The sequence below is a fragment of the Gilliamella apicola genome, assembly GCF_003202655.1.
Classification (GTDB): domain Bacteria; phylum Pseudomonadota; class Gammaproteobacteria; order Enterobacterales; family Orbaceae; genus Gilliamella; species Gilliamella apicola_R.
On record NZ_QGLR01000007.1, the window covers coordinates 1 to 57,671 of the forward strand.

The 57,671-nt window shown below is 35.3% G+C and carries 58 protein-coding genes, 1 tRNA gene and 1 pseudogene (1 of these 60 running past the window's edge); 41 read left to right on the forward strand and 19 right to left on the reverse strand.

Features of this window, described 5'->3' with window-relative positions; genetic code table 11:
* The 5 genes and pseudogenes from DKK70_RS02845 to DKK70_RS02870 all read right to left on the reverse strand — a co-directional run.
* Nucleotides 1-223, reverse strand: a pseudogene (locus DKK70_RS02845) (IS4 family transposase); the annotation flags it as partial.
* Between the two features lie 69 nt (nt 224-292).
* On the reverse strand, nt 293-580 hold the full coding sequence (locus DKK70_RS02855) for a hypothetical protein (protein WP_065578160.1): 288 nt from the start codon (nt 578-580) through the stop codon (nt 293-295).
* A gap of 107 nt (nt 581-687) precedes the next feature.
* Nucleotides 688-3,036, reverse strand: a complete 2,349-nt coding sequence (locus tag DKK70_RS02860) for a primase-helicase zinc-binding domain-containing protein (protein ID WP_034884437.1) — start codon at nt 3,034-3,036, stop codon at nt 688-690.
* Between the two features lie 10 nt (nt 3,037-3,046).
* Nucleotides 3,047-3,421: a hypothetical protein gene (locus DKK70_RS02865; protein ID WP_034884440.1), complete on the reverse strand. Its 375-nt coding sequence runs from the start codon at nt 3,419-3,421 to the stop codon at nt 3,047-3,049.
* The gene (locus DKK70_RS02870) at nt 3,414-3,764 is read right to left on the reverse strand and encodes a hypothetical protein (RefSeq protein WP_081296696.1); all 351 of its coding nucleotides are present in this window, start codon (nt 3,762-3,764) and stop codon (nt 3,414-3,416) included. The genes DKK70_RS02865 and DKK70_RS02870 overlap by 8 nt, the downstream gene beginning before the upstream one ends.
* A gap of 193 nt (nt 3,765-3,957) precedes the next feature.
* Here DKK70_RS02870 and DKK70_RS02875 point away from each other — a divergent pair, with 193 nt between their 5' ends.
* On the forward strand, nt 3,958-4,116 hold the full coding sequence (locus DKK70_RS02875; protein WP_108720850.1) for a YlcI/YnfO family protein: 159 nt from the start codon (nt 3,958-3,960) through the stop codon (nt 4,114-4,116).
* A 578-nt stretch (nt 4,117-4,694) separates the two neighbouring features.
* Here the strand turns inward: DKK70_RS02875 and DKK70_RS02880 are convergent.
* The 6 genes from DKK70_RS02880 to secG form a co-directional block, all read right to left on the reverse strand.
* Nucleotides 4,695-4,895, reverse strand: a complete 201-nt coding sequence (locus DKK70_RS02880; RefSeq protein WP_034882777.1) for a helix-turn-helix transcriptional regulator — start codon at nt 4,893-4,895, stop codon at nt 4,695-4,697.
* Nucleotides 4,896-5,040: 145 nt separating this feature from the next.
* Nucleotides 5,041-5,721: a hypothetical protein gene (locus DKK70_RS02885; RefSeq protein WP_034882779.1), complete on the reverse strand. Its 681-nt coding sequence runs from the start codon at nt 5,719-5,721 to the stop codon at nt 5,041-5,043.
* Between the two features lie 510 nt (nt 5,722-6,231).
* Nucleotides 6,232-6,480 carry a terminase small subunit gene (locus tag DKK70_RS02890; RefSeq protein ID WP_065578158.1) on the reverse strand — a complete coding sequence of 83 codons (249 nt, stop codon included), beginning with the start codon at nt 6,478-6,480 and terminating at the stop codon, nt 6,232-6,234.
* Between the two features lie 720 nt (nt 6,481-7,200).
* Nucleotides 7,201-8,451 carry an integrase domain-containing protein gene (locus tag DKK70_RS02895; protein WP_034882780.1) on the reverse strand — a complete coding sequence of 417 codons (1,251 nt, stop codon included), beginning with the start codon at nt 8,449-8,451 and terminating at the stop codon, nt 7,201-7,203.
* Nucleotides 8,452-8,635: 184 nt separating this feature from the next.
* Nucleotides 8,636-8,721, reverse strand: a tRNA-Leu gene (locus DKK70_RS02900).
* A 7-nt stretch (nt 8,722-8,728) separates the two neighbouring features.
* On the reverse strand, nt 8,729-9,115 hold the full coding sequence (gene secG / locus DKK70_RS02905) for a preprotein translocase subunit SecG (RefSeq protein WP_110432657.1): 387 nt from the start codon (nt 9,113-9,115) through the stop codon (nt 8,729-8,731).
* Nucleotides 9,116-9,291: 176 nt separating this feature from the next.
* Between secG and thiI the strand changes: the two genes are divergently transcribed.
* The 4 genes from thiI to trmL all read left to right on the forward strand — a co-directional run bounded on the left by thiI (nt 9,292) and on the right by trmL (nt 13,490).
* Complete coding sequence (thiI, locus tag DKK70_RS02910; protein WP_110432658.1) at nt 9,292-10,740, forward strand: tRNA uracil 4-sulfurtransferase ThiI; 1,449 nt, start codon at nt 9,292-9,294, stop codon at nt 10,738-10,740.
* A 120-nt stretch (nt 10,741-10,860) separates the two neighbouring features.
* Nucleotides 10,861-11,580: a response regulator gene (locus DKK70_RS02915; RefSeq protein WP_110432659.1), complete on the forward strand. Its 720-nt coding sequence runs from the start codon at nt 10,861-10,863 to the stop codon at nt 11,578-11,580.
* Between the two features lie 32 nt (nt 11,581-11,612).
* On the forward strand, nt 11,613-12,986 hold the full coding sequence (cpxA, locus tag DKK70_RS02920) for an envelope stress sensor histidine kinase CpxA (RefSeq protein WP_110432833.1): 1,374 nt from the start codon (nt 11,613-11,615) through the stop codon (nt 12,984-12,986).
* Nucleotides 12,987-13,004: 18 nt separating this feature from the next.
* Nucleotides 13,005-13,490 (forward strand): tRNA (uridine(34)/cytosine(34)/5-carboxymethylaminomethyluridine(34)-2'-O)-methyltransferase TrmL, encoded by a 486-nt coding sequence (trmL, locus tag DKK70_RS02925; RefSeq protein WP_110432660.1) that lies wholly within the window; start codon nt 13,005-13,007, stop codon nt 13,488-13,490.
* A 27-nt stretch (nt 13,491-13,517) separates the two neighbouring features.
* Here the strand turns inward: trmL and DKK70_RS17135 are convergent, their stop codons facing one another.
* Together DKK70_RS17135 and efp are read right to left on the reverse strand one after the other, a co-directional pair.
* A complete protein-coding gene (locus DKK70_RS17135) occupies nt 13,518-13,643 on the reverse strand; it encodes a hypothetical protein (protein ID WP_258363893.1) in 126 nt (41 codons plus the stop codon).
* An 81-nt stretch (nt 13,644-13,724) separates the two neighbouring features.
* Nucleotides 13,725-14,291, reverse strand: coding sequence for an elongation factor P (gene efp / locus DKK70_RS02930; protein WP_034882790.1), 567 nt, complete (start codon nt 14,289-14,291; stop codon nt 13,725-13,727).
* 32 nt (nt 14,292-14,323) lie between these two features.
* On the opposite strand from efp, the gene epmB reads away from it, so the two are divergent.
* The 6 genes from epmB to nudC all read left to right on the forward strand — a co-directional run bounded on the left by epmB (nt 14,324) and on the right by nudC (nt 18,798).
* Nucleotides 14,324-15,349, forward strand: coding sequence for an EF-P beta-lysylation protein EpmB (gene epmB, locus DKK70_RS02935; RefSeq protein ID WP_110432661.1), 1,026 nt, complete (start codon nt 14,324-14,326; stop codon nt 15,347-15,349).
* Nucleotides 15,350-15,508: 159 nt separating this feature from the next.
* Nucleotides 15,509-15,649, forward strand: coding sequence for a 50S ribosomal protein L34 (gene rpmH, locus DKK70_RS02940; RefSeq protein ID WP_025314679.1), 141 nt, complete (start codon nt 15,509-15,511; stop codon nt 15,647-15,649).
* 8 nt (nt 15,650-15,657) lie between these two features.
* Entirely contained in the window at nt 15,658-16,014 is a 357-nt protein-coding gene (gene rnpA / locus DKK70_RS02945; protein WP_110432662.1) for a ribonuclease P protein component, read from the forward strand.
* Between the two features lie 47 nt (nt 16,015-16,061).
* A complete protein-coding gene (yidD, locus tag DKK70_RS02950; RefSeq protein ID WP_034882864.1) occupies nt 16,062-16,307 on the forward strand; it encodes a membrane protein insertion efficiency factor YidD in 246 nt (81 codons plus the stop codon).
* Complete coding sequence (gene yidC / locus DKK70_RS02955; RefSeq protein ID WP_110432663.1) at nt 16,307-17,935, forward strand: membrane protein insertase YidC; 1,629 nt, start codon at nt 16,307-16,309, stop codon at nt 17,933-17,935. Before yidD ends, yidC begins: the two co-directional genes overlap by 1 nt.
* Nucleotides 17,936-17,997: 62 nt before the next feature.
* The gene (nudC, locus tag DKK70_RS02960) at nt 17,998-18,798 is read left to right on the forward strand and encodes an NAD(+) diphosphatase (protein WP_110432664.1); all 801 of its coding nucleotides are present in this window, start codon (nt 17,998-18,000) and stop codon (nt 18,796-18,798) included.
* A 146-nt stretch (nt 18,799-18,944) separates the two neighbouring features.
* On the opposite strand, the gene hemB is transcribed toward nudC, so the two are convergent.
* Nucleotides 18,945-19,961, reverse strand: coding sequence for a porphobilinogen synthase (hemB, locus tag DKK70_RS02965; protein WP_110432665.1), 1,017 nt, complete (start codon nt 19,959-19,961; stop codon nt 18,945-18,947).
* Nucleotides 19,962-20,142: 181 nt separating this feature from the next.
* Between hemB and rpsU the strand changes: the two genes are divergently transcribed.
* The 14 genes from rpsU (at nt 20,143) to DKK70_RS03035 (ending at nt 36,048) form a co-directional block, all read left to right on the forward strand.
* Nucleotides 20,143-20,358 (forward strand): 30S ribosomal protein S21, encoded by a 216-nt coding sequence (gene rpsU / locus DKK70_RS02970; protein WP_034882800.1) that lies wholly within the window; start codon nt 20,143-20,145, stop codon nt 20,356-20,358.
* Nucleotides 20,359-20,473: 115 nt separating this feature from the next.
* The gene (dnaG, locus tag DKK70_RS02975; protein ID WP_110432666.1) at nt 20,474-22,255 is read left to right on the forward strand and encodes a DNA primase; all 1,782 of its coding nucleotides are present in this window, start codon (nt 20,474-20,476) and stop codon (nt 22,253-22,255) included.
* 81 nt (nt 22,256-22,336) lie between these two features.
* Nucleotides 22,337-24,175 carry an RNA polymerase sigma factor RpoD gene (gene rpoD / locus DKK70_RS02980; protein WP_110432667.1) on the forward strand — a complete coding sequence of 613 codons (1,839 nt, stop codon included), beginning with the start codon at nt 22,337-22,339 and terminating at the stop codon, nt 24,173-24,175.
* Nucleotides 24,176-24,237: 62 nt separating this feature from the next.
* Nucleotides 24,238-25,209, forward strand: coding sequence for a bile acid:sodium symporter family protein (locus DKK70_RS02985; RefSeq protein WP_110432668.1), 972 nt, complete (start codon nt 24,238-24,240; stop codon nt 25,207-25,209).
* Between the two features lie 68 nt (nt 25,210-25,277).
* A complete protein-coding gene (gene pitA, locus DKK70_RS02990) occupies nt 25,278-26,792 on the forward strand; it encodes an inorganic phosphate transporter PitA (RefSeq protein WP_110432669.1) in 1,515 nt (504 codons plus the stop codon).
* Nucleotides 26,793-26,856: 64 nt separating this feature from the next.
* A complete protein-coding gene (gene uspA, locus DKK70_RS02995) occupies nt 26,857-27,309 on the forward strand; it encodes a universal stress protein UspA (protein ID WP_034882809.1) in 453 nt (150 codons plus the stop codon).
* Between the two features lie 176 nt (nt 27,310-27,485).
* Nucleotides 27,486-28,238 carry an SDR family oxidoreductase gene (locus tag DKK70_RS03000; protein WP_110432670.1) on the forward strand — a complete coding sequence of 251 codons (753 nt, stop codon included), beginning with the start codon at nt 27,486-27,488 and terminating at the stop codon, nt 28,236-28,238.
* A 221-nt stretch (nt 28,239-28,459) separates the two neighbouring features.
* Entirely contained in the window at nt 28,460-28,711 is a 252-nt protein-coding gene (locus DKK70_RS03005; protein WP_146210840.1) for a hypothetical protein, read from the forward strand.
* Nucleotides 28,712-29,033: 322 nt separating this feature from the next.
* On the forward strand, nt 29,034-31,490 hold the full coding sequence (thrA, locus tag DKK70_RS03010) for a bifunctional aspartate kinase/homoserine dehydrogenase I (RefSeq protein WP_110432671.1): 2,457 nt from the start codon (nt 29,034-29,036) through the stop codon (nt 31,488-31,490).
* Nucleotides 31,491-32,429, forward strand: coding sequence for a homoserine kinase (thrB, locus tag DKK70_RS03015; protein ID WP_086358148.1), 939 nt, complete (start codon nt 31,491-31,493; stop codon nt 32,427-32,429).
* A gap of 77 nt (nt 32,430-32,506) precedes the next feature.
* Nucleotides 32,507-33,796: a threonine synthase gene (gene thrC, locus DKK70_RS03020; protein ID WP_110432672.1), complete on the forward strand. Its 1,290-nt coding sequence runs from the start codon at nt 32,507-32,509 to the stop codon at nt 33,794-33,796.
* Between the two features lie 149 nt (nt 33,797-33,945).
* Nucleotides 33,946-34,398, forward strand: a complete 453-nt coding sequence (gene nrdR / locus DKK70_RS03025) for a transcriptional regulator NrdR (RefSeq protein WP_034882816.1) — start codon at nt 33,946-33,948, stop codon at nt 34,396-34,398.
* Between the two features lie 20 nt (nt 34,399-34,418).
* Nucleotides 34,419-35,522 carry a bifunctional diaminohydroxyphosphoribosylaminopyrimidine deaminase/5-amino-6-(5-phosphoribosylamino)uracil reductase RibD gene (gene ribD / locus DKK70_RS03030; protein WP_110432673.1) on the forward strand — a complete coding sequence of 368 codons (1,104 nt, stop codon included), beginning with the start codon at nt 34,419-34,421 and terminating at the stop codon, nt 35,520-35,522.
* Nucleotides 35,523-35,598: 76 nt separating this feature from the next.
* Nucleotides 35,599-36,048, forward strand: coding sequence for a hypothetical protein (locus DKK70_RS03035; RefSeq protein ID WP_110432674.1), 450 nt, complete (start codon nt 35,599-35,601; stop codon nt 36,046-36,048).
* 116 nt (nt 36,049-36,164) lie between these two features.
* On the opposite strand, the gene DKK70_RS03040 is transcribed toward DKK70_RS03035, so the two are convergent.
* The 4 genes from DKK70_RS03040 to DKK70_RS03055 form a co-directional block, all read right to left on the reverse strand.
* The gene (locus tag DKK70_RS03040) at nt 36,165-36,602 is read right to left on the reverse strand and encodes a PTS sugar transporter subunit IIA (RefSeq protein WP_110432675.1); all 438 of its coding nucleotides are present in this window, start codon (nt 36,600-36,602) and stop codon (nt 36,165-36,167) included.
* 69 nt (nt 36,603-36,671) lie between these two features.
* A complete protein-coding gene (locus DKK70_RS03045) occupies nt 36,672-38,081 on the reverse strand; it encodes a PTS fructose transporter subunit IIC (protein ID WP_110432676.1) in 1,410 nt (469 codons plus the stop codon).
* Between the two features lie 14 nt (nt 38,082-38,095).
* The gene (locus DKK70_RS03050; protein ID WP_110432677.1) at nt 38,096-39,016 is read right to left on the reverse strand and encodes a 1-phosphofructokinase family hexose kinase; all 921 of its coding nucleotides are present in this window, start codon (nt 39,014-39,016) and stop codon (nt 38,096-38,098) included.
* A 9-nt stretch (nt 39,017-39,025) separates the two neighbouring features.
* Nucleotides 39,026-39,880 carry a tagatose bisphosphate family class II aldolase gene (locus DKK70_RS03055; protein WP_110432678.1) on the reverse strand — a complete coding sequence of 285 codons (855 nt, stop codon included), beginning with the start codon at nt 39,878-39,880 and terminating at the stop codon, nt 39,026-39,028.
* A 332-nt stretch (nt 39,881-40,212) separates the two neighbouring features.
* Between DKK70_RS03055 and DKK70_RS03060 the strand changes: the two genes are divergently transcribed.
* Nucleotides 40,213-41,025 carry a DeoR/GlpR family DNA-binding transcription regulator gene (locus tag DKK70_RS03060; protein ID WP_110432679.1) on the forward strand — a complete coding sequence of 271 codons (813 nt, stop codon included), beginning with the start codon at nt 40,213-40,215 and terminating at the stop codon, nt 41,023-41,025.
* 5 nt (nt 41,026-41,030) lie between these two features.
* Nucleotides 41,031-41,996 (forward strand): sugar kinase, encoded by a 966-nt coding sequence (locus tag DKK70_RS03065; protein ID WP_110432680.1) that lies wholly within the window; start codon nt 41,031-41,033, stop codon nt 41,994-41,996.
* A 229-nt stretch (nt 41,997-42,225) separates the two neighbouring features.
* Here the strand turns inward: DKK70_RS03065 and hemW are convergent, their stop codons facing one another.
* Nucleotides 42,226-43,359 (reverse strand): radical SAM family heme chaperone HemW, encoded by a 1,134-nt coding sequence (hemW, locus tag DKK70_RS03070; protein WP_110432681.1) that lies wholly within the window; start codon nt 43,357-43,359, stop codon nt 42,226-42,228.
* A gap of 187 nt (nt 43,360-43,546) precedes the next feature.
* On the opposite strand from hemW, the gene DKK70_RS03075 reads away from it, so the two are divergent.
* From DKK70_RS03075 to murG, 14 genes are all read left to right on the forward strand, one after another.
* Entirely contained in the window at nt 43,547-44,419 is an 873-nt protein-coding gene (locus DKK70_RS03075) for a D-hexose-6-phosphate mutarotase (RefSeq protein WP_110432682.1), read from the forward strand.
* A gap of 188 nt (nt 44,420-44,607) precedes the next feature.
* A complete protein-coding gene (gene rplY, locus DKK70_RS03080) occupies nt 44,608-44,886 on the forward strand; it encodes a 50S ribosomal protein L25 (protein ID WP_110432683.1) in 279 nt (92 codons plus the stop codon).
* Nucleotides 44,887-45,077: 191 nt separating this feature from the next.
* Nucleotides 45,078-46,538, forward strand: a complete 1,461-nt coding sequence (zwf, locus tag DKK70_RS03085; RefSeq protein WP_110432684.1) for a glucose-6-phosphate dehydrogenase — start codon at nt 45,078-45,080, stop codon at nt 46,536-46,538.
* 13 nt (nt 46,539-46,551) lie between these two features.
* On the forward strand, nt 46,552-47,250 hold the full coding sequence (gene pgl / locus DKK70_RS03090; RefSeq protein WP_086358158.1) for a 6-phosphogluconolactonase: 699 nt from the start codon (nt 46,552-46,554) through the stop codon (nt 47,248-47,250).
* A 341-nt stretch (nt 47,251-47,591) separates the two neighbouring features.
* The gene (gene mraZ, locus DKK70_RS03095; protein ID WP_110432685.1) at nt 47,592-48,038 is read left to right on the forward strand and encodes a division/cell wall cluster transcriptional repressor MraZ; all 447 of its coding nucleotides are present in this window, start codon (nt 47,592-47,594) and stop codon (nt 48,036-48,038) included.
* Between the two features lie 15 nt (nt 48,039-48,053).
* Nucleotides 48,054-48,989: a 16S rRNA (cytosine(1402)-N(4))-methyltransferase RsmH gene (gene rsmH / locus DKK70_RS03100; RefSeq protein ID WP_110432686.1), complete on the forward strand. Its 936-nt coding sequence runs from the start codon at nt 48,054-48,056 to the stop codon at nt 48,987-48,989.
* Nucleotides 48,982-49,362: a cell division protein FtsL gene (gene ftsL, locus DKK70_RS03105; protein WP_110432687.1), complete on the forward strand. Its 381-nt coding sequence runs from the start codon at nt 48,982-48,984 to the stop codon at nt 49,360-49,362. The genes rsmH and ftsL overlap by 8 nt, the downstream gene beginning before the upstream one ends.
* Nucleotides 49,362-51,140 (forward strand): peptidoglycan glycosyltransferase FtsI, encoded by a 1,779-nt coding sequence (ftsI, locus tag DKK70_RS03110; protein ID WP_110432688.1) that lies wholly within the window; start codon nt 49,362-49,364, stop codon nt 51,138-51,140. Before ftsL ends, ftsI begins: the two co-directional genes overlap by 1 nt.
* 13 nt (nt 51,141-51,153) lie before the next feature.
* Nucleotides 51,154-52,701, forward strand: coding sequence for a UDP-N-acetylmuramoyl-L-alanyl-D-glutamate--2,6-diaminopimelate ligase (gene murE / locus DKK70_RS03115; protein ID WP_110432689.1), 1,548 nt, complete (start codon nt 51,154-51,156; stop codon nt 52,699-52,701).
* The gene (gene murF / locus DKK70_RS03120; protein WP_110432690.1) at nt 52,698-54,062 is read left to right on the forward strand and encodes a UDP-N-acetylmuramoyl-tripeptide--D-alanyl-D-alanine ligase; all 1,365 of its coding nucleotides are present in this window, start codon (nt 52,698-52,700) and stop codon (nt 54,060-54,062) included. The genes murE and murF overlap by 4 nt, the downstream gene beginning before the upstream one ends.
* A gap of 4 nt (nt 54,063-54,066) precedes the next feature.
* Nucleotides 54,067-55,149, forward strand: coding sequence for a phospho-N-acetylmuramoyl-pentapeptide-transferase (gene mraY, locus DKK70_RS03125; RefSeq protein ID WP_110432691.1), 1,083 nt, complete (start codon nt 54,067-54,069; stop codon nt 55,147-55,149).
* A 25-nt stretch (nt 55,150-55,174) separates the two neighbouring features.
* On the forward strand, nt 55,175-56,509 hold the full coding sequence (gene murD, locus DKK70_RS03130) for a UDP-N-acetylmuramoyl-L-alanine--D-glutamate ligase (protein WP_110432692.1): 1,335 nt from the start codon (nt 55,175-55,177) through the stop codon (nt 56,507-56,509).
* Nucleotides 56,506-57,657, forward strand: coding sequence for a cell division protein FtsW (gene ftsW / locus DKK70_RS03135; protein WP_110432693.1), 1,152 nt, complete (start codon nt 56,506-56,508; stop codon nt 57,655-57,657). The genes murD and ftsW overlap by 4 nt, the downstream gene beginning before the upstream one ends.
* On the forward strand, nt 57,657-57,671 hold the beginning of the coding sequence (gene murG / locus DKK70_RS03140) for an undecaprenyldiphospho-muramoylpentapeptide beta-N-acetylglucosaminyltransferase (protein ID WP_110432694.1). It continues 1,038 nt past the right edge of the window; only the first 15 of its 1,053 coding nucleotides appear in the window; the start codon lies at nt 57,657-57,659; the stop codon falls past the right edge of the window. The genes ftsW and murG overlap by 1 nt, the downstream gene beginning before the upstream one ends.

Here is a 57,671-nt window from a genome sequence, read left to right on the forward strand (position 1 = left end):
GTCGCTCTTTGTGGAGGTGACGATTACCTAACAATCGGTCGATTCGTTTGATGTTATGTTTTGTTCTCGCTTTGGTTGGCAGGTTACGGCCAAGTTCGGTAAGAGTGAGAGTTTTACAGTCAAGTAATGCGTGGCAAGCCAACGTTAAGCTGTTGAGTCGTTTTAAGTGTAATTCGGGGCAGAATTGGTAAAGAGAGTCGTGTAAAATATCGAGTTCGCACATCTTGTTGTCTGATTATTGATTTTTCGCGAAACCATTTGATCATATGACAAGATGTGTATCCACCTTAACTTAATGATTTTTACCAAAATCATTAGGGGATTCATCAGTGCTTGGTATAGAAATATTTTTTTCGGAAAGATATCTTTTTAAGTACGTCATAACCTCATCGCTATCTATTTTTTTATCAAGTCCCAAAGAAGCAATAATCAATAGTATTTCTGAATCATCACCTTGCATAACTTGTTTTTCAGCCCAATCAATTATTAGGCCACTAGAATAAAAATATTCTGATGGTGAACCATAATATTGATTAAATCTATAAAGCGATAAAATTTCATCGAGAGATAAATTACTCAATTTTAAAACCTTTTATTTATAAGAAAATACCCATTTAATGTATCTTATCTTACATAAGCGAACAACAAAAAAACGCCCAAATTAGGCGGTTCATAGGTTAACAAATATTAACTACGAGCTAGTTCTTCGGCTTTGGGTAGCCAATCTTGACTAGTATTGATATTAAGCTCTACGTTGGTCCTCATCCCTTTATTTGCTCTTTTACGCATGTAGTCTTTACCGTTTTCTTTCATTGCATAATTAAGCGATGTGCCAAATTGCGTTAGTGATAGCGGATTGTTTAAACCTGTATTGCGGATGTATTCAATATAAGCATGATATAAATATTTTCGGGGGTTAAAGGGCATTATTCCCATATTGCCAATAAACATACCATTGGGATAATCAAGCGCATCAAGATAACTACAAAAATCTACCAAGTGGTCAGATTCGCGTTTAATCGCCGTCGCTTCATCTGATTGTTGTTGCTGGTGTAGTCTTTCTTTAGCTTCTGCTGGACTGGTAAACTCATTTAATAGCAACCTCACAATTGAGGGGAGTTCTTGCTCTATTTTGCTAACCAAGTTTAAATCTCGCTCTTTTTCAGGGATGACCTCGCCAAAGTGAAAGATAACTCTACGCCGTGATATACCGCCGTTACGCTCGTTAAATCTCATTGCCTCGTTATTGATAACCAAGACTACCGCAGGGATTTTACAAGAATAGGGTTGTTTGTGTTTTGGGTCTATTGCGACTTCATCACCGCCAGTAATTGCTTTTAATCCTGCGCCACTACCCATATATCGCGGTTGGTCTGGTAAAATGATAAGAGAGTAACCAACTACTAAGGCCCTATCTCTTGCCTTTTCCAGTGATTCCATTGTGCCTATAACAGTGTTATTCTTGCCCGATAACATAGTTGCGATTTCAGCAAAAACACTTTTACCGCTACCGCCTGCGCCTGTAACCTCTAAGAATAATTGCCAGTCATGACGATTAGCCAATATCATATATAGCGCGGCTAAGATATTTTTAGCCTTATCTTGATTGCCTGATGCTCTTTTTAGCCATTTAGCGAAGTTTGGCGCGTGAGTATCAAAAGATTCATTTTCTTTGGCGGGGTAATAATCAATATCATTACTCACCAATAACCAATCTTGCTTATTGTGAGGTCTGAAAGTTTGTGTCTTCAGCTCATAAACACCATTTTTAAAGCAAATTAAATCCTTTTGAGAACTTCCCATTACAGGTAAAGATAACCTGAGCGATTCAACCGCTGAGCTAATTCGCATAGGGTTAAATGGTTCGCCTGATTGGGTGAATAAATCGGCTAGTGTTCGCATTAATAGTTTATCGCTTATAGGTTGCCATGCGTTATCTTGATAGTGATAGATTTCATCGGTAGTAAGATTAATCGCAAGGTTATTATCATAATATTGATTAAGCAGTTCGGCGCGTTGACTTGATGCCATTTGCGATAGGTTCATGCTTGATAACTCGTTTTGCATGTTATGTTTTGTCATGGTGGATAACTCTGGTTTTATGAGGTTTTTATTAAAATGAGCCAAAGCGTTATCGCTTCCAAATTGTTGCCTATAATCATCCCAATCACATTTATAATCTGTATCAGGAACGGAGTAATAACCATTTACCGCTTGAGCTGCCTCTATTGCTTTAGCTAAGCCCGTATTAGGGCTTTGACCAATATCGTTATCACCTGCAATAATGATTTTAGCGGTAGGGTTTAACTCACGAAGGTCTTTAGCTACATGAATAAGATTACCTGCGTCAATAGCGGATATAACAATAGACTGTTGGCGGAATTCCGCTATAGATATCCCTGTGGCTAAACCCTCACAAATAATAATCTCGGTAGCTGTGAGTAATTCTTTGCTTACCTCGTCAGGTCTGCCCAATTTTGGGCTAACCCATATAAAAGCACCTTTCTTATTTGAGCCTCTCATTAAGCGCTTATTTCCGTTTGGCTCGATAAATTGACCGCCTGTATATTCACTGTTGATATTAATCAAAGGGACAAAGATACGCCCATCATCTAGCAAGGTTAAATCGAACGTTAACCCTTTTTCAGTGAGGTAATCCGATTGACCTAATATTGCTTTAGCTAGCAAATAATTAACCTTTTTACATACAGGATTTTCTGGTATGTTGTTTTGTAGGTCGGATTTCAAATCCGAGCTTGTGGAAGTGTTTCTTAAATTTAAGCATTCGGCTACTTTACTGCTCGCCTCTTTCGCATCATAATGATAATAGTTTTTGATAAGTTCTAAGCCGTCACCGCTACCGCATTGATTGCAGATATAAGTACCGCGCCCATTTTTATTATCAAATCTAAATCTATCTTTACCACCACAGACAGGGCAGGGGCAATGTTTGCCATTACCCACATCAATACCTAATGAACTAAAGATTGATTGCCATTTACCTACCGCTTGAGTGGTAATTTCATTTATTCTCATTACCGCCCCCTTAATGGATTGTCCCGTTAGATTCAGCTTTGATATCTTCGGCTAAATCAATAAACAATGTTGAAAGTAATTCTTGCCCGTATGGGGTTAATGAAATAGGTTTATCTGCGCTTTCTGTGTACATATCTTTCAACATTCCATAAGTGCGATTTAATCCATCCTTTTCTCCGAAATCCTCAATCAAGCATTGCTTAAGATTGATATCTAAACCTAAGACAATTAAATCTTTGTTAATATCAATCTTAGTGCCTTCATGAATAAATACCTGACTATCATTTTTGTTAATCTGCTCAATTAAAAACAGACTTGCTACTATCGCCATAGTTGAATCAACGATGATATGGTGGATTGCGGTTATTTTATTGTTATTATTCATTATCGTTAACTTCCTTATGATTAAGTTTATCGTCAAGTAAATTAATTTGATTGGAAGCAAAGCAAACAACGTTTTTTAATTGTGCTAACAGGTAACCAATGTCACGTGTATCGTCTTTAAATTGTTGTTCCTCATATTCTTCACATTCAGAAGCCCAAAATAACAAATTACCAATAGCACCGATTCCCCATAGAATTGATTGTCTAAGTTCCTCTAAGTGTGCTTTTGCGTGTAATAAGTTTTGTGGTTGGATATCAGCCTGATATAAATTCAAGACAGATAAAAGGTTAGGTAGGTCATATTGCCCATTTTTAGGGCATAGGGTATCATTACTATTAGCCATAGCATTACTCCGTTTAATGTTTGTGGTTAGATAGCTCATTGAGGTGCGAACTCTTTGGGCTATTGTTTTTATTAAAATGTTAAAATTTAATGTGTCCGTACAATATATTTTATTTTGTCCGTACATGTCAACACTATTTTTATTCTTTACTTTAGTGTATATTGTCCGTACTAATAACTTATGAATATCCAATATGGCAAATGAAACCAGTAAGTCAAAACGTAAAGATATCCGCTTTCCACACGAACTAATAGAAAAAATAGACGAGCAATCCAAAAAGGAGAATACCAACTTTTCTGCTTGGGTTATTGCTGCTTGTCGCGAAAAATTAAACAAACCAAACAAGAAATAATGCATTAGCTTAATACCACCAAAAAGTGGTATTTGTTTTTTTATTTTTCTTTTTATGGACATGCAAAACCATTTTTTAAAATTCAACCCCATGCAATGAGTTTTCCGACGCATACGCGCGCGCGTAGTGATAGTAGAAAAATCTTTCCTAACGTGTCGAAAAATTACATCGTAGCGATTCACAGGGAGATTATTTAAGGGTTGGGTATACATCTGTATTGCTAGGTTGTTATATAAGCTTGTAGTCATGATTTAGCCCTCTAACGTGTCCTTAAATTATTAATCGTTTTATTAGTGGCGATTAAGTCAAATTTGGATTGCGCCAATTCAATATCATTATTTTTAATACTTAAATCTGTCATTTTTCATCTCTCTTAACGTGTCAGAAAATTCCCCCTTTTAGCTAAATTTAGGCAAGGGGAAACCGTAACGAATTTTTTCGCTTTGCTTTAAAATCAATTAGTTAATTTGGTGTTTTAGCTAGACACTTATCGCGAGATTGGCTATCATTGGAAGCGTCATTATTCCAGTGTTAGCCCTTTATCATTTCGCGATATAAAGGGTTTTGCTTTATCACCATTAAGCCACCTCTCGACGTTCTACTCTACGAGATTCAAGCCAAGAGTAAATTTCATCAGCGCGATACCCAATGCGACGCAAGCCGATTCTGATTTTTTGGGGAAAGGTTTTATCTTTCTTTTCTAGCGTATAAAGACTAGTGTCAGATTTGAAGTGAAGTAAATTTTTAACTTCTCTTCTGGATAGGATTGCATTTGTCATTTGTTACCTCGTTATAAAAGTTATTAAAACAAGGTAACTGTAGCATTATGGTATAATTAAAATAGGTGGGTTAATTTTTTAATAGTAGTAACTTATTTAATTAAAGTATTCCTATCCATTTATATAGAAAATACAGTAAATAGGCTTACCCCTTTCTTCGTCCTACTTTTCTTAATTCGAAAGGACGCAATACTATATCAACCGCTTCTGCTAAGTTTTTAGATACTCCTTTACCAATTAAATAATCAATTACTTCTTTTTTTGTTGGAGCTGTTTGTTTATTTTCGGTATCATAAGTAGACCAAAATTGCTCAATTATCTCTTGTGTTAACTCCAATCCTTCGGAAGAGTGCTGTGTGTTATTTGGTAATTTTTTTATATTATTATCTTCTATACTGATTTCTTGAATAATAGGGGGAGGGTTTTTTTTAGCTCGATATGGAAGAACTAAGATAACATTTTCATTAGTGACCCATTGATTTAAGGAACTTCTTGTTATTATGGTGTGCCGATAAGACATTGTTTCTGTTCTATCATTTGGATCTATCTTTGTGGCGCTCATCTCATTTAGAAATTCATTATATACATATTTAGCACATATAATTGGCGTTAAAATTCCCCTTCTGATAGAGGTTTCTAACGATAGAGCATAGCCATGAGCTAATTTCCATCTAGAATGATTTATTTGTTTTACTGAATCTAATCCCTCTTTAAAATCGAAGGGATCTAATCCTGCCAATAATAAAGACGCTTGCTCTATAGTAAATTCTTGTACAGCTTTCCAATGCATAACATTAGGATAATCATCACAGTAAATATGTTCCATATACCACCTTTCACGATCTAAAAAAATTTGCGCCAGTTCGTTAGGTTTGCTAATGTTCTGGCATCAGCTTAGGCGAAAATAATACTTTAATATACAGTAATATACATTATAGCACTGTATTTATATACAGTTAAGTGTTTATGATAAAATTGGCAGACTAAAATAATATTTTGAGGATAGGTAAATGAGAGATTTAATAAAAGATAATAATAAATATTTGAGCCGTCGCGCTACATCAAAATATCAGGCTCGCACGGTAGCAAGATAGTTGTAAGCTCTTTGATGGGTTTTTTAAATTCAACCCCATGAAAGGGATTTGTAAGTTGTCTTTATTATGAAGATAACTGCCTTTTATGATTAAATTGGTATCCATTTATTAAATACCTTTTTACTGGATACTTGTTTGGATACCTATATTAAATAGATTTTTAGGTATTTAAATTCCATATGAAGTGGCTCAATTTGAGCATCTAAAACTTGAGCAGGTAACAAGTTTATGCTCTTTGCTTGTCAGGCGGTTAAATTCTTTGATGGTGGCGATACTAGTTCTATGCGCATTGGTTTTGATTTGGCTATAATGCTATTTCCCATAGATTGATGATCTAATGTCTGCTTTTCAGAATAGCCATGATTAGCAAGCATCAATTTAGCAATACTTGCGTTAAACTCACCCTTTAAGCCTTTATTAATTAACTCGACTTCTTGGCGTGCTTTGATAAGTTCTAACATGTCCTTTATCTTTGATTTTCGCCCTGCCATATTACCACCTAACTTACTAATAATAAGGCTATTATAATCCAATAAGGCGAATTATTAGATTGCTTTCTAACGTGTCCAAAAATTCACTAAACCTGCCAAGAGGAGGGGGGAGTAAATTCCTACGACCTTATACGCTCTAAACCGCCTACCCTCATTCATTTTAACGCTAACCCGATTTTTTTAGTTTTTTTTAATGTTACCTTTTCAGTAATCTCCCTGTATGGTGGAAATCACCATAGAGCATTTATTCTTTTCCTCTAATACTAGCCCTGGATCAACCTTAAAATCACCCTAACTTAACATTATGATTAATAATTATTTTATTTTAATGAGAAAATAACGCTACATAAATATATTTATATTTCAATTAGTTAATTACAGGATCAAGATTATTTTAATAATGTGTATAGTAGTGAACAGTAGTGAATACTAGTGAACACCAAAAAATATATATAATAAGTATATAATATATTGATATATATAAATTAATATTAGATTGGTGAATAGTAGTGAACACTTTATATTAAAAGTTTAAGATTATGGGGAGGTAAGAATAAAAACAACCTAATGATTGGCATAGGTAAAGGGTGACATTTGAAAAAGCACCCCTCAGATATGAGGAGTGGTTTAATATGAAGTTATTGAAGTGAGTAACTCAAATTTGAGTTACGGTTTTATCGTAACCCTAATATGGGGCACGGTATGAATAGCGCGATATGGTTAATGATTAACTAGCTTTAAATTGCGGTTACCTGATAGTGAGACATTTCCTTGGCTTGCTTGCTCGACAAAGTCACCCCACCAGTCAAGCATAATACGCTTTTGATGTTCATATTCTGCTTTGTTGTAGGCTCGCCTTACTGCGTTTTTATCTACATGCGATAACGCGCTTTCAATGACATCATAATTAAAGCCTTGTTCGTTTAAAGCGGTACTAGCTAAAGCTCTTAATCCATGCGCAACTAACTTATCTTTGTATCCCATGCGCTTTATTGCCATGTTAGCGGTTTGGCTGCTCATTGGCTTGTTATAAGGCGGTCTTGCTGTTGGGAAAACAAACTCACTTTTATGATTAATAGATTTCATTATCTCAAGTATTTTTATTGCTTGCGGTGATAAGGGTATATTGTGAGGTCTATCCATTTTCATGCGTTCGGCAGGAATACTCCATAATTTTTTATCTAGATTAATTTCTTCCCACTTAGCCCCTACGGCTTCACTTGGTCGCGTTAATGTTAATAACTGCCATTCAATCACGCATCTAGTTTGCAATTCAATCTTTGCCATAGCTAAAGCTTGCATGAACTGCGGTAACTCAGTAGGGGGAATAGTTGGCTGATTTTTTACTTTCGGGCTATTAAATACGTCGGTGATTTTGGCTAGAGGGTTATTATCGATAATTCCCATATTGACAGCATAATACATTATTTCATTAATTCGCCGGCAAACTCTTTTTACTGTTTCGTATTTATTATTGTTATTTAATGGCTGTAATGCGTTAATCGCTTTGATAGCTGTTACTTGGTTTATTGGAATATCTTTTATATAAGGGAAAACATGATTTTCTAATGAACGCCAAGCCTTTTTGAGCGTTTGTTCTTCTAAACCTTGTTCTGTTTTGAATTTGAACCATTTCTCAGCCATAGCGTAAAAGGTATTATTACAAGCTTCTTGCTTACGTTGTTCTTGTTCCGCTTTGTGATGTTGTGGATCTATCCCTTGCTTTATTAATTCTCGCGCTTCATCTCGTTGTTTTCGCGCTTGTTGTAGCGATGTTTCTGGGTATTTACCGAAAGATAATAATGTCTCTTTATGTGATATTGGCTTTTTATATTTAAATCGCCATAATTTAACCCCTGTCGGTTTAACTAACAAAAAAAGACCTCCACCATCAAAATACTTTTTATCCTTACTAGTGGCTTTTAATGCTTTTATTTGTGTGTCAGTTAAGGGAGTAGTTTTTACAGCCATTTTTCACCTTTGGGGGTACGCAATAATAGGGTATTTAATTATACCCCCAAATATACCCCCATTATTTTTGGTTGTAAATGTACCTTACTGATACTTAATGGGCAATAAAATAGACTTTAAGGCTTGTTATTACTGGGTTTGGTGTGCTTTGCAGGGTTTAAAAGAATGTTAATGAATATTGAATTGGTGCCGTGGGCGGGACTTGAACCCGCATGCCCTTAGAGCACTACCCCCTCAAGATAGCGTGTCTACCAATTTCACCACCACGGCGCCGTTTTTATTCTGGAATATCAGATGTCGGATTGATATTCTGAGGTTGTATAACTGGATCAGTAGTTGGAATAACTTGTTTATTACCTTCCGAACTTTCTGTGCTTTGTTGTGTGGTTGTACCATCGCCAATATCTTTAAACTCATCACTTGAACTAATAGTTTTTGAGCTTCCAATATTGGATAAAAGAATACTTAACACAAAAAATAATACACCTAATATTGTGGTTGTGCGTGTAAGGAAGTTGCCACTACCGGATGAGCCAAATAGTGTTGCAGATGCACCTGCCCCAAAAGATGAGCCCATGTCAGCACCTTTTCCGCGCTGTATTAGCACTAAAACGACTATCGCAAGTGCAATAATTAAGTAACCTATAATTAAAAGTTCGTACATTTCAACCTGTCAATTTTTATGTTATACAACAGAATTTATTGATGCGAAATATTAGCGAAAGAGAGAGCAACAAGCAAGTAGATTTTGTTATTTTCTGTATTTATCATAATCAATTGTACGTTTTTAAGGAAAAATCAGTATAATGTCGCCATTTTTAGTTAAGCAAATGCTGTTGTATGAAATTTATTGTTAAACTTTTTCCTGAAATTACCATTAAAAGTGAGTCTGTTCGTTTACGTTTTATTAAAATATTAACCAGTAATATTCGTAATATTTTAAAGCATTCAATTGATGATGTTGCGGTCATCCGTCATTGGGATTTTATTGAAGTTCGTCCTAAAGTTGCAGATAGTGAAAATCAAATTTTAGAGTTATTAACCCATATTCCTGGAATTCATCATATATTAGTGGTGGAAGAGTTTTCTTTTGTTGACCTGCATGATATCTATGAAAATGCTTTCAATCACTATGCGCCTTTAATTGAGAATAAAACATTTTGTGTCAGAGTTAAGCGACGTGGTAAACATGACTTTACTTCAATTGAAGTGGAACGTTATGTTGGCGGAGGACTTAATCAACATGTTGCCACAGCTAAAGTAAAATTAACACGACCTGATGTAACGGTTAATCTTGAAATAGATAAAGATAAACTTTTATTAGTTAAACAACGTCATGCTGGTATTGGTGGTTTTCCAACAGGTACTCAAGAAGATGTCATTTCACTTATTTCTGGGGGATTTGATTCTGGGGTGTCGAGTTATATGTTTATCCGTCGGGGTTGCCGAGTCCATTACTGCTTTTTCAATTTAGGTGGAAAAACGCATGAAATTGGCGTAAAACAGATGGCACATTATTTGTGGCAAAGATTTGGAAGCTCCCATAAGGTTCGTTTTATCGCCATTGATTTTTCAGATGTAGTCGGAGAGATACTTGAAAAAGTTGATGATGGGCAAATGGGGGTTATTCTAAAACGGATGATGATACGCGCCGCGTCTAAAGTTGCACAGCGTTATAATGTTGAAGCGCTGGTCACAGGAGAAGCACTAGGGCAAGTATCAAGCCAAACTTTAACTAATTTACGTTTAATTGATAACGTAAGCGATACTTTAGTGTTACGTCCACTTATCACCCATGATAAAGAAACGATAATTAATCTTGCGCGTCAGATAGGTACGGAAGATATCGCTAAGACTATGCCTGAATTTTGCGGGGTAATATCGAAAAGTCCTACCGTAAAAGCGGTTAAAGAAAAAATAGAAGCCGAAGAACAGAATTTTGACTTTTCTATTTTAGATAAAGCTGTTGAAGAAGCTGAAAATATTGATATTCGTGAAATTGCTAAACAAACGGATAATACAATTACACAAGTTGATACAGTTACAACATTAACAGATAATCAAGTCATAATCGATATTCGTTCGCCAGAAGAGCAAGAAGATAATCCACTGGTCGTTGCTGATGTGGAAGTTAAACTCATACCATTTTATAAATTAGCAACACAATTTGGTGATCTGGATCAGTCAAAGCACTATTTATTGTATTGTGCCAAAGGTGTGATGAGTAAATTACAGGCACTTTATTTGATTGAACAAGGATTCAGTAATGTAAAAGTGTTTAAACTGTAAATCTTAACAATTATTTACTGTATCGTTCCAATTTAGCTATATAATATTTTTGAAATTACTACAACATAATTAACCGATAGCTGTAATAAATGATAAATTTCTTTGTTAATGAGGCTCGTAATGAACAAATTGCTGGTAGTTGATGATGATCAAGAAATTGCTTCAATGTTATGCGAATTACTGGAACTAGAAGGTTTTGAAGTTATAATAGCGAATAATGGTACTCAGGCTTTAGCTAAATTTGATGAGAGCATTGACCTTATTTTACTCGATATTATGATGCCAGGAATTAATGGACTAAGTGTATTAACTGAACTGCGAAATAAATATACGGTTCCAGTAATTTTCCTAACCGCTAAAGATAGTGAATTTGACAAAGTTATTGGTCTTGAGCATGGTGCTGATGACTATATTTTAAAGCCGTTTAATGATAAGGAACTTATTGCGCGAATCAATGCGATTTTGCGTAGAAAACGTTGGGATGATCAAGCTAACAAATCAGGTGAAAAATCAGCGCAATATTCTTTTGATAAACTTGTTGTGAATAGTAAACAACAATCTGTTTTATTTGATGATAAGTATATTGAATTAACCGGCACTGAGTTTCAAATATTATTACAACTTCTCGAAAATGCTGGCAAAATAATTTCTAGAGATGATTTAAGTGAAAACGTGTTGGGTAAAGAATTTTTACCGTTAGCTCGTTCAATTGATGTTCATGTTTCTAATTTGCGTAAAAAACTTCCACCACGAAGTGATGGATTACCGTGGATTAAAACATTACGCTCAAAAGGATATCTATTTGTTGTTGATCAGGATATTGATTTATCGCAGAATTAGATTTTTCTCTGTTATGGTAAGAATATATGTGGATTTTTGATCGCTTAACCGTTAGAATTTTCGCCATATTCTTACTTACCATTGCTTTCTTTCTTAGCCTTGTTATGGCATTGCCTGAACTTGATTCTCGTAATTTAACTTACTTAGCCAATAAAGATAGAGAAAGTGGCAATCTATTAGCAAATGCAATTGAAAAAGATTTAACTAAGATTCCTAAAGATAGTTTTCGTTGGTGGATGAGATTCATTGTTGTTATGGATAATCATCAAAAAACGGGGCAACAGCTATTTATTGTTACGCCAAATCAACAAATTATTACCGCGGATACTCAAAATATCGATTTAGTGAAAAGTTTTAGTGAAAAATCGCATGATGTTGATGATCCTGCTAAGCAAATTTATGATAACCAAGAAATTATTGGTCCTTTCTTGCTACATTATGCTAATGAAGAATATCAATTATATCTACTGCAACCTGCATCAGATATTCAGTCACAATTTGTTAACTTAATTTTTGACCATCCCTTCTTACTTTTAACCTTAACCATATTGGCAAGCTCGCCTTTTTTGCTGTGGTTGTCTTGGAGTATCGCTAGGCCAGCACGAGGCTTGAGATTGGTGGCTGAGCAAGTGGCTAAAGGGAATCTACAACAGTGGCCTGAATTAGAAAAAGTTGGATCATATGAATATAAAGCAACCGGTGCAAGTTTTAACCATATGCTTAGAGAGTTAAAACGGATGCAAGAGTTACAGCAACGGTTGTTTTCGGATATTTCACATGAATTGCGGACTCCATTAACCCGATTACAATTAGCAGCTTCACTGTTGCGCCGTAAACAGGGTGAAAGTAACGAGGTTTTACGGATAAGCAATGAAGCGATAAAACTTGATTCAATGATTGGCGATTTGCTGATGTTAGCCAGAAATCAACATGATAATAATGAAGTTCGTGAATTTAAAAAGTTAGATGAATTATTTAAAGATGTTTTGAATAATGCGGCTTTTGAAGCAAATCAAATAGCGAAACAGTTTTCTATTCATAATCCTTCAACAAATCATACCATTTTATGTTATCCGATGGCGTTATGTAGTGCACTTGAGAATGTAATAAGGAATGCATTTCGTTACTCAAATCAACGAATCGATGTAGATTTTATTATTCAACAAAAAACAGTAACTATCACTATTGATGATGATGGCCCCGGTGTTGCCGAGAGTGAGCTAGAGCAAATTTTTAGACCGTTTTATCGTACTAATGAGGCACGTGATCGTGAATCTGGTGGTACAGGTTTAGGTCTAGCCATTGTGGCTAATGCGATTACTCGGGATAATGGCACAGTTAGAGCTGAGAAAAGCCACTTAGGTGGACTTAGAATTGTGATAGAATTACCACTTCAAAAATATTAACAGTTAAGAGAAATAATTGTGTCGACTGCACCTTTAAATGTTGTTTTATTTGAACCCGAAATTCCTGCTAACACCGGCAATATCATTCGGTTATGTGCTAATACTGGTTTTAATTTACATATTATTGAGCCAATGGGATTTTATTGGGATGATAAAAAATTGCGACGAGCTGGACTCGATTATCAGGAATTTGTTGATGTAAAACGTTATAAAAATCTTGAACATTTTTTGGCTGATAACCACCTTGATTTAGCTTCTCAAGTTTATGCCTTAACGACAAAAGGTCAAAAACCACATAGTGAAGTAAATTATCATCAAAATGATTTTTTGATGTTTGGTCCAGAAACGCGAGGCCTACCAGCCAAAGTCCTTGATGCATTACCGCAAGATAGGAAAATTCGTATTCCAATGACTGCCAATAGTCGAAGTATGAATCTGTCTAATTCTGTCGCTGTCGTCGTTTATGAGTCTTGGCGACAACTTAACTATATTGGAGCAAAATAAATTTAAATTTGCAGTGATTTTTAATGGTTAATTACACAAGAATAGAAAGATGATTGTTGATTGTTGATTGTTGATTGTTGATTGTTGATTGTTGATTGTTGATTGTTGATTGTTGATTGTTGATTGTTGATTGTTGATTGTTGGGGGTGACAAAAAACCTCCTCAACTTAAAAATCTAATGTGACTATTTCATTTATAAAAAAGAGGTCATATCGACCTCTTTTATTTAAATAATTATTTTACGCGTGAAACGTATTCACCAGAGCGCGTATCAACTTTAAGTACTTCACCAATTTGTACAAATAAAGGAACACGTACTACCGCACCGGTTGATAATGTTGCTGGTTTACCGCCGGTTCCTGCTGTATCACCTTTTAAACCTGGATCAGTTTCAATTACTTCAAGTTCAACAAAGTTTGGTGGTGTCACAGCAATCGGTTGACCATTCCATAATGTTAAGATACATTCAGCTTGATCCACTAACCATTTAGCATTGTCACCTACCGCTTTTGCATCCGCGGAAAGTTGCTCAAAAGTATCATTATTCATAAAATGCCAAAACTCACCGTCGGTGTAAAGATAAGTTAGGTTCATATCTACGACATCAGCTGCTTCAACAGATTCACCTGATTTGAATGTTTTATCAACTGTTTTACCAGAAAGTAATTTTTTAATTTTAACGCGGTTGATTGCTTGTCCTTTACCTGGTTTATAAAATTCATTTTCAACGATCACACACGGCTCGCCATCTTGCATTATTTTAAGACCAGCTTTAAACTCATTAGTACTATAAGATGCCATAAAAGCTCCAACTATCATTCTGAATTACAAAAATGAGCCATATTATACAGCAAAATGTTGAACAACCAAATAAAGATGAGTGGATTTTTGATCTCGCTAATGTGGTGACAGACATCAAAAAGCTCTATCGTTGTTTGGATTTAGATCCCAACGTTATTTCTCTACCGATGTTGCAGGCGCGAAAGCAATTTCCGCTACGAGTGCCTATGGCCTTTATCAATCGGATGAAAAAAGGCGACAGTCAAGATCCGTTGCTATTGCAAGTACTTTGTGATGAGCAAGAATTAATAAATGTACCCGGTTTTAGTAAAGATCCCCTTGACGAGCAACATAATGATGTTCCGGGGTTGCTACATAAATATCATAATCGCGCATTATTAATGACCAAAACCGCCTGTGCAATTAATTGTCGTTACTGTTTTAGGCGACATTTTCCTTATCATGATAATCAAGGTAATAAAAAAAATATTAGTGCAGCATTAGCGTATATTGCAGATCATAGCGAACTGGATGAAATTATTCTTTCCGGAGGTGATCCGTTAATGGCAAAAGATCACGAAATGGCTTTGTTAATAGCTGAACTAGAGAAAATTCCACATATCAAACGGTTACGTATTCATAGCCGTTTGGCGGTGGTGATACCTAATCGTATTACTTCTGAGTTATGTCGTTTATTTGCCAAAACGCGTTTACAAATTATATTAGTTACTCATATTAATCATCCCAATGAAATCGATGATGATGTTACCAATGCCGTTAAATCTTTAAAGAATAGTAATGTAACCGTATTGAATCAAAGTGTTTTATTGAAAAATATTAATGATAATGCTGATGTACTAGCGGAGTTAAGCAATAAATTATTTTCAATTGGTATTTTGCCTTACTACATTCATTTACTTGATAAAGTACAAGGTGCGGCTCATTTTTTAATCGATGATGATACGGCAAGGCAAATTATGCAGCAACTGGCCAAAAAGGTATCGGGTTATTTGGTGCCTAAATTAGCTCGAGAAGTTGGTGGTGAAGAAAGTAAACGCGTTTTAGCTATTAATGATTAATAAAAGTACTAATTAATTTGATGATGTCCTTACAATTTATGTATCAAAATCTCGTTGACGAAAAATAAAATAGACTCTATAATTCCGACCTCTTTAATTAATGCTGTGGAGTTTTTACTCTACTACTTGTTGATAAATTAGATTTGGATATAAATCGTCATGAAACGCACATTTCAACCATCAGTATTAAAACGCAATAGAACTCACGGTTTCCGTGCTCGTATGGCTACTAAAAACGGTCGTCAAGTTCTTGCTCGTCGTCGCGCTAAAGGCCGTGTTCGTTTAACTGTTGCTAGTTAAAAAGTTGGGTGACTAAACTCACTTTTCCTCGGGAGTTACGCTTGTTAACTCCCTTAGATTTTAATCTTGTCTTTCAAGAATCTATTCGCGCAGGTTCCCCTTTTCTGACTTTGGTTACACGTAAGAACTCACTAAATCATCCTAGATTAGGTTTTGCTATAGCCAAAAAACAGGTTAAACGAGCGCATGAGCGTAATCGAATTAAACGATTAGCTAAAGAATATTTTCGTCATCACCAACATCAGTTTCCTAATATCGATTTTATTTTGATGGCTAAACAGCCTGTTATACAATTGAATAATCAACAATTAGTTGAGACATTAGATAAACTATGTCAGCAAATCATCAAAAAACAAAAAAATTAAACAAGCTATTATTGATCATTAAACAGCATGTTTATGCAGTTAAATATATGATTGTTAATGTTTTTGTTTTTATTATCAAGCTATATCAACATGTCATTAGCCCACTATTGGGCCCAAAATGTCGCTTTACTCCTAGCTGTTCACAATATGCAATAATTGCATTTAGACGCTTCGGATTGATAAAAGGTGGTTGGCTAACGCTCAAACGTGTATTAAAATGTCACCCTTTACATGAAGGAGGAGAAGATTTTGTTCCTCCTAAGAAAATTAAAACCAATAGAGAAAAACACTAATGGGATCTCAACGTAATATTTTAGTCATTGCTTTACTTTTTGTCTCTTTCCTAGTTTGGAGAGCTTGGGAAGAGGATCATGCACCAAAACCGCCAGTCGCTAACCAATTGACACAACAAATAGGTGAAGATAATTCATCGGCGGATTCTGCGCAAGGTAAAACAATCACAATAAAATCTGATGTATTGTCATTAACGGTTAATACCTATGGTGGCGATGTACAAGCTGCCCAATTGTTGAAATATGAGCAGACTCTTCATTCAGGTACACCTTTTCAACTATTAACCTCAACCCCGGATTTTATTTACATTGCTGAAAGTGGATTAACCGGCAAAGATGGTCCAGATAATGCTAGCCAAGGTTCAAAAAGACCTGTGTATCAAACAGCTCAATCTGAGTATGTTTTAGCTGATGGTCAAGATGAGTTAAAAGTTCCATTTACCTATCAAGTTAATGGCGCAACCTTTACTAAATATTACATCTTACATCGTGGTAATTATGCTATTGATGTACAGTACGAGGTAAATAACCAGAGCAAAAATCCTTTAGAAGTGGCAATGTATGGTCAGTTAAAACAAACAATTGAACTACCAAAAGATGCCGTTACTGAAGGCGGTGGCGGATTAGGGTTAAGCGCGTTCCGTGGTACAGCTTACTCTAGTGCTGATACCAATTATAGTAAATATAGTTTCGATGATATTAAAGATAAAGCGTTAAAAGTAGAAACAAATACAGGTTGGATTGCCATGTTGCAACACTATTTTGCTTCTGCTTGGATTCCTGCGCAGGATCAGAATAATCTATTTTATTCACGTTCAACCGCAAAAAATTCCCAAGCGACAATTGGCTTTAAAGGTGAAACAACCGTTATTCAACCGGGTAAAACACAATCAATTAATGCTAAATTATGGTTAGGTCCTGAAATTCAAAGTGAATTGAAAGAAACGGCTAATCATCTTGATTTAATCGTGGATTATGGTTGGTTATGGTTCTTATCTCAACCACTGTTTTATTTATTAAAATTTATCCATAGTTTTATTGGAAACTGGGGCTTCTCAATAATAGTTATCACCTTTATTGTGCGGGGTATTTTATTCCCACTCACGCGAGCACAGTACCGTTCAATGGCTAAAATGAAGTTATTACAACCTCGTTTACAGGCACTAAAAGAGCGTTATGGTGATGATAGACAAAAAATGAGCATGGAAACCATGGCACTTTATAGACAAGAGAAAGTTAATCCTCTTGGCGGTTGTTTACCATTGTTGATCCAAATGCCGATCTTCTTGTCTCTATTTTATATGTTAGGTAACACGGTTGAGCTACGTCATGCGCCATTTGCACTTTGGATCCATGACTTATCGGCACAAGACCCATATTATATTTTCCCATTATTAATGGGGGCGACCATGTTCTTAATTCAGAAGATGTCACCAACTCCGGTTACCGATCCGTTACAACAAAAATTAATGACTTATATGCCATTAATCTTTACGGTATTCTTTTTATGGTTCCCATCAGGTCTAGTTTTATACTATATCGTAAGTAACTTATTTACTATTGCACAGCAACGTGTAATTTACTGGGAGCTTGAGAAAAAAGGTCTCCATGAGAAGAAAAAGAAATAGTATTGATAAAAAGGAGGAGTAAAATCCTCCTTTTTAGTAGTTAATTTTCGAGTATTGATGCGATGAATATACAAAAACAATTTAATTTAGTAGGTAATGAAAAAGGTTACTGGTTCGTTAGCAAAAATGGCCGATTATGGTTGCCTAATGGTGAGGTTCCTAATGGTGTTGCGAGTGAATTTGGTTTTACCAATAAATTAGCTCAATCAATCGGTGAATGGAATGGGCAAACTGCATGGTTGATTTGCCAAGAAATGCAAGATTCAATGGGTTCGATTAGACCTTTACTCAATATTGGCGATCAATCATTATTTAATATGGCTGGCAGGGCAGTACAGTTGTCAGAGTTTTATCGTTCTCATAAATATTGCGGTTATTGTGGTCATGAGATGTATATCAGTCAAACCGAATGGTGTTGTCTATGTGATCATTGCCAGCAACGTTATTACCCACAAATTTCACCATCCATTATTGTCGCTATTCGCAATAAAAATAAAATTTTATTGGCTAAACATGTAAGGCATAATCAAGATAATTTATATACTGTATTAGCGGGTTTTACAGAGATTGGTGAAACCATGGAAATGACAGTCGCTCGTGAAGTGTATGAAGAGTCAAAGATAAAAATTAAAAATATTCGTTATGTTGGTTCTCAACCTTGGCCATTCCCTAACTCCATGATGATGGCTTACTTAGCTGATTACGAGAGTGGCGAAATTACCATCGATAAAAATGAGTTGATGGAAGCAAATTGGTATCACTATTCTCAATTACCTAAAATACCAGAGTATGGCACGATCGCAAGGCGTTTGATTGAAGATACCCTAATACTTTGCCGTGAATATGATGAATATGGTGAGTAAAACTCATCATATTCACACTATCTAATAATTTATAGATATTCGATAGTTCTGATTAAATTAATCTTATTAGAAGCATCTCTTATTGCTGTATAACTAACTGAAGCTTAGTCGTAAGTTGCCCGTTGAAGCTAGTTGAGTTAAAACTTTTATCGCTCTTGGTTATTGAGCCATTGCGCCACTTGTTTGGCAAAATAAGTTAAAACACCATCTGCCCCAGCTCGTTTAAAGCAAAGTAACGATTCCATGATGACCGATTTTTCATCCAACCAACCGTTTTCGATTGCGGCCATCAACATTGCATATTCGCCAGATACTTGATAGGCAAAGGTTGGTACCGCAAAAGTATCTTTTACTTTACGCACAATATCTAGATAAGGTAAACCGGGTTTAACCATTACCATGTCAGCACCTTCACTTAAATCTTGGTAAATTTCTTGTAATGCTTCATTAGCGTTGGCCGGATCGAGTTGATACGTTTTTTTATTGCCACCTTTAATATTTTTCGCGGAACCAACGGCATCACGGAAAGGACCATAGAAGCTCGAGGCATATTTGGCTGAATAAGCCATTATCTGAGTATTAACAAAATGATGTGACTCTAAAGCATTACGAATGGCGCCAATTCGACCATCCATCATATCGCTTGGTGCGATGATATCCGCCCCTGCATCGGCTTGAACTAATGCTTGTTTTGTTAAAGCTTCGACAGATATATCATTGAGAACATAACCGTTATCATCAATAATGCCATCTTGACCGTGTGTTGTATATGGATCAAGCGCGACATCCGTTAAAACTCCAAGTTCTGGTAACGCTTTTTTTAATGCTCGAATTGCTTTGGGAATCAATCCGTTTTCGTTATATGCTTCTTCAGCTAATAATGATTTTGCCGAAGGTTCAATAGCAGGAAACAAAGACAGTACCGGAATACCTAATTTAGCAACTTGTTCGGCTTCTTGCAGTAATACATCTATGCTCATTCGTTTAACATTGGGCATTGAAGCTACCGATTGAATAATATTTTTTCCTTCAACGATAAAAACTGGATAAATTAAATCATCTACAGTTAAATGATTTTCTGCAACCAAACGGCGGCTAAAATCATGAGCACGATTACGACGTAAGCGTCGTTGAGGGTATTGGCCGGTAATGATTGTCGACATAAAAACACCTATATTTTTGATTGAACGGTTTTATTATCTGACTCAAGAGCGAGATTAGCAAATAATTTATAGTGGCATAATTATACGATATTTTACTTTACAAGTTATATGGAATAGAGGTAAAATTGCGCACTGATTTTTAGTCCCTAGTGATATTAACCAAATTTGAGGTGAGAGGCACATGCCAGTAATTAAAGTACGTGAAAATGAACCTTTCGATGTAGCATTACGTCGTTTTAAACGTTCTTGCGAAAAAGCAGGAGTTTTAGCTGAAGTTCGTAACCGTGAATTTTACGAAAAGCCAACAACTATTCGTAAACGCGCAAAAGCAGCTGCTGTTAAACGCCACGCTAAGAAATTAGAAAGAGAAAACGCTCGTCGCACTCGTCTATATTAATATTTATACGGAAAATATAAATTCATTTATATTTTTGATATAAAAATTCTAACAAGCCGTACTATGACTACGGCTTGTTGTCTTTGCGTAATGCCATAAATGGTTGAATTTTATCATGAAAGGTCTTATTCCTCGCGATTTTATTTTAGATTTGCTTGCTCGCACCAATATTCTTGATGTGATAGGTAAGCGCGTTAAAATGAAAAAAAAGGGGAATAATTATTTTGGTTGTTGTCCTTTTCATGATGAAAAAACCGCCTCTTTCTCATTAAGCGAAAAGAAACAGATTTACTACTGCTTTGGCTGTGGCGCTTCAGGTTCGGTAGTAAACTTCTTGATGCAATATGAGCGACTGTCTTTTCCTGAGGCTATTGAGGAAATCGCTAGTATGCAAGGCATTCGTGTTCCTTACACGGAAAGCGAAAATAATCAAGGCGATCAAGCAAAGCAAATTGAATCTCGTAATGAGCGTCGCGATCTTTATTCTTTGATGGCAAAGATAACGGATTTTTACCAACAACAGTTAGCATTATCGACATCTGAGGATGCGCATCGTTATCTAGAACAGCGTGGTTTAAATCGAGAAATCATCAACAGATACAAAATAGGTTACGCACCTAATGAATGGCGTTTAACCTCACAAAATGTGGTTAAAAGCAAAGATGAATTAGCCTTATATGATCGTGCGGGTATGTTGGTAACTAATGATAGTGGTAATCAATACGATCGATTCCGCGGACGTATAATGTTCCCAATTAGGGATAGACAAGGCAATGTTATCGCTTTCGGTGGTCGAACCATTATCAATGATTCCGCTAAATATATTAATTCACCAGAAACGCCGATCTTTCATAAAGGTTTTCAACTATATGGCCTTTATGAAGCACAAGAAGTTAATCGTAATCCCGATAAATTAATTGTGGTTGAAGGCTATATGGATGTAGTTTCGCTTGCCCAATATGGCATTGACTATGCCGTTGCCGCACTAGGTACCTCAACATCTGAAGAACATATTAAATTGCTATTTAGGGCCACCGATTCAGTAATATTTAGTTATGATGGTGATAATGCAGGGCGAAATGCCGCATGGCGAGCGCTTAATGTATTACTGCCATGTTTGATTGATGGTAAAGAGATCACTTTTGCTTTTTTGCCTCAAGACGAAGATCCTGATAGCTTTGTGCGTAAAGTGGGTAAAGATGGCTTTGAAGATTATATAAAAAAAGCCCCAAACTTATCTGAGTTTTTATTTGATGAGTTATTAAAACAAGTTGATTTGAAAACAGCTGAAGGTAGAGCTAAATTGAGCTCGCTGGCTATACCTTTGCTTGAACAAGTAAAGGCAAAAGTTTTCAGACTTAATTTACTTCAAGAATTAGGTCGTTATTTAGGATTACTTGATGTATCTCAAATAGAAAAACTTATCGCAGCTAATCAAAATAAAGGCGAAAATACAACTATCGATTCTTCACCTTTGCCAAAGATGAAATTGACCACCATGCGGATTTTAATTGGTTTGTTACTCCAATATCCAAATTTAGCTAAAATGGTGTCAGATATTAATGTGATTCGACAAGTTAACTTAGCCGGAATAGAGATATTTATTGAGCTACTTGAATTATGCCAACAATATCCAAATATTACTACAGCACAACTATTAACTGAATGTATTAATCGACCATATTATAAACAACTTAATCGCTTAGCAACATGGGAGTACCATTACCAAGATGATGAGATAGAATCAATTTTTTCACATACGTTAAAAGAGTTATATGATAATATACTCGCCCAAAGGCAAGATGAACTGATCGCAAAAGAGAGAGTCTCCGGATTAAGTACCGCAGAGAAAAAAGAATTAGCGACACTAATACTTGTTTTATCAAAAAAAGACTAAATATACAGGGTATGTGTAGAAAAATAATTTTTGTTCTGCACATATAATATACATGACCGAATAACTAAATGGTGATACTTTATGGAGCAAAATTCTCAATCACAGTTAAAACTCCTGATTATACGGGGTAAGGAGCTGGGATACCTGACCTATGCTGACGTCAATGATCACTTGCCTGAAGAAATTATTGATTCAGATCAAATTGAAGATATTATTCAAATGATCAATGATATGGGGATTCAAGTACTTGAAGAAGCCCCAGATTCAGATGAATTATTACTTTCTGATAATGTTCCAGATGAAGAGGCAGTTGAAGCAGCGACAGCATTAGTTTTATCTAATGTAGAATCAGAGATAGGTCGAACTACTGACCCTGTGCGTATGTATATGCGTGAAATGGGTGCGGTTGAACTATTAACCCGTGAAGGCGAAATTGATATCGCAAAACGTATTGAAGATGGGATTAATCAAGTTCAAACCTCAGTATCTGAATACCCAGAAGCCATTACTTATCTTTTAGAACAATATAATTTAATTGAAAGCGGTGAAGTTCGTTTATCCGATCTTATCACTGGTTTTGTCGATCCTAATGCTGAACAATCTGATGAAGAGCTTCCTGAAGAGTTGGAAGATGTTGAAGAGGATATTGACATTGACGATAGTGATGATGAAAGCGAAGATGATAGCGACTCTTCAGCTGATGATGATGTTTCTATTGATCCTGAAGTAGCGAGAGCAAAATTTGCTGAACTACAAGAGCAACATGATAAAACTTCTGCGGCAATCAAAAAATATGGCCGTGCTCATCAAAAAGCACAGCAAGAAATTGAAAATTTATCTGAAGTATTTAAACAATTCAGATTAGTAGCCAAACAGTTTGACATTCTCGTTAATAACATGAGAAGCATGATGGATCGAGTAAGATCACATGAACGAGTTATTATGCGAATCTGTGTTGAACAATGTAAAATGCCAAAGAAACAATTTATGACGCATTTTACTGGTAATGAAAATAGCATGGATTGGTATATAAAAGCATCTACTAGTAAAAACCCATATGCCGCTAAATTAAAAGAGTTTGAATCATCAATTGAAGAGCAAACTATTGCTTTACAAAAAATTGAAACAGAAACGAATCTCTCTATTGAGCAAATCAAAGATATTAATAGAAGAATGTCTATTGGTGAAGCCAAAGCACGACGTGCGAAGAAAGAGATGGTTGAAGCAAACTTACGTTTAGTAATTTCAATTGCTAAAAAATATACCAACCGTGGTTTACAGTTCCTAGACCTTATCCAAGAAGGTAATATTGGATTGATGAAAGCGGTTGATAAGTTTGAATATCGCCGAGGATATAAATTCTCGACTTATGCAACTTGGTGGATTAGACAAGCTATCACTCGTTCTATTGCTGACCAAGCAAGAACAATTCGTATCCCAGTGCATATGATTGAAACAATCAATAAACTAAATCGTATATCTCGTCAGATGTTACAAGAAATTGGTCGTGAACCAACACCAGAAGAGTTATCTGAACGCATGCAAATGCCGGAAGAGAAAATTCGAAAAGTATTGAAGATCGCCAAAGAACCAATTTCAATGGAAACACCAGTTGGTGATGATGAAGATTCACATTTAGGTGACTTTATTGAGGATACTGCACTTGAGCAACCATTAGATGCCGCGACATCTGAAAGTTTGCGTAGCGCAACGCGTGATATTTTATCTGGTTTAACACCACGTGAAGCAAAAGTCTTACGTATGCGATTTGGTATAGATATGAATACCGACCATACGCTTGAAGAAGTCGGTAAACAATTTGATGTAACACGTGAACGTATTCGTCAAATTGAGGCGAAAGCATTACGTAAATTACGTCATCCTAGCCGATCTGATGTCCTTCGAAGTTTCTTAGAATAATTTATATTTACAGCTACATCGCCACTTATGTGGCGATTTTTTTAACTAATCAAACAACTATCATGAATATACTTCAACGTTTTAAAATTGATTCATTCTTGCTGATTTTGATTTGTGTTGTAACTACAGCAACTGTTTTTCCATGTGAAGGAGAAGCAAAAGTTATTTTTGAAAATCTTACCACTTTTGCTATAGGTCTATTGTTTTTTATGCATGGGGCAAAACTGTCGTTTGAGGCGATCATTGTCGGCATAAAAAATTGGCGGTTGCATCTATTAATCTTCATCATTACTTTTGTCGTATTCCCGATTTTAGGGGTGATGATGCAAGTACTCGTCCCCACTTTTTTATCACAAGACCTTTATTTAGGCTTTGTTTATCTTTGTGTCCTACCGGCTACAGTTCAGTCGGCAATTGCCTTTACCTCAATTGCAAAAGGCAATGTCGCTGCTGCAATTTGTAGTGCATCGGCTTCTACATTGTTAGGTGTATTTATTACGCCGGTATTAGTGGGCGTATTAATGCACACGCAAGCTACTGCTTCGATGAATATACTCGATGCCATTGAATCTATTATGCTTAAACTGATGTTGCCATTTATTATCGGCCATTTATCGAGACGTTTTATTGGCAAATGGGTTGATAAATATAAAAGTGTGATTTCTAAAACCGACCGTATATCAATATTATTAGTTGTCTATGTCGCTTTTAGTGACGCAGTAGTGAATGGTATTTGGTCTAAAGTCAGCTGGTTATCTCTTGTAGAGATTATTGTTTATTCAATAATTTTATTAACAATTGTGTTATTGATTACAACCTATAGCTCACGATTATTGGGTTTTAGTAAAGAAGATGAAATTACCATCGTGTTTTGTGGCTCTAAAAAAAGCTTAGCCAGTGGTATTCCAATGGCTAGTGTAATCTTTCCTATGTCGATAACAGGAATAATAATCTTGCCGCTAATGATTTTTCACCAAGTACAATTAATGATCTGTGCTGTTTTAGCTTCTCATTACGCGAAGCGAAAAATGTAAAAATTGTTTTGCTCATTAGGTTATTCTCAAGGATAATAGAGCCGCTATTAACAACAGAAAGATATATTATGTTTCATCTATTTGCTGATTTAGACTTTTCTACCATTATATTATTAGTTTTGGCGCTGTTTTTTGTTCTTTTTTATGAGGCAATTAATGGATTTCATGACACCGCCAATGCTGTTGCGACAGTAATATATACTCGAGCATTAAAGGAACAGCTCGCTGTTTTTATGGCCGGTATGTTTAACTTTTTTGGGGTATTACTTGGTGGGCTGAGTGTTGCTTACGCAATAGTTCATCTTTTACCTACAGATTTATTACTGAATGTCAGTTCTGCTCATGGACTGGCAATGGTATTCTCAATTTTATTTGCCGCGATTATCTGGAATTTAGGTACTTGGTATGTAGGTATCCCTGCTTCTAGTTCCCACACGCTGATTGGTGCCATTATTGGTGTCGCATTGGCCAATGCCTTTATTATGGATACATCTATCATTGAGGCACTTAATATTCCTAAAATGATACAAATCTTTTTATCATTAATTATTTCACCTATCATTGGTCTGGTTATCGCTGGCTTAATGATTTTTTTATTACGCAAATATTGGACCCGTAAAGGACAAAGTAAAAAACGTAGTAAAAAAAGAGAACGTATTTTTATGACGCCAGAACAGCGTGAAAAACTATATGGTAAAAAGAAACCGCCATTTTGGATTCGTATAATGCTTATTATTTCAGCAGCAGGCGTAAGTTTCTCGCACGGTGCAAATGATGGGCAAAAAGGTATTGGTTTATTGATGCTAGTCTTAATGGGGATTGCACCGGCTGGCTTTATTGTTAATATGGGAGCATCAACCTATGAGATTACTAATACCAGAAATGCGATTCATAATATTGAAGAGTACTTTATCTCTCATAATGAAGATCTTAATTCAGTAATTGGTAAACAATCAGCGGTAGATACTGCAATCCCAGAAAATGATTTAAATAAATATCATTGTGATTATTCAAAATCGTTTATCACCTTAGGTATTGCTAACAATCTATTTAACAAAATCAACGATTATGACTCGCTTAATGTTGACCAACGTTCACAAGCTAGACGTATTTTATTATGTTTATCTGATACCGTATCGCATGTAGCTAAACAACCCAATCTATCTAATAAAGATAAGCAGTATTTAAAATCATTAAATAATGATTTATTAAAAACAGTCGAATATGCACCAATTTGGATAATTATCGGCGTGGCCTCGGCGCTTGCGGTAGGAACAATGATTGGTTGGCGACGTGTTGCTATCACTATTGGTGAAAAGATCGGTAAAAAAGGGATGACTTATGCACAAGGGGTTTCGGCGCAAATAACTACGGCGTTATCTATTGGTATAGCAAGTTATACCGGAATGCCGGTATCGACAACGCAAGTTCTTTCTTCATCGGTTGCCGGAACCATGATTGTTGATGGTGGAGGAGTACAAAGTAAAACGATTAAAAATATCGCGCTTACTTGGGTTCTCACTTTGCCGATCTCAATATTGTTATCTGGGTCACTTTTTTGGCTTGCTCAAAAATTAATTTAGTAGTAAAAAGGAAGTATAAAATTTTAGTTTAATTAGAGCATCAAAATAGGAAGGAGTAGATATTATGGCTTATAAACATATTTTAGTCGCAGTGGATTTATCACCTGAAAGTGAAGTTCTTGTTGAAAAAGCAGTCTCTATGGCTAGACCATATAATGCTCAAATATCACTCATTCATGTGGGTATCAACTATTCTGATCTTTATACTGGTTTAGTTGATATTAATATGAATGATATGAAAGATCGCATTAATGAAGATGCTCATATCGCATTGAATAAATTAGCTGCTGATGCAGGTTATCCAATTGCACATACTCTTTCTGGTAATGGTGAATTTGGACAAGTATTAATTGAAGCTATTCATGAATATGGTGCTGATCTGGTTGTTTGTGGTCATCACCAAGATTTTTGGAGTAAATTAATGTCTTCAGCTCGTCAATTAATCAACAATACCCATATTGATACGTTGATTGTTCCTTTGAAAGATGATGAGCCATCCGAAGAACCATCTAAATGAAATATACGATATGAACCCGCTTCTTAGCGGGTTTTTTTTAGGTTATGCAAAAATTTACCAATATTTAGGCTATCAAGCTAATTGAAAATATTTTGCCACTTCACTTATGGTTGTTTTCTTTCCATATCACAAAGGTATACTCATGTAACTACCAAGAGTATAAAAGGAGATTGAATATGAATATTGTTTTGGTTACCGGCGCTTCATCTGGATTTGGACAAGCTATTTGTCGAAAACTTATTGCAGATGGTTATAAAGTAATTGGTGCAGCAAGACGACTTGATAAATTACAAAAACTGGCACAAGAGTTAGGCGCTAACTTTTTACCCTTAACTTTAGATGTTAGTAAAAAAGACTCTGTTGAAACAATTTTATTACAACTACCTAAAGAATTTCAGCCTATTGATATATTAATTAACAATGCCGGATTAGCTTTAGGTTTAGAACCCGCATATGAAGCTGACTATAATGATTGGCAAACAATGATTGAAACTAATGTCATTGGGTTAGTTCATTTAACCCATCAAATTTTACCGGGAATGGTTGAACGTAATAGTGGCTACATCATTAATCTTGGATCTGTCGCGGGTACTTATCCTTACAAAGGTGGTAATGTTTATGGTGCTTCTAAAGCATTTGTTAAACAATTTAGTGCTAATTTAAGAACAGATTTATTAGGTAAAAAAATTAGAGTAACAAACATTGAACCAGGACTGTGTGGAGGAACCGAATTTTCTAATGTACGATTCCATGGTAATGCCGAACAAGCAGCTGAGGTGTATAAAGATGTGGACTTTATCACTCCAGAAGATATTGCTAATACTGTCTCATGGTTAGTGAATACACCAAGTCATTTTAATGTCAATTCAATTGAAATTATGCCAGTGGCACAAGCCTCGGCAGGCTTAGCTGTTAGTAAAGGAGTTTAAACAAAAGTTCAAAAGGCATTGAATGATATCAATGCCTTAAACAAAAAATAATAAAAAAATAGAGTTGTTAAACAAAATAGACTTGCACTTATGTTAATGGATTGCTATTCTTTTCGCTTGTGATTTTGATTGAGGTTTTAGCAATGACATTTTCTGAAGTAACAAAAACATTTGCGACAAGCTTGCCTGGTACCGATTCGTACGTAAAACTACGTAAGGCTATGAGGACATTAATCCAAGAAGATCCAAGTAACGCAGCCGTTTACTTTCTGATTTTTGGGTTTGCACGCACTTATGTCATGTTATATGAAGATCAGGAAGTTTCACCACAATTTGCTGAAGACAATCAAAAATTAATGTTATCGTATCTCAATATACTTGATGAAGCATTACAAAAGCGAAATGCTGAAAGCATCTATCAAGCATTAAACAAAGTAGTCAATGAATACGAAAACAGCAAAAAGGTATTTTAGTTATTTACAGCCTGACATGAAAATGTCGGGCTGTTTTGTTTAGAGTTTATTTTAGGAAAAATAATAAAATGATGATGATGATGATTTCAGGCATTATTGGTACCACCGGCACTATTATTAATTATAGGGCGGGTTGATTTTTCCTTAAAAAAATATCGAAAAACCCGCCCAAAAAGGCGGGTTTTTTACTTTGTGAAACAAAAAAATTCTAAAACATAAATTAAAGTAAAAACAATTCAAGATATTGATTTTATGCATATCTTTTAAAAATGGTATTTTGAATTATTATTGGCATAAATTAGAAAAATAAGTAAGGTGTGATATGAAAGTTTTAAAATTTGGAGGAACATCTGTTGCCAACGCAGAACGTTTTTTGCGTGTAGCAGAGATTATTGAAAATAATGCTAAACAAGAACAGACGGCAACGGTTTTATCTGCACCCGCTAAAATTACCAATCATCTAGTTGCAATGGTCGAAAAAACTGTTGCCAAGCAAGATATTCAAACCAATATCTACGATGCTGAAAAAATCTTTGCTGACTTATTGGCTGGTATTGCTAAAGCGCTTCCTAATTTTGCCTATGAAAAAATGAAAAAGTTTGCTCTTAATGAGTTAAATAACGTCAAACAACTGTTAGAAGGTATTCGACTATTAGGCCAATGTCCGGATAGCATCAATGCCACTATCATTTGTCGAGGGGAAAAACTTTCGATTGCTATAATGGAAGAATTGCTAAAAGCAAAAGGGCATGAAGTCACTGTTATCAATCCTGTGGCAATGTTAATTGCGCAAGGCGATTATTTAGAGTCGACCGTTGATATTGTCGAGTCATCCCATCGAATCAGTGAAATGCGTATTCCTTCAGATAATATAATTTTAATGCCAGGTTTTACCGCAGGTAATGAAAAGGGTGAATTAGTTGTTTTAGGACGTAACGGTTCAGATTATTCGGCTTCAGTATTAGCCGCCTGTTTACGTGCCAATAGCTGTGAAATTTGGACCGATGTCGATGGAGTTTATACCTGTGATCCGCGAATTGTGCCAGATGCCAAACTACTACAAACAATGTCTTATCAAGAAGCTATGGAATTATCTTATTTTGGTGCTAAAGTGCTTCACCCAAGAACAATCTTACCGATTGCGCAATTCCAAATTCCATGTTTAATCAAAAATACCAATAATCCAGATGCTCCAGGTACTTTAATCGGCGCTAATGTGATTGATAGTTCAACGCCAGTCAAAGGTATTACTAATTTAAATAATATGGCCATGATAAATGTATCAGGTCCAGGTTTGAAAGGTATGGTTGGTATGTCGGCACGGGTTTTTTCCGCCATGTCCTATGCCGGTATTTCTGTCGTACTTATTACCCAATCATCGTCTGAATATAGTATTAGTTTTTGTGTGCCTCAAACCGAATTGTACCGCGCGGAAGAGGCATTGAGTGAAGAGTTTTATTTAGAATTAAAAGATGGTCTACTTGAACCAATTGAAGTAATTGAAAAATTAGCGATTATCTCCGTGGTTGGTGATGGCATGCGTACCTTACGTGGCTTATCGGCTAACTTCTTTACCGCATTAGCGCGCGCCAATATTAACATTGTGGCAATTGCCCAAGGTTCATCGGAACGCTCAATCTCAGTTGTGGTTGATAATGATGTTGCGGTAATGGGGGTTCGAGTGACTCACCAAATGTTATTCGGTACCGACAAAATGTTAGATGTATTTGTTATTGGTGTTGGTGGTGTTGGTGGTGCCTTGGTGGATCAAATTGGTCGTCAACAAAAATGGCTTAAAAATAAACAAATTGACCTACGGGTTTGTGGTTTATTTAATTCCAAACACTCAGTACTTAATCGTGATGGAATTAACTTAGATAATTGGCGTGATCAAATAAAACAAAGTGAAACCAATTATAATCTAAACGGTATTATTGAATTTGCTAAAAATAACCGGCTACTTAATCCAATTTTAGTCGATTGCACTTCAAGTAGTGACGTATCAGATAAATATGTTGATTTTCTGGCTAATGGTTTTCATGTGGTAACCCCGAATAAAAAAGCCAACACCAGTTCAATGGCTTATTACCTTCGTTTACGCCAAGAAGCAGCAAATAGTAAGCGTAAATTCCAATATGATACCAACGTTGGTGCCGGGCTACCGGTAATCGAGAACTTACAGAATCTGCTTAATGCCGGTGACGAATTAATTAAGTTTTCCGGAATTTTATCGGGTTCATTATCTTTTATTTTCGGTAAGTTAGATGAAGGTATGTCATTATCAGAAGCAACTAAGTTGGCCAAAGAGAAAGGCTTTACCGAACCTGACCCGCGTGATGACTTATCCGGAACCGACGTAGCAAGAAAACTATTAATCTTAGCAAGGGAAGCAGGATTACAACTTGAACTCGATCAAATTAATGTTGAATCTGTGCTACCAGCAGAATATTCTCAAGGCAATATTGATGAGTTTATGGCAAAACTTCCGCAACTCGATGCACAATTTAAAGAAAAATCAGAAAAAGCCGCTAAAGAAGGAAAAGTTCTACGTTATGTTGCTAACATCGATGGCGATCAATGTAGTGTCAAAATAGAAGCCGTAGATGCTGAAGATCCTCTTTATAAAGTTAAAAATGGTGAAAATGCATTAGCATTCTATACCAGATATTATCAACCAATTCCATTAGTATTACGTGGTTACGGTGCCGGTAATGATGTTACAGCAGCGGGTGTGTTTGCTGATATTTTACGAACCACATCTGGAAAAATTGGAGGCTAAATGAGTCATAAATCATTAACTGTTTATGCACCAGCATCAATGGCAAATATTAGTGTAGGCTTTGATATTTTAGGTGCAGCAATCAATCCAATTAGTGGGGCGATGTTAGGTGACTGTATTACCATTGAGTCGGCAACTGAGTTTAGCCTTACAAGCAAAGGGCAATTTGTTAAAAAATTGCCCAAGGATCCCAAATACAATATTGTTTATCAATGCTGGCAACGTTTTTGTAAGGCTATGGGTAAAACATTACCGGTTAACATAACGCTTGAAAAAAACATGCCAATTGGTTCTGGATTAGGTTCAAGTGCTTGTTCTGTCGTTGGTGCTTTTGTGGCATTAAATAAATTTTTTGATGAACCATTTAATCAATATGAAATGCTTTCCATGATGGGGGAACTAGAAGGCCGAATTTCTGGTAGCGTGCATTATGATAATGTCGCTCCTTGTTACTTAGGTGGAATGCAACTTATCCTTGATGAAATGGGGGTGATAAGTGAGTCGATACCGCATTTTGACAATTGGTATTGGGTAATGGCTTATCCAGGTATTAAAGTTTCTACAGCTGAAGCTCGAGCAATATTACCTGCTCAATATCAAAAAGCAGATTGTGTTGCGCATGGTCGTTATGTAGGTGGTTTTTTACATGCTTGTTATAGCAAACAACCCAAACTTGCTGCGGCAATGTTGATTGATAATATCGCCGAGCCTTATCGTAAACAGTTGCTACCTAATTTCGATGCAACACAAAAAAAGGTAAAACAACTTGGCGCATTAGCCTCTGGTATATCTGGCTCAGGACCGACAATGTTTGTGGTAGCAGATAATCTTGAAACTGCAAAACAGATAGAGTCATTGTTGAAAAGTTCTTATTTACAAAATGAAGATGGTTTTACGCACATTTGTAAAATAGATCCACAAGGTGCAAGAGAGATTTAAGTTAATTGTTATTAAATAAAACAATAAGATTAAATCAAAAAGAAAACAATTAAAGTATAAAATTATTGGAAAACATTATGAAACTGTATAACTTAAAAGATCATTCCGAGCAGGTTAGTTTTGCGCAGGCGGTACAACAAGGATTAGGAAAAGGACAAGGCCTGTTTTTCCCAGAACAGTTGCCAAAATTTTCTGCGCAAGAAATAGAAGCATTATTAAAAATGGACTTTATTACACGCAGTGCCAAAATCTTATCCGCTTTTATTGGCAATGAAATTAACGATAATGATATGCATCGATTAGTGCAAAATGCTTTCCAATTTCCTGCCCCTGTTAAATCGGTAGAAGATGATATTGGATCTTTGGAACTTTATCATGGTCCGACATTAGCATTTAAAGATTTTGGTGGACGCTTTATGGCACAAGCTTTAGTCCAAGTTGCTGCCGATAAAAAAATCACCATTTTGACCGCAACTTCGGGAGATACTGGTGCGGCTGTTGCCCATGCATTTTATCACTTACCGAATATTCGCGTCGTGATTTTATATCCAGAAGGTAAAATTAGCCCATTACAAGAGAAGCTCTTTTGTACGTTAGGTGATAACATTCACACCATTGCTATTCAAAGTGATTTTGATGCCTGCCAAGCTTTAGTTAAAAAAGCATTTGATGATGAAGAACTAAAAACCACCATTGGTTTAAACTCAGCTAATTCAATTAATATCAGTCGGCTTTTAGCGCAAATCTGCTATTATTTTGAAGCTTATGCGCAACTCACAGCCAAACAACGTGAACAATTAGTTATTTCTGTACCAAGTGGTAATTTTGGCGATTTAACGGCCGGTTTACTGGCAAAAACCATGGGATTACCTATCAAACGCTTTATTGCTGCGACAAATGCTAATGATACTGTTCCTCGTTATTTAGAAACCGGTAAGTGGGAACCGCATAAAACTGTGGCAACATTATCTAATGCGATGGATGTAAGTCAACCAAACAACTGGCCAAGGATCGAAGAAATTTATCAGCGAGAAGGTTGGGTACTTAAATCATTAGGACATGCTGCTGTTTCTGACGAAGTTTCAGTAAAAACAGTTCAGGAGTTGGATAAAAAAGGTTATTTATCTGAGCCTCATGGCGCTATCGCCTACCGAGCATTACGCGATCAGCTGCAAGAAGGAGAGTATGGTTTATTTTTAGGAACAGCTCATCCAGCTAAATTCAAAGAAGTGGTTGAAGATATCCTTGGTCGATCAATCTCATTACCATCAGCCTTGGCTGAAAGAGCTGAGATGCCATTACTTTCTCACTATATGCCGGATGATTTTACTAAATTGCGTGATTTCTTAATCTCATTAACATGGTAAATTTGATTGCCGTCACCAAATTGGTGACGGATTTTTATCATTTAGTTTGCTTACAAATTTTTAGAGTATATATAACTTAGCTGTAATCTTGTTTAAATGACTAATTTCGGCTATTGTAATGTAAGTTGAAACGTTATCAGGATATATTTATGCACTGTCCGTTTTGTAATGCAGATGATACAAAAGTTATTGATTCTCGATTAGTGGGTGAAGGTTTTCAGGTTCGTCGCCGTCGACAATGTGTCGAATGTAATGAACGGTTTACCACATTTGAAGTGGCAGAGTTAATTATGCCTAATGTTATCAAGAGCAATAAAGTTCGCGAACCTTTCAATGAAGATAAACTTCGCAATGGTATAAAACGAGCGCTAGAAAAACGCCCAGTGAGTTTTGATGCAATAGAAGATGCCATCACGCGAATTAAATCTAAACTAAGAGCAACGGGTGAACGCGAAGTACCAGCCAAATTAATTGGTAATTTTGTTATTGAAGAACTTAAAAACCTTGATAAAGTTGCCTATATTCGTTTTGCTTCTGTTTATTTCAGTTTTGATGACATTGAACAATTCAGTAATGAAATTGCTAAGTTGCAACAAAAATAATCCAATTTAACACAATGACTATGGATAAAGATCAATTTTATATGCAGCAAGCTATTGAGCTTGCTAAACTTGGCCGTTTTACGACTACTCCAAATCCTAATGTAGGTTGTATCATTGTTAAAAATGATCAGATTATAGGTAAAGGTTTTCATCTAAAAGCGGGTTTACCCCATGCCGAAGTCTACGCATTAAAAATGGCAGGTGATGCAGCTAAAGATGCCACTGCTTATGTAACACTTGAACCCTGTAGCCATTATGGTCGAACCCCCCCTTGTGCTGATGCCCTTGTTAGATCTGGAATTAAACGGGTTGTTATTGCGATGCAAGATCCTAATCCTAACGTTGCAGGTAAAGGGATTAAACGTTTAAAAGACGCCGGTATTGAAGTTATGGTTGGTGTTTTGAATGAACAAGCCGAAGCGATTAATAAAGGTTTTTTAAAATGTATGCGCACAGGGAAACCCTATGTTCAACTTAAGCTTGCTGCCTCGTTAGATGGTAAAATTGCTATGGCATCGGGTGAAAGTAAATGGATTACTTCAAGTGTGGCAAGACAAGATGTACAACAATATCGAGCGCAAGCCAGTTGTATTTTGAGTACCCGAGCAACTGTTCAAGAAGATAATGCCAGTTTAACAGTTAGATACGATGAATTACCTGATGAGATTAGAAAAATTTATCCCCAAGAAAATATTCGACAACCGATTCGCGTTATTATAGACAGTCAAAATCGATTAACCGGCAATGAAAATATCTTTAGTCAATCGGGTGAAACATGGATAGTGCGCAAGCAAAATATTCCAATAATTAAACCCAACACCAAGCTAATTATTGAATCCTCAGCCCAAAATCAGATAGATTTAGTCGAATTATTAACAGAATTAGGCAAAAACCAAATTAATTCTGTTTGGGTTGAAGCGGGAGCACATTTGGCTGGGGCATTGATTGAACAAGATTTAGTTGATGAACTCATTATTTATTATGCACCTAAATTGCTAGGGCATAATGCCAAAGATTTATGTGTTTTACCTAATCTTACAAAATTATCTTTAGCTCCCCAATTTCAATTTGAATCGGTAGTTGCTGTGGGTGATGATTTAAGAATTATCTTAAAAAGAAAATAAACTTCAATCTTGGCGATAGTTGAATTATCTAGTTTGAATAAGATCAAACGGAAAATAGAAAAGCGATTTAATTGATATGTATGATAAAACAAAATTTAGTATGCTCAATATTGATGATTTTTTTAGTTCAGATCAATATCAAACTATTGAAGATTTCAGTTATGCTGATGTCCAAGGCATAGGAAAAGGTGGTTATCCAATTCTATTTTTTTATATTTTAGATCGCGTTGAGGCATTATCAATTGAAGAAGTTACGGATAACGCTTTTTTAATTGATAAAGCTAATCAAATTTTAAGTTACCTTGGTTTTGATTTTAAGATTGGTCATCCGTTTGAGTTAACTGATGAATTTAATCATAACTATAGATTTAAAGATAGTTTTATTAAAGATCAGATACGTTATTATTATGATTTTGAAGGAATGTTAATTGTTCTAGGTATTACTTGGGAAGGCATTTTGGACTCATTTGAAATGGTTAACAATAAAACAATTATCAATAATCGTCTGGAATTTTTTACTACCTAATATTCTTTCTATAGTTTACAAACTTACTGTATTAACCGCTTTAATTGATTAATTGTCAATCAGTTGGAGGTAACCTCCCATGATTTCACATCGTCTCTTCTCATGGGATGGTTATATTAGTTGCCTTGAAGGATTGTTAATAGCTCTTCTGGTTTTTTAACGGATTGAATTCGCGCTAAAGTATCTTCAGCAATAACTGCTGTGGTTAATTGACGCAAAATATCTAAATGTTCATTACTTTTTGCCGCTATACCAATAACAACATAGGCAATATTATCGTCTTCATCCCAATTTACTCCTTCAGGGTAATAGATGACTTTTAATCCTGTTTGTATAACACTATCGCGTTTATCTGTAGTTCCATGAGGAATTGCTATACCATTACCTAAAAATGTGGATATTTGCCGATCACGATCAAACATTGATTGCGTATAATCAGGCTTTACTAATCCTGCCTTTATCATATTTTCTGATACTGCTGATATAGCATCGTGTTTGTTATACAAGCCATTTATAATAGCTATATCTTCAACTTTTAATTGTATATTGTTCATCCATCCTCCTTAAAAACTTAAATATATTTATAAAAATCAAATTATTAAATATATTTAATCACTAACCTTTTACTTTTCAACAGTTGATTTACCTTTTTCATGCATACGCAACAAACCTAATAAAATCGCGCCGATTAATGCACCTATAAAGATACAGCCAACCCAAATCAAAGGTTTATTGACTAAAGGAAGGACTAAAAATCCACCATGAGGAGCAGGGACTTGGATGTGACTGATAAAAGTTAATACGGCTGCAATAGCGGATGAAAACATCATAATGGGTATAACATGTAATGGATCTTTGGCGGCAAATGGAATAGCACCTTCAGTGATATGGGTTGAACCAAGGATATAATTTACAAGACCAGCGGCACGCTCTTCTTCTGTAAATGCTTTACCACGGAAAATAGTCGTTGAAAAGGCAATAACAAAAGGAGGGACAATACAAGCAGCCGAAACCCCAGCCATAAAATAGTAATTACCTTCACCCAACAGCATTGTTCCGGTCACATAAGCCGCTTTATTGATAGGACCACCGAAATCGAAAGAGCACATGCCACCAATAACAATACCTAATAAAATAGGATTAGCAGATTGCAATGAGGCTAACCATTCTTTCATACCATTATTTACAACCGCGATCGGTCCACCAAGCAAAAACATGCCGGCACCAATCACAAATATCCCTATTAATGGCATTATAAATATTGATTTAAGTCCTTCAAAGGCACGAGGAAGACCATCTAACAGTCTTTTAACAATTAGCATTAAATAACCAGCAGCGAACCCAGCAATAATACCACCTAAAAAACCGGCACCAGTTATATTTGCAATTAAACCGCCAACAAAACCAGCTACCATACCTGGTCGGCCACTTATTGAATAAGCTAAAAAGCCGGTAAAAATAGGCACCATAATACCGAAAGCTTGGCTACCAATGTTCATTAGTAACGACGCAAACTCATTATATTGAGGATTGTTTTGATCTGCGGAATAAATGCCCCATAAAAAAGATAATGCAATTAATACCCCACCAGCTACAACAAAGGGTAACATATTGGAAACCCCACTCATGAGATGCTTATATATCTGTCGACCAATAGATTCTTTTGACGCATGTTGATTGTGAATTTCTGATAAATGACTGTTATCTTTTGCGCTTTTACGAATTGCTACAGCTCCTGAGTTTATTTTTTCAATAAGCATAGACGCTTTATGAATTCCATCTTTTACTGGTACTTCAATAACCGGTAATCCATTAAAACGGTCAGGATTAACATCTTTATCGGCGGCAATAATCACCCCAATTGCATCAGCAATATCTGCTTCAGTAATTGGATTCTCTACACCACTTGCTCCATTGGTTTCTACTTTAATTTCAATTCCCGCTTTTTCAGCCGCAGATTTCAATGCTTGTTCTGCCATATAAGTATGGGCTATACCTGTTGGACAACCTGTAACAGCTAGTATTTTTTTCATAATAATTTTCCATTTTATTTGATTTGAGTCACTTCGAGTTGGTTGATATAGGTACTCACTTTATCTAATAACCCTAAACCATCAGATTCGGCAACATTGGCACCAGTTGCCGATGCTTTTTTCATTGCTAATTGACAATTATTTTGCTGAGGGAGCCATTCACTAAGAAATGCCGCAAGTGACGCATCTCCTGCGCAAGCAGAACTGACTTGTTTTATCGTTATCGCGTTGCAAAACCAGATATTTTTACCGTTTGAAAAGTAAAGTCCTTTTGAACCCATAGTGAGTAGAATATTTTGTGCTCCTTGCTGATGAACATTTTCTAATGCGGTAATTATTTGTTCCGTGGTATCAGTCGTAAAACCAAAAATATCTTTTAACTCATCGTTATTAGGTTTAATGAGTAACGGTTTATAACTTAATAAATCTTTTAATTTAGTGTGACTAATATCTAAAATTATTTTGATATTTTTAGGTATGCAAATTTTTAATATTGACGCTAAATAATCTGGTTCAATATTATTTGGCAAACTACCACTAATAACTAAATAACTGTTATTGCTGAGTGACTCAATAATAGTGAGCATTTCTGTTTTTTTATTATCAGGAATAAAAGGTCCTTTGGAGACCAATTTATATTCATTTTGTTCATCATTAATAAAAACATTAATTCTGGTAATATCATCGATCAAACAAGGGATAGTTTGAATTTGCATCTTAGTTAATTCATCAGTAATATATTTTCCGGAAAAACCACCGAAAAAGCCTAAGGCACAAGTAGGCTTATCGAATTTATGCAATACAATCGAAACATTAACAGCTTTACCATTTGGACTATATTCAGTGTGTAGCGTTCGATTTACTGAATTGGGTTTTAACCCTTGGCAACGAATATTCATATCAATGGCAGTATTCAGTGTTAGAGTGTAAATCATATGATCCCCCTATAACTTACCGGCACAACCACAAGTTGTTATGATTTTTTCCACAATTTGTTTCATTGCCGCTTTAGCTGGTTTCATATAATTTCGCGGATCATTGGCATCAGGGTGGGTTAGTAAGTATTGTTTTAGTGCATCAGAAAATGCAATTTTTAGTTCAGTTGCAATATTTACCTTACAAATTCCTCGTTGTATGCATTCACGTACATCCTTATCAGGAACACCAGAAGCACCATGTAAAACTAGCGGAATATCGATTACTGAGCGGATCTCTGATAACCGGTCAAAGTCAAGTTTTGGTTCTGATTTATAAAGTCCATGGGCTGTTCCTATTGCAATAGCCAGTGAATCGATATTTGTTTTCTTCACAAATTCAATTGCTTGCGTAGGATTTGTATATAATGCATCTTTGCTATCAACAATAAGATCATCTTCAACACCACCAAGACGCCCAAGTTCTGCTTCAACACTAACGTCATATCTGTGAGCATATTCAACAACTTGTTTAACTAAGGTAATATTTTCGTCAAATGGTAAATGAGAACCATCAATCATGACCGATCTCACGCCGGCATTAATTTTATTGGCGATATCACTAAATTCTTCATGATGATCTAAATGAACGGCTAATGGAACATGGTGCTTTTTGGATAACTCATTGGCAATTTGAATAATATTTTCCGTTCCAGCATAACTATATGTGCCTGGCGTACCAGCTAAAATAACCGGCGATTGATACTCGGCAACGGTTTCAACAATTACTTGCATCGTTTCCAAATTATGGATATTGAACGCAGGGATAGCATATTGCTCTCTTTGCGCTTTCTTTAACATGTTATTACTCGAAATAATACTCATTCAACTTCTCCTTAACTTTAGTAAATCATAAACACCTTTATTTTCGAATTGAAACTAATTTGCAACAATTATGCTTACCAAACGAAAGTCGATCAAGTGTCAATATTGTGAGTTAGATCACAAAAATTAATTATTTATTAATAAATTATGCAAGTTGTTGACTATTTTTTTGGCAAATATTGGCGATTAACCTAGAATAACAAATCGCAATTTATCTCTATGACAATGATAGAGAGATAGATTGAAACTATTGTTGTTTATTGTTGATTTTATGTAGATAAATTATTATGGTATTTATTTCTAATTTTTATTTGTAACATAGGAAGTGAAAATTGGCTAAAGCATCTTCGACTCTATTAAAACGTCGACTAGATATCGTAAAAATTGTACGCCAAAATGGAGAAGTAAAAGTTGATGAATTGTCTGATCAGCTAAAGGTTTCTCTCGTTACAATCAGGCAAGATTTAACTTATCTTGAACAACAGGGATATTTGAAGCGTTCCTTTGGTGGGGCGATCTATATTTCCCCTGAAGGCTTAGTTCATAATTCTGTTCCCATTAATCCTAATAATACCAAAGGAAATTGTTACATCGATTTAGTAAAAGCTTGTTTAAGCTATATTAATGATGGTGATACTATTTTTTTGGGGCATGGCAGTTTGACTCGAAAATTGATCCCTTTTTTGCATGAAAAAAAATCACTGCGAATTATTATGAATGATATTAGAAATGCTTTATTAGTTAATGAGTTTTCTGATTCGGAAGTCATCTTAATCGGTGGTCTTTTAGGGGAAAAAAATGTAATCAAAAGCTATAATGAACCCATCAATATTAATCACTCTATTTCACATTTTATTATCGAATTGGCAGCAATTGGTGAAGATAATGAATTAATTATTGAGAATAGTGAACAAAAGGAAATATATCAACAAATTTTAAAAAAAGCGAAAAATACCATAGGTCTTTTATTAGAGAGATCTTTATTTACAGATAACCATAGCATCGGTAAATTAAAAAATATAGATGTGACCATTTTATCCAAAGCAGCCGTACCAGAATATCATCATCAATTATTAAATTCTAATTTTAAACAAATTGCGATAAATAATCATTCTATGACTTATCATAATGTATTGGAGAAATAATTAAGATGGAGTTTAAAATTTGTGCCGTAGGTGAATTGCTTGTTGAATTTTTAGCAAAAGAGTGTAATCAACGTTTTGATCAACCCGGTGAATTTGTTGGCCCCTATCCAAGTGGTGCACCGGCCATATTTGCTTCTCAAGTTGCTAAATTAGGGTTTCCAGTTGTGCTTTTTAGCTGTGTAGGAAAAGATAGTTTTGGCAAAATGTGCATTAATCGACTTAAAAAAGATGGTGTTATTGTTGATGGCATCACCTCTTATAGTAGGGCTAATACAGGTAGTGCATTTGTAACTTATCAAGACCAAAGCGAACGAAATTTTATCTTTAATATTCCTAATAGTGCATGTGGCTTGTTATCGTTCAATAATATAGATGAAAATTTGTTAAAAGATTGTACTCATTTGCATGTTATGGGATCTTCGCTTTACTCGTTTCGCGCTATCGATGCGATGAGAAAAGCGTTAGATATAATTAAAAATAAAGGTGGAACAATTTCGTTTGACCCTAATTTACGCAAAGAGATGTTTAATATTCAAGAGATGGAGCAATCTTTTGGCTATATCATGGAGTATACCGATATATTTTTACCTAGCGAAAAAGAGGTTCGCTATTTTACCCAGAATGATGAAAGTGAACAACAGACTATATTAGCTTTACTTAAGAATGGTATTAAGCATATCGTTGTAAAAGGTGGTGCTAAAGGGGCGAGTTATTATGGGTTAGATGAACAAAATAGTCTCAAAACGTTTCATGTTGATGGCTTTTCTGTAGACTCAGTGGATCCAACCGGCGCTGGAGGGTGTTTTGGTGCAACCTTTGTAAGTTTGTTGCTAGCTGGGTATGATGTTGAAACGGCATTAAAATTTGCTAATGTCAGTGGAGCGTTAGCGGTATCGAAACTAGGACCGATGGAAGGAACCTCTTCACTTGAGGAAATCCAAACATTTTTAACAAAACATGCAATTGATTAATCTTGTCACCAAGGCTTTTGTTATTTGCTAGATAAAAAAAATCCCAATAACAGGGTTATTGGGAAAACATAAGGAATAGGAAAACAATGAAATAAATGCATTGTCGAAGTTAGTATGCCTTTTTTTTTAATAAAAGTAAGTAAAGATATAAACATCTTATTTTAAATTGTTAGTATGTATTTTGTTAACAAATAGTAAACAAAATTTAACTATTTATTTTTTCTGATTTTTATAAAAATATTTCAAGTAATGAATTTAAAAATAACTTACCATGGTCAGTTATTTGCCAGCTTTGGTTATCCTCAACCAGATAATTTTTTTCAATAGCCAATGAGATTGGTTTATCAATGGATTGCAATGGTAAAAAAGTTCGTTGTTCAAATTCAGATTTAGGTGTAGGTTCAAATAGTCTAAATCTGTTCATAAAAAATTCAAAGGCTAACTCATCTTTTGCAACAGTATAAGAATGTTCTAAATAACGTCCTTCTAGATAGCCTTTAGGATGTTTGGTTTTTACCGTGCGAATAATAGTCCCATCATTTTGGGTTAACTTTCCATGAGCACCACAACCAATACCGATATAATCACCGAATCGCCAATAATTCAAATTATGTTGGCATTGATAATTCGGTTTCGCATAAGCTGATGTTTCATATTGCTCATAACCATGTCTGGTTAATAATTGATGACCTTGTTGGTAAATATCCCAGAGCATGTCGTCATCAGGTAAAATAGGCGGTTTAGAACCAAATAATGTGTTAGGCTCAATAGTTAATTGATACCATGATAAATGTGGCGGCGCGAGTGCAATTGCTTGTTTTAGATCATTCAAGGCATCATCAAGGGTTTGCTTTGGTAAGCCATGCATTAAATCTAGATTAAAGCTTTTTAAATTTAAGTCATGTGCTAATTTGCCAGCATCTATGGCTTCTTGTGGATTATGAACTCGCCCTAATTTTATAAGTTTATCTGCTTGAAAGCTTTGTACCCCAATTGATATTCGATTAACTCCTGCTTGTTGATACCCTTTAAATCTTTCTACATCAACGGAATTGGGATTGGCCTCAATGGTTATTTCGGCGTCGTGATTTATGGGTATAATTTTACTAATATTGATTAATAAGTTATTAATTAACTCAGCAGAAAAAAGGCTTGGGGTACCGCCACCGATAAAAATTGAGTGAATAGTACGATTATTACAAAGCATGATGTCTTGTTTCAAATCATTAATTAAATGATCTATATATGCGGAATAATCGGGCGTTTTTTTCATTTTATGTGAATTAAAATCACAATATGGACATTTTTGTACGCACCATGGCATATGTATATATAAACTCAACGGGATTTTATATTCAAACATATGCCTTTCCTCAAATTTTAAAATAAAGTATGGGTACTAATAAGAAATAGCTAGCTATATTACTCCAATTTAGTAAAAAAAGCTTTTATTGCCTTTATTCCGTTTTTATAATTCGAATAACGCGCGTACAATTAGCATTAAATTATAGGCAATGTTCGCCATGTAAATTAAATATTTAGGAGTAAATATGAGTATCGTTAAACAGATTTTAGATAGCCAGGCTTCAGGAGCATCATTGAGTGCATCAGTTAATCAAAGTACATTTGGTGAATTACCTGTATTAGTAATTAAACATAAAACATGTTCAGCTGCAGTATCGTTACAAGGTGCTCATCTATTATTTTGGCAACCGTCAACAGAAACTACACCCGTGATTTGGTTAAGTCAAAAAGCTAATTTTAAAAAGGAAGTGGCAATTAGAGGCGGTGTGCCAGTTTGTTGGCCATGGTTTGGTAAATTAGGCGATCCAATGCATGGTTTTGCACGTCTCGTTGAATGGCAATTAGATTCTTGCAAAGAAGATAATAATGGTGTGGATCTCACGTTATCATTAACCAATAATCAACAAACAGAACGTTTTTTCACAAAACCTTTTCATGTATGGTTAACTATCCATGTTGGACAAACCTGTGAGGTAACACTATCTTGCCAAGGGGATTTTGAGGCAACCAGTGCCCTACATACTTATTTGGGTATTAATAATATTCATGATGTTATTGTTAAAGGTTTAGGTGATTCTTATCAAGAACGCTTACCGGTTGAAAATAAACCAGCAATTCAAGGACAACTTACTGTTAATCAAGAAGTTGATCGCATTTATACCAATGTCGATGACGTAATAACTATCGCCGATGGTAAACGAATAATCAAATTAACCAATGTTAATGCAAGTGATGTCGTGACTTGGAATCCTTGGATTGATAAAGCTAAAGCGATGGCTGATTTTGCCGATGAAGAATATCAATCTATGGTTTGTGTTGAATCATGTCGTATTAATAAACCGTTAAAATTAACAGCAACACAAAAATCAGCCTATGGATTTAAAATTGAAGTTATTTAATCATTAGTTTTTTTGATATTGTAAATGCAATCCATATCTGACTTTATCTTTATTAAGCTTATTATTTGATTGCGTTTACTAGCATAACACTTTATAATCCCTAGCGCTTTTTAAAGCACTAATTTTATAGCCAACTACTGGGTCGCCTGTAATTGGTTTTTTATTTGAAATAAATAAGAGAAATCAATATGTTTACATTAAAAGCAGAAGTTAGAAAAGAGCATGGTAAGGGTGCGAGCCGCCGCCTGCGTCACGCTGGTCAGTTCCCAGCAATTGTTTATGGTGGAACAGAACCTGCAATTTCTATTGTGTTAGATCACAACCAAGTTTTCAATATGCAAGAAAAACCAGAATTTTATTCTGAAGTATTAACTATTGAGATTGACGGTAAAGCAGTTAAAGTTCAAGCAGTACAACGTCATCCATTTAAACCAAAATTAGTTCACATGGATTTTGTTCGTGCATAACGACTGTTGTTGAAAACTATTCAACACTATCTTCTAATAAAAGGTCACCAAAATGGTGACCTTTTATTTTTTTATCATAGTCTAAAAATGATAAATATCTATTGTTATGATTTATTCTATTAACTTGATGTATACTGATAATCAAACAATAATAAAATAAATTGTAGATTACACCATTTTAGGAGAACCCTATGTCTGATATCCCAGCTTGCGATTTAGTTATTTTCGGCGCTAAAGGGGATTTAACGAGGCGTAAACTGTTACCGTCTCTATATCAATTAGAAAAATATGGAAAGTTACCAGAGCAGACAAAAATTTTAGGTGTCGGTCGCGCTGATTGGGATCAAGTTGCTTACACTGAAGTTGCAAAAGATGCGTTAACCACATTTATGTCCGAACCATTAGATGAAAGTATTTGGCAACGATTTAGTCAACGCCTTAACTTTCATAAATTAGATGTTAATGACATAGCGGGTTTTAATGCATTAAAAGATAAGCTTGAAAAGTCGCATCCAGCCATCTTTTATTTTGCGATGCATCCTAATGCATTTGGTACGATTTGCCAAGGATTAGCTGAAGCTGGTTTGAATCAAGCTCAAAACAGAATCGTAATGGAAAAACCATTAGGTTTTGATCTGCAATCATCCAAAGAAATTAATGACTCGGTGGCAAAGTTTTTCAGTGAATCACAAGTTTATCGTATTGACCATTATTTAGGAAAAGAGTCAGTTTTAAATTTACTCGCACTACGTTTTGCTAATCCTGTATTTGCTTCACTTTGGGATAGAAATTCTATCGACCATGTTGAAATCACCGTTGCAGAACAAGTAGGTATTGAAGGTCGCTGGGGCTATTTTGACAAAGCGGGTCAAATGCGTGATATGGTACAAAACCATCTTTTGCAAATTTTGACGATGATCGCCATGTCACCGCCAGCCAACCTTGGCGATGACAGCATACGTAGGGAAAAAATAGCGGTACTTAATGCGTTACGCCCAATAAATAAAGCGAATATCCGCGAAAAAGTGGTTAGAGGGCAATATACTGCTGGATTTGTTAATGGTATTAATGTACCAGGTTATTTAGAAGAAGATGGTGCAAATAAGCAAAGTAATACCGAAACATTTGTTGCTATTCGTGTTGATATTGATAATTGGCGTTGGGCAGGGGTGCCATTTTATTTACGAACCGGAAAACGCTTACCAAGTAAATGTTCTGAAGTTGTCGTTTATTTTAAATCTTTACCGCTTAATTTATTCAGTGAGTCTTATTCTCAATTACCTCAGAATAAACTAACTATCCGCCTGCAACCAGATGAAGGCATGGATATTGAAATTTTAAATAAAGTACCTGGATTAGATAGTACACACAATTTACAAACAACTAAGTTAGATTTAAGTTTTAGTGAAACTTTTCATCAACAGAGTGCTGATGCTTATGAACGATTATTACTTGAAGTAATGCGCGGAAGACAAGCATTATTTGTTCATCTCGATGAAGTTGAGGCTGCTTGGAAATGGGTTGATTCAATTATTAATGCGTGGAATTCAGATAATGAATCACCAAAAACCTATCCTGCAGGTACTTGGGGGCCGGTAGCTTCTGTTGCGCTGATCACTAAAGACGGTCATTCATGGCATGAGTTTGAATAGAGGAATCTCAAAAATGTTTACCTTAAATAAATACCCAAATAGTCAATTATTGATTGAAGATTTAACCGCTCATATCGTCAAAGAGTTGCAACAGGCTATCAATAATAAAGGACATGCCTCTATTGCCGTATCTGGGGGCAAAACACCTATTCCATTATTTAAACTACTAAGCCAACAAGATTTGGATTGGCACAATGTTTTTATTACATTAGTAGATGATAGATGGGTTGATGATACCGATGATGCAAGTAATGAGAAATTGGTATTAACTTATTTATTACAAAATAAGGCTAAATTGGCTAATTTTGTTGGTTTAAAGAATAGTTGTGACAATCCATTTGATGGGGCTGAAATTACCGACAAAATCTTAAATAAGATCCCTATGCCCTTTGATGTGTTAATTTTGGGAATGGGAGAGGACGGTCATACGGCTTCGCTTTTCCCGGGGGCGGCTAATTTAATGGCTGGCTTGGATATGAAATCTGGTCGAAAAGTTGTCGGTATGACACCATTAACAGCACCACTCGACCGTATTACCTTAACACTACCAACTATTTTAGATAGTCAAAATATTTATTTGCATTTAGTTGGAGAGAGCAAAATGCAAGTATTAGAACAAGCAGAAAAGGGTGATGATATTAACCAAATGCCGATTCGGGCAATTTTGCAGCAAAATAAAGTCAATGTAATTGGTTTTTGGACCGCATCTTAACGAAATCAACTTTGCCAGTAAAAACTGGCAAAGTTATCATCTAGTACTTTATATTATCAGTTATACTATGATTTTTATCTTAAAAAAATCAAAGTTCAATATCTAATAAGTACTATTAGTCATTCCATCTTATATTTCTGAACACTTCACTCGATTTGTTAGTACTTACTCATTTAAGTATTTTTTTTTGAAATTGTTAGAAATTAATTGATTAAATGTCTATTATTTTAGTGACTTTTGTGGTAAAAAGTGGAGTTAAGTGGTAAAAAATAGGGTTTCAATTAATATATTGATTTTTTAATAATTTAAAAACAATAAAAATTAATATTTACGGTGATTTCATGTTCAGTGGTGCAATCTCAGTTAATTTAGATAGTAAAGGAAGAATAGCAATTCCTACTCGCTATCGTGAGTTTTTGACTGACGGTTTAGTTTGTACCATTGGTTTATATCATCCCTGTTTAACAATATATTCAATGTCTGAATGGCAGAAAATCGAATTACAGCTATCAACATTGTCAACAATTGTTGAAGCAGAACGCAGAATTAAAAGATTATTATTAGGTTATGCAACGGAATGTAATTTAGATAATGCAGGACGTATTTTACTTCCGCCAACATTACGTACTTATGCAAAACTAGAAAAATATACCATGTTTGTAGGCCAATCTAATAAATTTGAGATTTGGGATGAGGCGATTTGGTATCAACAAATTAGCGATGATATTGCTGCATTACCAACTGATGTTGAACACTTATCAGAAAATTTGAAAAGTCTAACAATTTAATAAGAGTAAACAAAGATGGATTATCAACATAAAACTGTTTTGTTAAATGAAGCAGTCGCGGCATTAAATATAAAAAAAAACGGTATTTATGTTGATGGCACTTTTGGGCGTGGCGGTCACTCTCGTTTAATTCTTGAACAGTTGGGCGAACATGGAAAATTAATTGCAATTGACCGTGATGAACGCGCTGAACAAGCGGCACTTCAAATAACCGATCCAAGATTTACTTTTATTCGAGGCGAATTTTCTAACGTATATCAATATGTTGATAATTTAGGGTTGTTAGGTAACATAGATGGTTTTTTATTAGATTTGGGGGTTTCATCGCCGCAATTAGATGATCCGCAAAGAGGATTTTCTTTTATGCGTGATGGACCACTTGATATGCGGATGAATAATCATAAAGGTGTAACTGCAAGTGAGTGGTTACTAAGTAGTGATGAAAATGATATCACATGGGTTTTAAGAACTTTTGGTGAAGAAAAGTTTGCTAAACGGATTGCTCATGCCATTGTGGAACAAAATAAGGTTTCACCAATAACTCGAACTTTAGAGTTAGCAGATTTAATTGAAAAAGCAACACCAAAAAAAGATAAAAATAAACACCCAGCAACGCGCTCATTTCAAGCTATTCGGATTTATATAAATAGTGAACTTGAGGAAGTTGAACAAGCCTTAAATAGTAGTTTGTCAGTACTTGCAGACCAAGGAAGACTTGCGGTTATTAGTTTTCATTCGCTAGAAGATAGAATTGTGAAACAATTCATAAGTAAACAGAGCAAAGGCCCTAATTTACCAGCTGGCTTACCACTAACCGAACAACAAATAAAACAATATGGTAATGCTAAATTAAAATCACTTGGCAAAATTAAGCCGAGCAGTAATGAAATATATGGTAACCCGCGTTCTCGAAGCGCAATATTGAGGATTGCAGAAAGGAAAAATGAATAATAACCAAGACAATGAATTTTTCTCGAGAGCCAGTGTTGATATACACAATCAAAAGAGACCAAGCAAAAGTTTGCTTGGATTAATTTTTAGTGATTTGTTCGGTCATCAGAAAATTTCATTATTGCTATTGGTACTTATTATTATTTCGGCCGGAGCAGTATTAGTTACAACTCAGCAAGTTCGTAAACAATTATTTGAACGTGAGCAATTATTACTCGAACAAGATGTATTAGAAAGTGAATGGCGTAATTTAGTTATTGAAGAAAATGTCCTTGCTGATCCAAAACGTGTTGAAGATAAAGCAAAAAATCAATTGGGCATGTCGTATGTGACACCGCAAAATGAAACCGTTATTTTGATAAAGAGTAAATAATGAAGTTTACTAGTATAACTAAAAAAAATAATGTAAAACAAGTTACTAGGTTGAATAAAGGGAATAAATTAAATAGTAAAAAACAAGTTTATACCCGGACTCGATTTTATCTTGTTTATGGTTTTATTCTTTTAGCCATTATTAGTTTACTGGTACGATTGGCTATTTTACAGATAATAGAACCCGATAAGTTGATTGCTGAAGCCAATAAACGCTCAATTCGTCATCAAGAAATGAGTGCATTACGAGCCATGATTACCGACCGTAATGGCAGAGCGCTAGCTGTGAGTGTGCCTATGTATGATGTTTGGGCTGATCCCAAAGTTGTTATAGAAAAAGGTGGCGTTGATCATAATGATATCCGTTGGCAAGGGTTAGCAAAAACGTTGAATATTCCAATGCCGACACTTGAGCAAAAATTGGATAATTCGTCGATGCGATTTGTTTATCTATCTAAACAAATTACCCCAACAATAGCGGATTATTTAAAACAATTAAATTTACCGGGAATATCGTTTGCCAAAACGTCTAAACGTTATTATCCCGCTGCAGAGAGTATCGCTCAATTAATTGGTTTAACTGATGTTGACCAAAACGGTAGTGAAACAGGTTCGGAAGGAATTGAAAAAAGCTTTAATAAATGGTTGATGGGTGAATCAGGACAACGCATTATTAGGCGAGATCGTGCAGGGAGAGTTATAGAAGAGCTGGAAAGAACAGATAGTGAAGTTGCCTCTGATTTGACGTTAAGTATTGATGAGCGTTTGCAATCTCTGGTTTTTAGTGAGCTTAGCCAAGCGGTTCAATTTAATAAAGCTGATAGTGGTACAGCTGTGTTAATTGATGTTCATACTGGTGAAATATTAGCGATGGCAACAAGTCCATCCTATAACCCAAATAATCGTTCTTCAATTGATTATAGTTTGTTACGAAATCGAGCAATAACCGATGCATTTGAGCCAGGCTCCACAGTTAAACCTTTAGTTGTGATGGCCGCATTAGAGAAAAAAATAGCAAATTTAAATACGGTTATTGATACTAGCCCATTTTTGGTTAACCGATATGAAATTAAAGATGTTTCTTATCAAAAATCTCTTAATTTGGCCGGTATTTTGGAAAAATCAAGTAACGTCGGTGTGAGTAAATTAGCGTTGCAGATGCAATCAAGAGATCTTGTTGAGTTTTACAGCCGTTTTGGGTTAGGGCAACCGACAGAGCTTGGTTTAGGTGGTGAAGTGAGTGGTTATATTGCCGCTGACAGAACAAGGAAATGGGCTGATATTGAACGGGCGACTTTTTCTTTTGGTTATGGATTAAGTGTTACGCCATTACAATTAGCTAGGGCATATGCAACTATTGGTAGTTATGGAATTTATCGACCCGTTTCAATATTGAAAGTAACCCAACCCGTTGAAGGAAAGCGGGTGGTAAGTGAAAAAATAGCTAAAACAGTTGTCCAATTGATGGAAGCGGTTGCTGTAACTGGTGGTGGTACTAAAGCCGCCGTTCCAGGATATAGTGTTGGTGTTAAAACCGGTACAGCCAAAAAACTATCTGGTAGGCGGTATGTTAATCAATATTTAGCTTATACCGCCGGCATTGCACCAGCAACAGGGCCTAAATATTCATTAGTGGTTATTATCGATAATCCCAAGGCCGGACAATATTATGGTGGCTCTGTTTCGGCCCCTGTTTTTAGTCGAATTATGGGTGGAGTGTTGAGAATAATGAATGTAAAACCAGACCGCAAAATTGATGGTCAAATGATTGTATATTAGTAGGTGGAAAACAATGGCAACCAACACATTTAAAACTTTATATAAATTATTAGGTGGCAATAATCTAGCCGTAGATGATTTTCCTCTTAATCGCTTAATAACGGATAGTCGAAAAGTAAAAAAAGGCGATGTGTTTATTGCTATTAAAGGATTTACCGTTAATGGTAAAGATTTCATTCCTCAAGCTATTTTGTCTGGTGCTGCGGTCGTTCTGATTGAAACCAATAGAAAATCAAATGATTTGAAAATTGATTATTTAAAACAGAAAAACCAGAGAATCATTCCACAAATAAGGGTTTTTCAACTTTCTCAAAAATTATCAAAAATTGCAGCTGATTTTTATCACTCTCCTTCTAAACATTTATCGGTCATCGGCGTAACCGGGACTAATGGTAAAACGACAATTACCCAGTTAATCGCTCAATGTGTGACATTACTAAATAAGAAAGCCGGATTGTTAGGTTCAATTGGTAATGGTATTTATAATCATCTTGAACCTTCAGTAAATACCACTTTATCTGCAGTTGAATTACAGTCTTATTTAGCTGATTTTGTAGCAAAACGTGTTCAAGTTGTGGCGATGGAAGTTTCTTCTCATGGTTTATCGATGAATCGGGTAAAAGAATTACATTGTGCCGCAACTGTATTTACCAATCTAAGCCGAGATCATCTTGATTATCATAAAACCATGAATAGGTATGCTAAGGCAAAATGGTCGCTATTTAGTGCTGATAAAAAAGAAAAAAACGTAGCAAGTTCCGGTAAATCAATTATTAATTACGATGATACATATGGGCGACGTTGGATTGAAAAACTACCCAACGTAACCGCGGTTTCCTGTCAACCTAAATCATTACGTCGCCTGAAAACCTTGGAAAAAAACTATGTTGGCGTATCGATGATAGAATATCATGATAAAGGCGCGCAAATTCATATGGAATCGAGCTGGGGAAAAGCCATTATACATAGTCGATTATTAGGTGAGTTTAATGTTTCTAACTTACTCTTAGCTGTAGCAACCTTATTGACACTTGATTATCCATTTTTTGCTGTCGTCAATATGGCATCGTATCTTAAGCCAATTTGCGGTCGTATGGAGGTCATACAGGTAAAAAATAGTCCAACAGTAATTATTGATTATGCCCATACGCCAGATGCTCTGCAAAAAGCATTACAAGCTAGCCGTATTCATTGTAAAGGCCAATTATGGGTGATTTTTGGTTGTGGTGGTGATAGAGATACAGGTAAAAGACCATTAATGGCTGAAGTTGCTGAACAATTTGCCGATAAGATTATATTAACCAATGATAATCCTCGTACAGAAGATGAGTTAAAAATTATTCATGATATCGAGCAGGGGCTGATTGATGCTAAACATGCACAAGTTATTACAGATAGAGTGCAAGCTATCAGTAAAACCCTTGCTCAAGCTAAACCTGATGATGTGATTTTAATTGCCGGAAAAGGACATGAAGATTATCAAATTATTGGAAAAACAAAGCATCATTATTCAGATCAAGAAACGGTAAAACAGATTTTAGGAGTAAAGAATCAATCATGATTCCTTTAGTTATTAAACAAATTATAACAATTGTCAATGGCACATCTTATCACATTCAAGATGAAAAATTGATTATTAAAGAAATTTGTACTGATTCACGTAAAATTACCGATCAATGCTTATTTATTGCATTGGTTGGTGAAAAATTTGATGGTCATTTATTTGCTAAACAAGCGATTGAAGCAGGCGCTAGTGTAGTAGTTGTTAACCACAAAATCGATGATGATATTCCACAAATAGTGGTAAATGATACTTATATAGCATTAGGTGAAATTGCTGAATTTGTAAGAGATCAGAGTTCGGCAAAATTTGTGGCATTAACGGGATCATCGGGCAAAACATCAGTAAAAGAAATGACTGCTACTATTTTACAGCAGTGTGGTGAAACACTTTATACACAAGGTAATTTTAATAATGATATTGGCGTTCCATTAACCTTATTAAGATTAACTGAACAAGATCAATTTGCAGTTATTGAACTAGGTGCCAATCATATTGGTGAAATTGCCTATACGACTCGCTTAGTAAAACCTAAGAGTGCTCTAATCAATAATATTGCCTTGGCTCACATTGAAGGTTTTGGTTCACTTGAAGGGGTCGCAACAGCTAAGGGTGAAATTTTTGAAGGGTTGGCAGATGATGGCATTGCAATTATTAATTTAGATAGTTGTTCAGATAAATGGTTAAAGAATTTGAAAAATAAAACTGTTTGGACTTTTTCAATAGCTGATTCTTCTGCCGATTTTTATGCCAGCAATATAAAAATGATGGATCAGACAGTTTTTACATTGCATACCCCAATTGGTGAGAGCGAAATTAGCTTACCGTTAGTTGGTGAGCACAATATATCTAATGCAATAGCGGCATCAGCTTTAGCAATATCAGTAGGTGCAACTTTAACACAAGTTAAAAGAGGGCTGGCAGCGTCGAAGTCTGTAAAAGGAAGACTCTACCCAGTTAGATTAAATCAAACACAATTAATTTGGGATGATTCATATAATGCGAACGTTGGTTCAATGTCAGCGGCTATTCGTGTTTTAGCAACTCAACCAGGATATCGCGTTCTAGTCGTGGGTGATATGGCTGAATTAGGTAAAGACGCAGCAAGTTATCATCAACAGATTGGTGAATTAGCAAAACAACAAAAAATTGATTGTGTTGTTAGTGTTGGTAATTTAAGCGAATTGATTAGTCAGTTTAGTGGTGTTGGTCATCATTTTATTGATAAACCAAAAGCAGTGGAATATTTATTAATGTTACTACGTCAACATCCAACCTTAACTATGTTAGTTAAAGGTTCTCGTAGTGCAAAAATGGAAGAATTAATCGCAGAAATTCAATCAAAAATAGGTCAGGATTAAAATTATGTTGGTGTGGATATCAGAATATTTAGTTAAATATTTTACTTTTTTTAATGTTATTTCTTATCTAACGGTAAGAGCTATCCTTGCATTATTAACATCATTGACGATTTCATTAATTATGGGACAAAAAGTAATTGATTGGTTGCAAAAATTACAAATTGGTCAAGTTATTCGTCATGATGGTCCAGAATCTCATTTAAGTAAAAAAGGAACACCAACAATGGGGGGGACACTTATATTAGCCTCCATTTCAATTTCAGTTTTTCTCTGGGCAGATCTGCGTAATCCTTATGTTTGGGTGACCTTATTTGTTTTAATTGGTTATGGTATTGTTGGGTTTGCTGATGATTATCTCAAAGTAATACGCAAAAATACTGACGGTCTAATTGCTCGATGGAAATATTTTTGGCAGTCAGTAATTGCCTTAATTGTGGCTTTTGGACTTTATGCATATGGTAAAGATAGTTCTGTTACCGTTTTAGTTGTCCCATTCTTTAAAGATGTTATGCCGCAATTAGGCTTATGGTTTATTCTACTGACTTATGTGGTTATTGTTGGCGCGGGTAATGCGGTAAATTTAACCGACGGTCTTGATGGATTGGCAATTATGCCAACAGTTTTTGTTGCTGCTGGTTTTGCTCTTGTTTCTTGGGCCACCGGTAATGTAAATTTTGCTGCCTATTTACAAATTCCATATATCAAGTTTAGTGGCGAATTAATGGTTGTTTGTACTGCAATTATTGGTGCCGGTCTTGGTTTTTTATGGTTTAACACCTATCCGGCTATGGTCTTTATGGGCGATGTTGGTTCGTTAGCCTTAGGCGGCGTGTTTGGTATTATTTCTGTTTTATTAAGGCAAGAGTTCTTATTGTTAGTTATGGGTGGTATTTTTGTCATTGAAACATTATCCGTTATCTTACAGGTTGGTTCGTTTAAATTAAGAGGTAAACGAATTTTCAAAATGGCACCAATTCATCATCATTATGAATTAAAAGGATGGCCAGAACCAAGAGTTATTGTCCGATTTTGGATTATCTCACTAATGCTAGTGGTAATTGGTTTATTAACCTTGAAATTACGTTAAATAAAAAATAGAGCAGGATTGAATTATGGTTGACTATCAAGGTAAAAAAATTGTTATTATCGGATTAGGTATTACAGGACTTTCCTGTGTTGACTATTTCCTTGCTCAGAATGTTATTCCGAAAGTAATTGATACTCGTCTGTCGCCGTCTGGATTAGATCAATTAGATGATCGTGTTATTTATCATTTAGGTAATCTAGATGTAGATTGGCTATTTGAAGCCGATCTAATTGTAGCAAGTCCGGGTATCGCCTTATCAACACCAGAGTTGCAAAAAGCGAACGAAAAAGGTATTGAGATCATTGGTGATATTGAGCTTTTTTGCCGTGAAGTAAATCAACAAAAAAATAAACAAGTTATTGCCATTACTGGTGCCAATGGAAAAACGACTGTTACGACATTGGTTGGTGATATTGTCAAATCAGCTGGATTAAAAGTTGGTGTTGGTGGCAATATCGGTGAACCTGCTTTATCGCTATTGAAACAAGATTATGATGTTTATGTACTTGAATTATCAAGTTTTCAGTTAGAAACGACATCAAGCTTACAAGCTTCAGTGGCGACGATTTTGAATATTTCCGAAGACCATATGGATCGTTATCCTCTTGGATTAATGCAGTATACAGCAGCTAAGCAACGCATTTATCATAATGCCAAATGTTGTGTAATTAATCATGATGATAAATTAACCACACCAACTAGCAATCATCATCACTGTGTTTCATTTGGAATGATGGCGGGGGATTATCATTTAGATGCGAATTATGAACATCTAATAGCGCAAAATCAGCCGGTTTTATCGACTAAATCGATGAAATTAATCGGTTGTCATAATTATCTAAATGCGTTAGCAGCATTAGCTATTGCCGATAGTTTGAAAATTGCCCGTGATTCAAGTTTAAAAACAATTGCTAATTTTCAAGGTCTACCTCATCGCTTTGAATTAGTATTTGAAAATAATGATGTGAAATGGATTAATGATTCTAAAGCAACTAATGTAGGTAGTACCGAAGCTGCTTTAAACAGTGTTATCTGTAACGGAAAACTCTTTTTATTGTTAGGTGGTGATGGAAAATCCGCAGACTTTACCCCTTTAGTTCCTTATTTAAAAAATAGAAATATTGAAATTTTCTGTTTTGGACGTGATCGCAATTTACTTGCTAATTTAGTCCCTGATATCACAACCATTACAGAGACCATGTCTGAGGCAATTGAATATATAGCTAAAAAAGTGGCACCAAAAGATGTTGTTTTACTTTCGCCAGCTTGTGCCAGTTTAGATCAATTTAAAAATTATGTTGAACGTGGAAATCTTTTTGTACAACTCGCTATTGAATATACGCAAAGGAGTAGAAAATGACACTCTTTTGGATTAAAAAAAAAGTTAATCCAAATATTCCATTTGATAATCAATTACTTTGGACGGTGATTGGTTTAATGACTTTCGGTTTGATTATGGTGACCTCTTCATCTATGGCGTTTAGTGAGAGTGCTCCTTTCTTTTATGCGCAACGAGAACTAATTCAAATTGGAATGTCACTCTTTTTAATGTGTATCGCGTTATGTATTCCTATGCAGGGTTGGCAACAATTTGGTTCTGCGCTATTAATCATTTCAATTTTTATGTTGATAGCAGTTTTGGTAATTGGTTCTTCGATTAATGGCGCATCACGTTGGATTCCGTTAGGCGTTTTTAATTTTCAGCCGGCTGAACTTTCTAAGTTATCTTTATTCTTATTTCTAGCTAGTTACTTAGCACGTAGATCAGAGGAAGTACAAAGCGGATTTTGGGGTTTTTTAAAACCTATGATAGTTCTGGCAATTTTGTCAATTTTGTTACTAATACAGCCCGACTTAGGTACAGTGATTGTACTGTTCACGGTAACAATTGGCATATTATTTATTGCTGGTGCTCAATTATGGCAATTTATTGCAATCTTATTAACAGGTGTTGGCACCGTTGTAGTGCTTATTATATTTGAATCTTATCGTTTAACTCGTTTAATGACTTTTCTTGATCCATGGCAAGATGCTACCGGCGCTGGATATCAGCTAGTTGCTTCATTAATGGCCATTGGTAATGGCGGGATAACTGGTCAAGGGATTGGTAATTCAATTTTTAAATTACGTTATCTACCTGAATGTCATACAGATTTTATATTTTCAATCATTTCTGAAGAGTACGGATATATTGGTGTAGTCGCTTTATTGTTTTTACTCTTCTTTTTAACATTTAAAGCATTGGCAATAGGCTATCGGGCGTTAAATGAAGGTTCGCAATTTTCAGGCTACTTAGCTTGTGAAATTGGCATTTGGTTTGGTTTTCAGACCTTTGTTAATGTTGGCGTAACATCCGGTATGTTACCGACAAAAGGTCTAACCTTACCATTTATTAGTTATGGCGGTTCAAGCCTTATCATAATGAGTATTGCTGTTGCAATATTATTAAGAATAGATTTTGAGTTTAGACAACAACAAACTCAAGCAAGAATAAGGTCGATAAAATAATGAAAAAATTATTA

What these genes read in the sequence shown, in the direction of transcription:
- DKK70_RS02860 (WP_034884437.1), bottom strand. Translation starts at nt 3,036, where the DNA reads ATGAGAATAAATGAAATTACCACTCAAGCGGTAGGTAAATGGCAATCA.
- DKK70_RS02865 (WP_034884440.1), bottom strand. Translation starts at nt 3,421, where the DNA reads ATGAATAATAACAATAAAATAACCGCAATCCACCATATCATCGTTGAT.
- DKK70_RS02870 (WP_081296696.1), bottom strand. Translation starts at nt 3,764, where the DNA reads ATGGCTAATAGTAATGATACCCTATGCCCTAAAAATGGGCAATATGAC.
- DKK70_RS02875 (WP_108720850.1), top strand. Translation starts at nt 3,958, where the DNA reads ATGGCAAATGAAACCAGTAAGTCAAAACGTAAAGATATCCGCTTTCCA.
- DKK70_RS02880 (WP_034882777.1), bottom strand. Translation starts at nt 4,895, where the DNA reads ATGACAAATGCAATCCTATCCAGAAGAGAAGTTAAAAATTTACTTCAC.
- DKK70_RS02885 (WP_034882779.1), bottom strand. Translation starts at nt 5,721, where the DNA reads ATGGAACATATTTACTGTGATGATTATCCTAATGTTATGCATTGGAAA.
- DKK70_RS02890 (WP_065578158.1), bottom strand. Translation starts at nt 6,480, where the DNA reads ATGGCAGGGCGAAAATCAAAGATAAAGGACATGTTAGAACTTATCAAA.
- DKK70_RS02895 (WP_034882780.1), bottom strand. Translation starts at nt 8,451, where the DNA reads ATGGCTGTAAAAACTACTCCCTTAACTGACACACAAATAAAAGCATTA.
- secG (WP_110432657.1), bottom strand. Translation starts at nt 9,115, where the DNA reads ATGTACGAACTTTTAATTATAGGTTACTTAATTATTGCACTTGCGATA.
- thiI (WP_110432658.1), top strand. Translation starts at nt 9,292, where the DNA reads ATGAAATTTATTGTTAAACTTTTTCCTGAAATTACCATTAAAAGTGAG.
- DKK70_RS02915 (WP_110432659.1), top strand. Translation starts at nt 10,861, where the DNA reads ATGAACAAATTGCTGGTAGTTGATGATGATCAAGAAATTGCTTCAATG.
- efp (WP_034882790.1), bottom strand. Translation starts at nt 14,291, where the DNA reads ATGGCATCTTATAGTACTAATGAGTTTAAAGCTGGTCTTAAAATAATG.
- epmB (WP_110432661.1), top strand. Translation starts at nt 14,324, where the DNA reads ATGAGCCATATTATACAGCAAAATGTTGAACAACCAAATAAAGATGAG.
- rpmH (WP_025314679.1), top strand. Translation starts at nt 15,509, where the DNA reads ATGAAACGCACATTTCAACCATCAGTATTAAAACGCAATAGAACTCAC.
- yidD (WP_034882864.1), top strand. Translation starts at nt 16,062, where the DNA reads ATGATTGTTAATGTTTTTGTTTTTATTATCAAGCTATATCAACATGTC.
- yidC (WP_110432663.1), top strand. Translation starts at nt 16,307, where the DNA reads ATGGGATCTCAACGTAATATTTTAGTCATTGCTTTACTTTTTGTCTCT.
- nudC (WP_110432664.1), top strand. Translation starts at nt 17,998, where the DNA reads ATGAATATACAAAAACAATTTAATTTAGTAGGTAATGAAAAAGGTTAC.
- hemB (WP_110432665.1), bottom strand. Translation starts at nt 19,961, where the DNA reads ATGTCGACAATCATTACCGGCCAATACCCTCAACGACGCTTACGTCGT.
- rpsU (WP_034882800.1), top strand. Translation starts at nt 20,143, where the DNA reads ATGCCAGTAATTAAAGTACGTGAAAATGAACCTTTCGATGTAGCATTA.
- dnaG (WP_110432666.1), top strand. Translation starts at nt 20,474, where the DNA reads ATGAAAGGTCTTATTCCTCGCGATTTTATTTTAGATTTGCTTGCTCGC.
- rpoD (WP_110432667.1), top strand. Translation starts at nt 22,337, where the DNA reads ATGGAGCAAAATTCTCAATCACAGTTAAAACTCCTGATTATACGGGGT.
- DKK70_RS02985 (WP_110432668.1), top strand. Translation starts at nt 24,238, where the DNA reads ATGAATATACTTCAACGTTTTAAAATTGATTCATTCTTGCTGATTTTG.
- pitA (WP_110432669.1), top strand. Translation starts at nt 25,278, where the DNA reads ATGTTTCATCTATTTGCTGATTTAGACTTTTCTACCATTATATTATTA.
- uspA (WP_034882809.1), top strand. Translation starts at nt 26,857, where the DNA reads ATGGCTTATAAACATATTTTAGTCGCAGTGGATTTATCACCTGAAAGT.
- DKK70_RS03000 (WP_110432670.1), top strand. Translation starts at nt 27,486, where the DNA reads ATGAATATTGTTTTGGTTACCGGCGCTTCATCTGGATTTGGACAAGCT.
- DKK70_RS03005 (WP_146210840.1), top strand. Translation starts at nt 28,460, where the DNA reads ATGAGGACATTAATCCAAGAAGATCCAAGTAACGCAGCCGTTTACTTT.
- thrA (WP_110432671.1), top strand. Translation starts at nt 29,034, where the DNA reads ATGAAAGTTTTAAAATTTGGAGGAACATCTGTTGCCAACGCAGAACGT.
- thrB (WP_086358148.1), top strand. Translation starts at nt 31,491, where the DNA reads ATGAGTCATAAATCATTAACTGTTTATGCACCAGCATCAATGGCAAAT.
- thrC (WP_110432672.1), top strand. Translation starts at nt 32,507, where the DNA reads ATGAAACTGTATAACTTAAAAGATCATTCCGAGCAGGTTAGTTTTGCG.
- nrdR (WP_034882816.1), top strand. Translation starts at nt 33,946, where the DNA reads ATGCACTGTCCGTTTTGTAATGCAGATGATACAAAAGTTATTGATTCT.
- ribD (WP_110432673.1), top strand. Translation starts at nt 34,419, where the DNA reads ATGGATAAAGATCAATTTTATATGCAGCAAGCTATTGAGCTTGCTAAA.
- DKK70_RS03035 (WP_110432674.1), top strand. Translation starts at nt 35,599, where the DNA reads ATGTATGATAAAACAAAATTTAGTATGCTCAATATTGATGATTTTTTT.
- DKK70_RS03040 (WP_110432675.1), bottom strand. Translation starts at nt 36,602, where the DNA reads ATGAACAATATACAATTAAAAGTTGAAGATATAGCTATTATAAATGGC.
- DKK70_RS03045 (WP_110432676.1), bottom strand. Translation starts at nt 38,081, where the DNA reads ATGAAAAAAATACTAGCTGTTACAGGTTGTCCAACAGGTATAGCCCAT.
- DKK70_RS03050 (WP_110432677.1), bottom strand. Translation starts at nt 39,016, where the DNA reads ATGATTTACACTCTAACACTGAATACTGCCATTGATATGAATATTCGT.
- DKK70_RS03055 (WP_110432678.1), bottom strand. Translation starts at nt 39,880, where the DNA reads ATGAGTATTATTTCGAGTAATAACATGTTAAAGAAAGCGCAAAGAGAG.
- DKK70_RS03065 (WP_110432680.1), top strand. Translation starts at nt 41,031, where the DNA reads ATGGAGTTTAAAATTTGTGCCGTAGGTGAATTGCTTGTTGAATTTTTA.
- hemW (WP_110432681.1), bottom strand. Translation starts at nt 43,359, where the DNA reads ATGTTTGAATATAAAATCCCGTTGAGTTTATATATACATATGCCATGG.
- DKK70_RS03075 (WP_110432682.1), top strand. Translation starts at nt 43,547, where the DNA reads ATGAGTATCGTTAAACAGATTTTAGATAGCCAGGCTTCAGGAGCATCA.
- rplY (WP_110432683.1), top strand. Translation starts at nt 44,608, where the DNA reads ATGTTTACATTAAAAGCAGAAGTTAGAAAAGAGCATGGTAAGGGTGCG.
- zwf (WP_110432684.1), top strand. Translation starts at nt 45,078, where the DNA reads ATGTCTGATATCCCAGCTTGCGATTTAGTTATTTTCGGCGCTAAAGGG.
- pgl (WP_086358158.1), top strand. Translation starts at nt 46,552, where the DNA reads ATGTTTACCTTAAATAAATACCCAAATAGTCAATTATTGATTGAAGAT.
- mraZ (WP_110432685.1), top strand. Translation starts at nt 47,592, where the DNA reads ATGTTCAGTGGTGCAATCTCAGTTAATTTAGATAGTAAAGGAAGAATA.
- rsmH (WP_110432686.1), top strand. Translation starts at nt 48,054, where the DNA reads ATGGATTATCAACATAAAACTGTTTTGTTAAATGAAGCAGTCGCGGCA.
- ftsL (WP_110432687.1), top strand. Translation starts at nt 48,982, where the DNA reads ATGAATAATAACCAAGACAATGAATTTTTCTCGAGAGCCAGTGTTGAT.
- ftsI (WP_110432688.1), top strand. Translation starts at nt 49,362, where the DNA reads ATGAAGTTTACTAGTATAACTAAAAAAAATAATGTAAAACAAGTTACT.
- murE (WP_110432689.1), top strand. Translation starts at nt 51,154, where the DNA reads ATGGCAACCAACACATTTAAAACTTTATATAAATTATTAGGTGGCAAT.
- murF (WP_110432690.1), top strand. Translation starts at nt 52,698, where the DNA reads ATGATTCCTTTAGTTATTAAACAAATTATAACAATTGTCAATGGCACA.
- mraY (WP_110432691.1), top strand. Translation starts at nt 54,067, where the DNA reads ATGTTGGTGTGGATATCAGAATATTTAGTTAAATATTTTACTTTTTTT.
- murD (WP_110432692.1), top strand. Translation starts at nt 55,175, where the DNA reads ATGGTTGACTATCAAGGTAAAAAAATTGTTATTATCGGATTAGGTATT.
- ftsW (WP_110432693.1), top strand. Translation starts at nt 56,506, where the DNA reads ATGACACTCTTTTGGATTAAAAAAAAAGTTAATCCAAATATTCCATTT.